This window comes from Actinomadura rubteroloni, assembly GCF_002911665.1.
Classification (GTDB): domain Bacteria; phylum Actinomycetota; class Actinomycetes; order Streptosporangiales; family Streptosporangiaceae; genus Spirillospora; species Spirillospora rubteroloni.
On the sequence record NZ_MTBP01000003.1, the window covers coordinates 511803 to 569473 of the forward strand.

The following is a 57671-nucleotide window of genomic DNA, read 5'->3' on the forward strand; positions in this document are numbered from 1 at the left end:
GCGGGACTCATCGTCGTCGGGTCGCGCGGCACCGGCGGGTTCCGGGGGCTGCTGCTCGGCTCGGTCAGCGAGGCGCTGCTCCACCACGCGCCCTGCCCGGTCGCCGTCGCGCCCGCGCGGACCACGCCACGACGGGAACGGAGGACGGAGTGATGACGAAGACCGGGGAAGCACTGACGCGCCGGGCGGTGGAAGCCGCCGCGTGGGCGCCGTCGGTGCACAACACGCAGCCGTGGTCGTTCGGCCTCGGCCGGGACCGCATCGTCGTGCGGGCCGACGCCGGACGGAGACTGGACGTGGCCGACCCCGACGGCCGGGAAATGCTCATCAGTTGCGGCGCCGCGCTGTTCACGCTCGAAACCGCGTTGCGCGCGCACGGGCTCGTCCCGGACGTGCGGTCGCTGCCGGATCCGGACCGGCCGAACCTGGTGGCGGACGTCCGCGTCCGCCCGGGGGCGCCCGGGGACGAGGCCGCCGCGCGGTTGCTGCGGGAAGTTCCCCGGCGGCGCACGCACCGGGGCGTGTTCCGGGAGGTTCCGGTCGAGCCGGGCGTGCTCGCGGCCCTGCGCCTGGAGGCCGAGCGGGAGGGCGCGCACCTGCGGCAGGCGGTCGACGTCCACACCGTGGGGGCGCTGGCGGCGCTCACCCAGCTCGCCGAGCACCTGCGGCGGCTCGATCCCGCCCATGCCGCCGAGGCCGCCCGGTGGGCGCCCACCCCGCGCAGCACGCGGACGGACGGCGTCCCGCACACCGCCTATCCGCGCGAGACCCCGCGCAGCACCCCGGACTTCGCCGCCCGCGACTTCGCGCGGGGCAACGGCTGGGGCGTGCCCGCCGAGACGGACGAGACCGACCTCTCGCCGGGACTCGTGTTCACGCTGAGCACGGACGGCGACACCCGGGCGGACTGGCTCAACGCCGGACGGGCGCTGCAACGCGTCCTGCTGCGCGCCGCCGCCGACGCGGATCTGTCCGCCGCCTTCCACACGCAGGCGCTGGAGATCCCGGAGCTGCGCGCGTTCGTCCGGACGCGGTTCTGCAACGGCGACGCGCCCCAGATGATCCTGCGGCTGGGCGTCCCGGCGGGACCCGAGCTGGCGAGCGTGCGCCGTCCCCTGGACGCCGTCGTGTTCGACGAGCCCTGACCCGGTGCCGAACGGACCGGCCGTCCCGGGCCCAAGGTCCCTGTCGGCGCGTCGCCGCCCGGACGAGCATGAACGCGACGGCACCGACGGAAGGCGGGGACATGGGCGACACGATCGAGGCGGCGGCCGCGGCGCGGGACCGCCGCTGCGCCTCGGCGCTGACGCGGCTGCGGCGGACGGCGGACGCGGGCCCGGTCGGCCCCGACGCCGTGCCCGCCGCCCGCACGGTGCTGACCGAGCTGCGCCGGACCCGGCCGGGGCGCCGGGACGGTCGCGGTTCGAGCGTCGAGACGCTGTTCGCCCGCCGGCTGGACCGGCTCGCGGCGGTCGCCGACGAGATCGCCGGGGCGGCGTCGGCCGGGGACCTCGCCGCCCTCCGCGGCCACGTCTACCGGTTCCACGCCCTCGCCGTGGCGACCCGGCGGCTGCGGCTCGCCCTCCCGGGGCCCGTGCCGCGCTGACATCCCGGACACCGAAATCCGAGCAAGAGAAGAGGACGCGTCATGGCCACTCCCGTCATCGTCGGGATCGACGGTTCCGCGCACGCCTGGCAGGCCCTGGACTGGGCCGCCGCCGACGCCCTGCTGCACGGGCGTCCGCTGTCGCTTGTCCACGGCTCCCGGGCGCTGCTCCGGGACGGGACGCTGAGCGAACTCGACTACGAGCACCTGGACGAGGAGCGCACCGCCCTGCTGCACGAGGCGCGGCAGTACGCGCTGAAGCAGGCGCCCGGCCTGGAGATCACCACGGAGCTGATCGCCCTGGAGGCGGGCGAGGCGCTGCTCGACCTGAGCGACCGCGCGGCCCTCGTCGCGGTCGGCACGCGGGGCGTCGGCGGGTTCGAAGGCCTGCTGTTCGGTTCGGTGGCGCTGCGCGTCGCCGGGCGCGCCCGGTGCCCCGTGCTGGTCGTCCCCGGACCGGCCCCGCACCCGGCGGACGCGCCGCCCGAGATCCTGCTCGGCGTCGACACCGCCCATCCGCAGGACGCGGTGATCGGCTGGGCGTTCGAGGCGGCGTCGCTGCGCGGCGCCCGGCTCACGGCGCTGACCGCGCTGAGCGTGGACTTCGGCTCCCCGCACCTGCGCGGCGTCGCCGACCGCGAGCTGTCGGAGGTCCTGGCGGGCTGGTCCACGCGCTACCCCGACGTGCCGGTCCGGCCCGTCGTCGCGGACCAGGGCGCGGCACGCGCGCTGGTCCTCGGGTCCGAGCAGTCAGCGCTGCTCGTCGTCGGGGCCCGCCGGCCGGCGCGCCGGTTCGGTCTCGCGCTCGGCGCCGTGAACCACGCGGTGCTGCACCACGCCCGCTGCCCCGTGGCCGTCGTCCCGGCGGCCTGAGCACGACGCCCGCCAGGAGCCCCCGATGATCCGACGTGTCCATCTGCGCCCGCGCCGTCTCGGCCCGCCACCGGACGACGAGCCGCCGGGCAAGCCGCCGCAGAACCCCCCGCCGCCCACGTGGTGGCAGCGCTGGGGGACGCCGGTCCTGCTCGCCGTCCTGCTCCTGCTGATGTTCGGCCCGTCGCTGGCGGGCGACCGGCCGACGTCGCTCAGCTACAGCGCCTTCTCCGCCCGGCTGGACGCGGGACGGGTCAAGTCCGTGACGATCGACGAGCACGGCGGGCTCAGCGGGAAGCTGACCGACGGGAAGTCGTTCACCAGCCGCGTCCCCACGGCGATCGGCGCGGGCGACCTTCAGCAGCGGCTGCGGGCCGAGAAGGTGCGGATCGACGCCACCCGCTCCGGCGGATTCGGGAGCTTCCTGCTCGGCCTGCTCCCGTTCGCGCTGGTCATCGGCTTCTTCCTCTGGTTCGGCCGACGCGCGGGCGGTGGCCTGCCGGGGGGAGCGGGCGGGTTCGGGCGCGTCAAGGCCGAGGTCATCGAGGCCGAGCGCCCGACCACGCGGTTCGCGGACGTCGCCGGGTACGAGGGCGTCAAACGCGAGATCGAGGAGGTCGTGGACTTCCTGCGCGACCCCGGCCGCTACGCCGCCGCCGGGGCCGAACCGCCGCGCGGCGTGATCATGGTGGGTCCGCCCGGGACCGGCAAGACGCTGTTCGCCCGCGCGGTCGCGGGCGAGGCGCAGGTCCCGTTCCTGTCGGTGACGGGCTCGTCGTTCGTGGAGATGTTCGTCGGCGTCGGGGCCTCGCGCGTCCGGGACCTGTTCGCCGACGCCCGCAAGCGCGCCCCGTCGATCGTGTTCATCGACGAGATCGACGCCATCGGCGGACGGCGCGGCGGGACCATGCCCGGCGGCGGCAACGAGGAGCGCGAGCAGACCCTCAACCAGTTGCTCGCCGAACTCGACGGCTTCGACCAGAGCAGCGGGATCGTCGTGCTCGCGGCCACCAACCGGCCCGAGACCCTGGACCCCGCGCTGCTGCGGCCCGGCCGCTTCGACCGGCAGGTCGTCGTGCCGCTGCCCAGCCGTGCCGAACGGGCGGCGATCCTCGCCGTCCACGCGCGCGGCAAGCACCTGGACGCGGGCGTCGACCTGGAACGCGTCGCGCGGGCCACGCCCGGGTTCTCCGGCGCGGACCTGCACAACCTGCTCAACGAGGCCGCGATCAACGCCGTCCGCGACGACCGGACGACGATCACCGCCCGCGACGTCGACACCGCCCGCGACCGGCTGCTGCTCGGCCGCCGCGACACCTCCAACGCGCTGCTGCCCGACGAGCGCCGGTCGGTGGCCGTCCACGAGTCCGGGCACGCGCTGCTGGCCGCGCTGTGCGAGAACGCCGACCCGGTCGCCAAGGTGACGATCCTGCCCGCCGGGATGGCGCTCGGCGTCACCGAGCAGCTTCCCGAGGCCGAACGGCACCTCTACAGCACCGCCTACCTCACCGACCTGCTCACCGTGCGGCTCGGCGGACGCGCGGCCGAACTCGTCGTGTTCGGGCAGGGCTCGACCGGGGCGGCCGACGACCTGGCCGGCGCGACGCGGCTCGCCGCGCGCATGGTCCGCGAGTTCGGCATGTCCCCGCGCCTCGGCCCGGTCGGGTACGGGTCGACGACGCAGAACTACCTCGGCGACGGCCCCGACGAGACCGCGCCGCGCCCCTATTCGGAGCGGACGCAGCAGCTCGTGGACGAGGAGGTGGCCCGTCTCCTGCGCGAGGCGGAGGCGCGGGCCGTCCGGCTGCTGGGCGAGCACCGGGCCGCGCTGGACCGGCTCGCCGACGTGCTGGTCCGGCAGGAGACCGTGGACGGAAGCGCCGTCGCGGACGCCCTGCGCGCCGAGAGCGCGCTTCCCGGACCCGTCAACGGCGTTCCGGCGCGCGACGGGTGACCGTCACCCGGCGGCCCCCGTGGCCGCCGGGGTCGACCACGCCCACGCCACGCGTCGCCCCGGCGGATCCTGCGGCCGCCGGGGTCGGCCACGTCACGCGTCGGCCCGGCGACTTCTGCGGCCGCCGTGTCCATGTCATCCGTCGGCCCGGCGGACGGCGGACCACGCGCGGGCGAGAGCCCGCGCGGCCCGTTCCGGCGCGGCGTACGACGGGACGCCGACCGTTCCGGCCTGCCCCGGACGCACCGCGAGGACGGGCTTCCCGCACGCCGCGACCACGCCGGGACGTACCGGGAGCGCGATCAGCACCGCGTCCACGTCCCCGTCGTCCGCGAGCTTCCGGAACGCGCGGGCGTCGAGCCCCGCCGCCCGCGCCGTGACGGTGAGCCCGGCGGCGGCGCAGACGGCGGCGGTCTCGTGCCCCCGCTCCACGACCGCGACGCGCGGCCCGCGCGGGAACGGCTGCCGGGCCAGCAGCGCGGCGACGTCCAGCAGGTCGTCGAGCGTGCCGACCGCGACGATCCCGGCCCGCGCGAACGGCTCTGCCGGGGCGCCGAGCGCGAGGAGCGGGACGCGCCGCGCGGCACGGGCGAGCGTCCCCGGGTCGCCGGACGTGCCGGGGCCGAGGACGCCGAGACGCGTCGCGGGATCGGCCGCCCACCAGCGGAGCAGGTCGGCGGCGCACACGTCGGCCGCGGCGCCGACGCCGGCGAACGTCGAGACGCCCGCGCCGATCCGGGCCAGGCCGTCGAGCAGCGCGGCGCCGCCGGTCCCGGCCACGACCCCGACGCTCCCGGCGGGCCGCCGGACCGCCGTCGCGTGCAGCCCGATCAGCGGGTGCGCGACACCGGACGAACCCGGCCCGACCAGGCGCATCCCCCAGGCGTGGCAGGCGTCCCGCAGCGCGCGGTCCTGCCCATGGTTCAATCCGCCGGTGAGCACGACGACGGCCCGCGCGCCGCGCCGTCCGCACGCGGCGGCGGCGTCGGCGACCGACACGGCGGGCACTGAGAGGACGACAAGGTCGGGCGGCACGGGCAGCTCGGCGGGCGTCGCGACGCACGGCGCTCCCCGGGTCACGCGGCCCGCCGCGTGCGGGTTCACCGCGTGGACCGTCCCGGCGAACCCGCCGGACGTGAGGGAGCGCAGAACGTCCGGGGCCGTGCCGACGACCGCGACGGAGCGGGGCCGCAGCAGCGGGACGAGGCTCGCGACGTCCGCCCGGCTCGCCCGGTCGGCGACGGCCGCCCGGTAGCGTTCGCCGCCGTCCAGCGAGATCGCCGCCTCGACCACGCCCGCCGAGACACGGCTGCGCACGTCCAGTCCGGCGTCGGCGAACACGCGCAGCATCGCGGCGTTGGACGCCAGCACGTCGGCGCGGAAGACGCCGATCCCGCGTGCGCGGGCCAACTCGACCAGACGCTCCAGCAGCAGCGTCCCGACGCCGTGGTGCTGCATGCGGTCGGCGACCGCGAACGCCACCTCGGCCTCGCCCGGCGTGCCGGTCGGGTCGAACTCGCCGACGCCGACCAGCTCGCCGCGCAGCCACGCGCCGAGCGCGGCGCGGCCCGGACCGGTCCCTCTGCACAACCGCTCGGCGGCCTGGTCGGCGGCGGCCGCGCCGAGCCCGAAGAACCGCGCGTAGAGGCTGTCGGGGGAGAGCGAGCGGTGCAGCCCGCGCACGGCGTCCCGGTCGGCCTGGACCAGCGGCCTGATCTCCACCTGGACGCCGTCGGCGAGCGGCGCGAAGACCGGTTCGGCGGCAGTGAGTTCGGTCATGGGACCAAGGCTCGCGCGCGGGGACGCGCGGGCGGCAGGCGCGGACGTCCGCGCCGCCCGGGACCTTGGTCCCATCCCGCGCGGACCCCTGCCCGCCGCCGGGGGACCTTGGACGGTGCCCCGCGCCGCTCGTCCTCCTGTGGTCTGGAAGCGGCAACGGACGGCGAACAGACCGGAGACCCACGATGCGCGCACTGCGGCTCATGGACTGGAACAGCGAACCCGAACTCGTGGACGTCCCCGACCCGCGTCCGGGACCCGGCCAGGTCGTCGTCCGGATCGGCGGCGCGGGCGCGTGCCACTCCGACCTGCACCTCATGCACGACTTCAAGGCCGGGCAGCTCCCGTGGGAGCCGCCGTTCACGCTCGGGCACGAGAACGCCGGATGGGTCCACGAACTGGGCGACGGCGTCACCGGCCTCACGGTCGGAGAGCCCGTCGCGGTGTACGGGCCGTGGGGCTGCGGGACGTGCTCCCGCTGCCGCGCCGGGGCCGAGACCTACTGCGAGAACCTCGCCGCCGCGCCCGTGCCGGGCGGAGGCGGCGGGCTCGGGCTGGACGGCGGGATGGCCGAGTACCTGCTCGTCCCGGCGGCCCGCCATCTCGTCCCGCTGCCCGACGGCCTAGACCCGGTGACCGCAGCCCCGCTCACCGACGCCGCCCTCACCTCCCACCACGCCGTCCGCCGGTCGTGGCCGAAGCTCCCGCCGGGCGCGACGGCCCTGGTCATCGGCGTGGGCGGGCTCGGGCACATGGCCGTGCAGATCCTCCGCGCCACCACCGCCGCGCGGATCATCGCGGTCGACCCCCGCGCGGACGCCCTGGCGCTCGCCCGCGCCGCCGACCTGACGCTGACCCCGGACGACGACACCGCCGACCGCGTCCGCGCGGCCACCGGTGGACGCGGCGCGGACGTGGTCCTGGACTTCGTCGGATCGGACGCCACGCTCGCGCTCGCCGCGCGGGCCGTCCGGACGCTCGGCGACCTGACGATCGTCGGCCTCGGCGGCGGCACGCTGCCGGTCTCCTTCTTCGGCCTGCCCTACGAGGCGTCCGTGCAGACGACCTACTGGGGGACGCGGCCGGAACTCCAAGAGGTCCTGGACCTGGCGGCCCGCGGCCTCATCACCCCGGCGACCACCACGTTCCCCCTCGACCGGGCCGTCGAGGCGTACCGGCGGCTGGCCGCCGGCGACCTCACCGGCCGCGCCGTCATCGTCCCCTGACCCGCGTCCCGCGCGTCAGTCCCGGCCGGTGAGGGGGACCCGCCAGACGAGGACGGTGCCGCCGCCGGGGCGGGGACGGGTGGTGAAGGTGCCGCCGAGGGCGGACGCGCGGTCGTGGAGGTTGGCCAGGCCGCTGCGGCGCCCGCCCGCGGGGATGCCGGTGCCGTCGTCCTCGACGCGGAGCGTGAGGTCGTCGCCGGCGGTGACGTCCACGCTGACGTGGGCGGCGTGGGCGTGGCGGGCGGTGTTGGACAGGGCCTCGCGGGTGACGGCGAGCAGGTGGTCGCCGACGGTGTCGGGGACGGCGGTGTCCAGCAGCCCGTCCAGCCGGACCGAGGGCGCGAACCCGAGCTGTTCGGTCGCGGCGTCGACCAGCGCGTAGAGGCGGCTGCGCAGGCTCTCGGCGTCCGGGGCCGCCTGGAGCGCGAAGATCGTGGAGCGGATCTGGCGGATGGTGTCGTCCAGGTCGTCCACGGCGCGCTGGACGCGGGTCGCCACGTCCGGCTTGGTGGTGATCTTGATGGCGCTCATCAGCGTCATGGCCGTGGCGAACAACCGCTGGATGACGGTGTCGTGCAGGTCCTTGGCGATGCGGTCGCGGTCCTCGAACAGCGCGAGGCGCTCGGCGTCGCGGCGCCGGTCGGCCAGCTCCAGCGCGACGGCGGCCTGCGTCCCGAACGCCTCCAGCAGCCGCTGGGCGGACTCGGTGAACGCCGGTCCGCCGGGGCGGTTCATCACCGTGACGGCGCCGCGCGCCGAGGCGCCCGTCCCGAGCGGGACCGACAGCACCGGCCCGACGGGCGGGTCGGCGCCGGGGCGTCCGGCGTCCTCCAGCCGCAGCGAGACGCCGTCGGTGAACACCGACGCCTCAAGGGCCTCGGCCATGGGAGTGCGCAGTCCCCGCAGGCGGGGCGCCGCCGCGCCGTCGGCGGCGTCGACGACGAACGCCCGGCCGGCGGGATCGGCGAGGGAGACGGTGGCGAGGTCGGCGGCGGCGATGCGGCGGGCGCGCTCGGCGACCAGCGCCGTGACGTCCCGGGTGCCGGTGCCCGACAGCAGCCGGGTGGAGACCTCGGCGGACGCTTCGAGCCACTGCTCGCGGCGGCGCCCCTCCTCGTAGAGGCGGGCGTTCTCGATCGCGACGCCCGCGGCGGTGGCGAGCGCGCCGACGACGACCTCGTCGTCGGCGTCGAAGTCGCCGCCGCCGGCCTTCTCGGTGAGGTAGAGGTTGCCGAACACCTCGTCCCGCACCCGGATCGGGACGCCCAGGAACGTCCCCATCGGCGGATGGCCCGCGGGGAACCCGTAGGACTCCGGATGCGCCGACAGGTCGTGCATCCGCAGCGGCCGGGGCTCCTTGATGAGCAGGCCGAGGATGCCGCGCCCGTGCGGCCAGTGCCCGATCGCCTCGATCTCCTGCTCGCCCACCCCGACGGTGACGAACTGGAGGAGCCGCTCCCCGTCCTCGTCGATGACGCCGAGCGCGCCGTACCGGGCGTCGACCAGCGTCGTCGCGGCCTCGGTGATGCGGCGCAGGACGGTCTCCAGATCCAGCTCGCTGCCGATCGAGACCACGGCCTCCAGCAGCGCGTGGACCCGGTCGCGCGTCGACCGCGCCGTCTCCAGCCGCGCCTGCAGCTCGGCCAGCAGATCGTCCAGCTTGAGCTGCGGGAGGACGAGCCTGGCCCGGTCCTCGCCGGGCGACGGGTCACCGGCCATGGGTGCTCACCTTTCGCTTCTGTGCGGGGTGCGCCGCGGACGGTGACGCATGTCCGAATACTCGCACCGCCCGGGACCTTCGTCCCTGTGATCGAGGACTCATGGTCCACCGGAGGGTCTCGGCACTGACCTATCGTCGGGGAGAACCCGTCCGTCACCGCGGGCGCTCGCCCGCCTCCCAGCGTAAGGACCGATGATGGCCGAACCGCCGAGCGCTCCGACGCCGATCCGCGTCTTCCTGCTGGACGACCACGAGGTCGTCCGGCGCGGCGTCGGCGCGCTGTTGTCGGCCGAGGACGACATCGAGATCGTCGGCGAGGCGGGCTCGGCGGAGCAGGCGCTGGCGCGGGTCCCGGCGGCCCGTCCGGACGTGGCCGTGCTGGACGTGCGGCTGCCCGACGGCGACGGCGTCACCGTCTGCCGCGACCTGCGCTCTCAGATGCCCGGGCTGGCGTGCCTGATGCTGACGTCCTTCGACGACGAGGACGCGCTGTTCGACGCCGTGATGGCCGGCGCGTCCGGCTACGTCCTGAAGCAGATCCACGGTTCGGACCTGGTCGGCGCGGTGCGGACGGTCGCGGCCGGGCAGTCGCTGCTGGACCCGCGCAGCACGGCGCGGATGCTCCAGCGCATCCGCGAGCGCCAGGAGCGCAAGGACCCCCTCGCCGCGCTCACCGACCAGGAGCGGACGATCTTCGAGCTGATCGGCGAGGGCCTGACCAACCGGCAGATCGGCGAGCGGATGTTCCTGGCGGAGAAGACCGTCAAGAACTACACCTCGCACGTGTTCGCCAAGCTCGGCATGACCCGCCGCACCCAGGCCGCCGCCTACGCCGCCCGCCTCAAGGCCGACGAGGCGAAGAACCCCGAACGCTGAGAAGCGGTGAGGCGCGCCCCCGGTGCGCCTCACCGCTTCGTCTTCGTGCCGGTCACTTCAGGAACGGGAACCTGCGGACCAGCGCCGTGGCGCTCCAGAAGCGGCCGAGGCCGAGCGCGTCGCCCGCGCTGACCAGGGCCAGGCCGATCAGGACGACCGCGTAGATCAGGTGGTCGTCCATGAAGAGGTTGTTGGCGGGCGGGAGCACGGCGCTCCACATCATGACCAGCAGCAGCGCGCCGGCCCCCGCCGCGGCGCGCATCCCGATCCCGAGGACGAGCGCCGCGCCGACGCCGGCGAGACCCGCCATGAACAGCCAGTCGGCCCAGGCCACTCCGGCGATGTTGTGGTAGAAGCCGGCGAGCGGTCCCTGCGGCGCGTGCTTCAGGAAGCCGTCGGTGGGGCTGCCGCCGTCGATCCACGCCTGGGCGCGCGGCGTCTCGTGGCCGAGCCCGAAGGTCTTGTCCAGGAACGCCCAGACGAACACCCAGCCCAGCGCGAGCCGGGCGGCGGCCCAGACGTAGCGCGCGGCGGGCGACTCGGTCAGCGGCGCGGGGGCGTGCAGGTGGGGCAGGACGCGGTGGGCGGTGTTCTTGCGGGTCGAGACAGCCATTGTCGTCTCTTCTCTGTTCGTACTCGAATCCGTCTGCCCCTACTTCATCGTTTCCCGGAAATCCGGGGCAGGTGCGAAAGGCTCACGGCCGTGGGACCTAGGTCCTCGGCGCGGTCACCGGGTGAAGCGCGCGGCGCGGCGGTGGACGCGATAACCCGTCCGGCGCGGGCGCGTCGCCGGGACGGGACGCGCGGCGGCCCGGTAGAAGACGCGCTTGCCGATCTCGATGAGCACGAAATAGACCGCCAGCAGCGGGACGAGGAGCAGCAGCAGCGTGCCCGGCAGCGGCCGGAAACCGAGGTCCCGGGCGAACGGCAGGACGGGCAGCAGCACGCCGGCGCCGACCGCCCCGAACACCGAGAGCAGCAGGGGAACGCTCGGGCGGCTGCGGAAGAAGGGGATCCGGCGCGTCCGGACGGCGAAGATCACCAGGGTCTGGGTGGCCAGGGACTCCACGAACCAGCCGGTGCGGAACAGCGTCGGCCCCGCGTGGAAGCCCCACAGCAGGAGGCCGAACGTCGCGAAGTCGAACAGGGAGCTGATCGGCCCGAAGAAGGTCATGAAACGGCGGATGAAGGGGACGTCCCAGCGCGCCGGACGGGCGAGCCGTTCGGGATCGACCGTGTCGGTGGGAATGGCGAGCTGGCTGGCGTCGTAAAGGAGGTTGTTGAGCAGGAGCTGCGACGGGAGCATCGGCAGGAAGGGCAGGAACAGCGACGCCCCGGCGGCGCTGAACATGTTGCCGAAGTTGCTGGACGTCCCCATGAGCACGTACTTCATCGTGTTCGCGAAAATACGGCGGCCCTCGGTCACGCCGTCGGCGAGCACGTTGAGGTCCTTCTCCAGCAGCACGACGTCGGCGGCGTCCTTGGCCACGTCCGTGCCGGACTCCACGGAGATCCCGACGTCGGCGGCGTGCAGGGCGACCGCGTCGTTGACGCCGTCGCCGAGGAACGCCACGTCCACGCCCGTGCGCCGCTGCGCCGCGACGATGCGGGCCTTGTGCTCGGGGCCGACCCGCGCGAACACGGTCGCGGTCGCGATCAGCTCGGCGAGCCGCGCGTCGTCGGCGGCGTCCACGTCGGCGCCGGTGACGACCCGCGTCACGGGCAGCCCGAGGTCGGCGCAGACCTTCGCGGCGACGACCGGATTGTCGCCGGTGAGCACCTTGACGGTGATCCCGAGCCCGGCGAGGCGGTCCAGGGCCGTGCGGGCGGACGGCTTGGGCGGGTCGGAGAACACCAGCAGGCCGTCGGGCGCCAGGTCGTGCTCGTCGTCCGGCGTCAGCGCGGCGTGCGCCGCCGGGACGGCCCGGGACGCGACGGCGATCACCCGGTTCCCGGCGGCGAACTCGGCGTCCAGCGCCGCGCGCAGGGCATCGGGGACATCGGCGCAGCGCGCGAGCAGCACCTCCGGCGCTCCCTTGGTGATGACGCGCCGGTTCCCGTCGGCGTCCTCGACCAGCACCGACGCCAGTTGCCGCTCATGGTCGAAGGGGAGCGCGGCGACGCGCCGGTACGTCCCGGCCCGCGCCCGGAGCGCGGCCGAGGCCGGGGCGTCCCAGATCGCGGTGTCGAGCGGGTTGCCGCCCGTGGCGCGGCCGTCGTCCACGGTGGCCTCGTTGCACAGCATGCCGAGCAGCAGCGGGGTGTCGGACGTGTGCCCGTCCGCGCCGGCCGCGTGCAGCAGCGCGATCCGTCCCTCGGTGAGCGTGCCGGTCTTGTCGGTGAACAGGACCTCGACGTCGCCGAGGTCCTCGATGCACACCAGCCGTTTCACCAGCACCTTGCGCCGGGCGAGCCGGCGGGACCCCGCCGCCAGGCTCGTGGAGACGACGGCGGGCAGGAGCTGCGGCGAGATCCCGACCGCGATGGCCAGGGAGAACAGCAGCGCGTCCAGCAGCGGCCGGTGCAGGACGAGGTTGATCGCGAAGATCGCGCCCGTCAGGACGGCCGCGACCCGGACCAGGAGCATCGAGAAGCGGCGCAGCCCGATCTGGAACTCGGTCTCGGGCCGGTGCTCGCCGAGGGCGACGGCGACCCGCCCGAACTCGGCCCGTCCGCCCGTGGCGACGACGACGCCGCGTCCGGACCCGGCGTGCACGACGGTGCCCATCAGCGCGCAGCACGTCAGCTCGGCCGAAGGCGTCCCCGGCGGGACGGGCGCCGTGGACTTGGCGACCGGCAGCGACTCGCCGGTCAGGACGGACTCCACGCACTCCAGCCCGGTGACGTCCAGGAGCCGCAGGTCGGCGGGCACGACCTCGCCGAGCCGGATCTCCACGACGTCGCCCGGCACGAGGTCGGTGACGTCGATCGACACCGGCCGTCCGCCGCGGTGGACGACGCAGCGGTGCCGGACGCGAGCGTGCAGGGACTCGGCGGCCCGCTCCGCCCGGTACTCGTTGCCGAAGCCGAGCCCGACCGACGCGGCCAGGATGGCGCCGATGATGACGGCGTCGCCCCGCTCGCCGAGGAAGAACGACGCGCACGCGGTGCCGAGCAGCAGGACGAGCAGCGGCGAGCGCAGTTGCCGTCCGAGCACCGCCCAGGCCCGCGCCCGGTGCGACCGCACCGCGTTCGGCCCGTACGCGCGCAGCCGCCGGGCGGCCTCGGCCTCGGTCAGCCCGCCGGCGCGGGACGCCAGCCGGGCCGTCGCCGCCGTCGCGTCGAGCACCCCGGCCGCCGTGACCGTCAGCGCCTCCGGAACCGCCGCCTCGCCGGGAGCGCTCGCGCGGACGCGGAGACCGGTCATGATCGGCGCTTCCGGTCCGCGAGGGCGCGGCGGGTCCCGGCGGCGACCTCCAGGTCCTCGCGGGCCTCGACGACGAACGTGCGGACGGACGCGCCGGAAGCGCTGATCTCGGTCACACCGGAGGGACGTGCGGCGGCGTTGCGGCCGGGGTCCAGGGAGATGCCGAGGAACTCCAGCCCGTCGGCCGCGCGGGACCGGATCTGGTGGGCGTGCTCGCCGACGCCGCCGGTGAAGACCAGGACGTCGGCGCCGCCGAGGGACGCCGCCATCGCGGCGATGCCGGCCCGGAGGCGGTGGAGGTAGACGTCCACCGCGAGCCCGGCGGCGGGGTCGTCGCGGTCCAGCAGGTCGCGCAGGTCGCCGGTTCCCGCGAGCCCGGCCAGGCCGGAGGCGTGCTCCAGGCCGTCGGCCACGGTGTTCGGATCCAGGCCCGCGTGGGTGATCAGCCAGAGCAGCAGGCCGGGGTCGACGCTGCCCGACCGCGTCGCCATGACCAGGCCTTCCAGCGGGGTGAAGCCCATCGTGGTGTCGACGCTGCGTCCGTCGCGCACCGCGCACAGGGACGCGCCCGCGCCGAGGTGGGCGACGATGATCCGGGATCGTCCGGTCGCCTGGGCCGCCGTCCGGGACGCGTAGGCGTGCGACAGGCCGTGGAACCCGTAGCGGCGGATCCCGTACCGCTCGCGCCAGGCGGCCGGGAGCGCGTAGGTGGCGGCGGCTTCCGGCAGCGTGGTGTGGAACGCGGTGTCGAAGCACGCGACGGCGGGCGTGCCGGGCAGCAGCCCGCCGACGGCCTCGATGCCCGCCAGCGATTGCGGCTGGTGCAGCGGGGCGAGGTCGGTGAGCGCCCGCAGGCGGCCGAGGACGTGGTCGTCCAGCACGACGGGCGCGGTGAACTCGGTCCCGCCGTGGACGACCCGGTGCCCGATCGCGTCCGGCGGCGGGCAGGACGCGAGCACGTCCGCGAGCGCGTCCGGGTCCAGCTCGCCGCCGCGCGCGGGCCGGGACGCGCTGGTGAGCACGGTGTCGTCGTGGTCGAGCAGGGACAGCTTGACGCTGCTGGACCCGGCGTTGACGACCAGGACGCGCGTCACCGGCCCGCCTCCGGCCACGTCCAGTCCCGGACGGCGGCCGGGTCCTCGCCGTGCAGGCGGGTGTGCGCGCGGGCGCGCAGCCGTTCGTCCGCCATCCGCTGGCGCAGGTGCGCGGCGCGTCCGCCGAGGCCGTCGACCCGGTCGATGACGTCCATGACCAGATGGAAGCGGTCCAGGTCGTTCAGCATCACCATGTCGAACGGCGTGGTGGTCGTTCCCCGCTCCTTGTAGCCGCGCACGTGGAGGTTGTGGTGGCCGTGGCGGCGGTAGGTGAGGCGGTGGATGAGCCAGGGGTAGCCGTGGAAGGCGAAGATGATGGGACGGTCGGTGGTGAAGAGAGTGTCGAACTCCCGGTCGGACAGTCCGTGCGGGTGTTCGGTGTCGGGTTGCAGCCGCATCAGGTCCACGACGTTGACGACCCGCACCTTCAGCTCCGGCAGGTGCTCGCGCAGCAGGGACACGGCCGCCAGGGTCTCCAGGGTCGGGATGTCGCCCGCGCAGGCCAGCACGACGTCCGGGTCGAGGCCCTCGTCGTTGGACGCCCACTCCCAGATCCCGATGCCGCGCGTGCAGTGCCGGACGGCCTCGTCCATCGTCAGGTAGGTCAGTGCGGGTTGCTTTCCGGCGACGATGACGTTCACGTAGTCGCGGGAGCGCAGGCAGTGGTCGGCGACCGACAGGAGCGTGTTGGCGTCCGGCGGCAGGTACACGCGGACGACCTCAGGGCTCTTGTTCATCACCACGTCCAGGAACCCGGGGTCCTGGTGGGAGAAGCCGTTGTGGTCCTGCCGCCACACGTGCGAGGTGAGCAGGTAGTTCAGGGACGCCACGGGTCGCCGCCACGGGATCGCGCGGCTGGTCTCCAGCCATTTGGCGTGCTGGTTAAACATGGCGTCCACGATGTGGATGAACGCCTCGTAGCAGTTGAACAGGCCGTGCCGCCCGGTGAGCAGGTAGCCCTCCAGCCAGCCCTGGCACAGGTGCTCGCTGAGGACCTCCATCACCCGGCCGTGCGCCGCGAGATGGTCGTCGCCCGGCAGCCGCGCCGCGTTCCACGCCCGGTCGGTGACGTCGAAGACGGCCTGGAGCCGGTTGGAGGCGGTCTCGTCCGGGCCCATGATCCGGAAGTCGTCGGGGTTGGCGGCGATCACGTCGCGCAGCAGCGCGCCGAGCACGCGGGTCGCCTCGGCCGTCGCGCGGCCGGGGGACGCCACCTCGACCGCGTAGGCGTGGAAGTCGGGAAGTTCCAGGTCGCGCAGCAGCAGGCCGCCGTTGGCGTGCGGGCTGGCGGTCATCCGGCGGGTCCCCGACGGCGGCAGTTCCCGCAGCTCGGGGACCGGAACGCCGTCGGCGTCGAACAGCTCGTCCGGAAGGTAGGAGCGCAGCCAGTCCTCCAGCAGCGCCAGGTGCCCGGGGTCCGTCCGGACGCCGGTGACCGGCACCTGGTGGGCGCGCCACGTGCCCTCGACGGGGAGCCCGTCGACCTCCTTCGGCCCGGTCCAACCCTTCGGCGTGCGCAGGACGATCATCGGCCAGCGCGGACGGTCGGTCGCGCCGTCCTCGCGGGCACGGCGCTGGATGGCGGCGATCTCGTCCAGGGCGTCGTCCAGGGCGGCGGCGAGCGCGCGGTGGACGGCGGCGGGCTCGTCCCCGGCGACGACGATCGGACGGTGCCCGTACCCTTCCAGCAGGCGCAGCAGCTCGTCCTCGGGGATGCGGGCCGGGATCGTCGGGTTGGCGATCTTGTAGCCGTTGAGGTGCAGGATCGGGAGCACCGCGCCGTCGCCGGCCGGGTCCACGAACTTGGTCGAGTGCCAGCTCGCGGCGAGCGGCCCGGTCTCGGACTCGCCGTCCCCGACGACGCACGCCACCACCAGGTCCGGGTTGTCGAACGCGGCCCCGTAGGCGTGCGCCAGCGAGTACCCGAGCTCGCCGCCCTCATGGATCGACCCGGGCGTCTCGGGCGCGACATGGCTCGGCACGCCGCCGGGGAAGGAGAACTGCCGGAACAGCCGCTCCATCCCGCGCGCGTCCCGCGTGACGTGCGGATACAGCTCGGTGTAGGTCCCCTCCAGCCACGCGTTCGCGACCGCCGCCGGACCGCCGTGCCCCGGCCCGACGACCATGATCATGTTGAGGTCGCGGGCTTTGATCACCCGGTTGAGGTGGGCGTGGCAGAGGTTGAGACCGGGCGAGGTGCCCCAGTGCCCGAGCAGGCGCGGCTTCACATGCTCGGGCCGCAGAGGCTCGCGCAGCAGCGGATTCGCCATCAGGTAGATCTGGCCCACCGACAGGTAGTTCGCCGCGCGCCAGTACGCGTCGAGCCGCTTCAGTTCGTCGTCGTTCAGCGTCATCGGATGGCCCCTTCGACGGATGTCGCCAAGATCCCTACTGGTTGACTGCCCGGTCGGCGCCCGGGGACGCGCGCCGTCGTGCCCATGCTCGACGTCCGGCGAACCGCGCCGACAGGGCCTTTGGTCCGCGGTGGGGCCCCGCGGTCCCGACTCCCCGCAGGCCGGCGCCGGCTGAGGCTCCTCGTGTGCGCGATCCCACACGACTCAATGACTTTACGAATTAAGCAATTGGCTATGATCGCAACTCATCGGACGGTGGGAGCGAGGGGGCCGGTCGTGGGACGTGGTCGGGCGAAGGCCAAGCAGGCGAAGGTCGCGCGCAGGTTGAAGTACGGCGGCGGAGGCGGCGACCTTGAGAGCCTGTCGCGGGAGCTGGGAGCGACCGCGGGCGGTGACGACGCGTCGGTCGGCCGGGCGGACGAAGCGGGCCGCCGTCAGGTCGAGGACCGGTCCGAAGAGACCGTGGGTGAGTCGGGCCGTCCGGCTCGCGCGCGTGAACGGCGGGCGCCGATGTGTCGGAGCTGATGCGCGCGGCCCGGCGGATCCCGACCGACCTGCCGGCCGATGCGCGGACCGCGCCAGCGTGTGGGAAGCGCGCATGAGCGACCGGGCCCGCCTGCGCGGTCTGGCCGTGCGGTCGGCGCGCCTGCTGCCGGGACGTGCCGACTGGCGGATCGTCCGGCGGTCGTGGGGCCGGGACCTGGTGGCCGGGCTGATCGTGGCGGTGGTGGCGCTGCCGCTGGCGCTGGCGTTCGGGATCAGTTCCGGGCTGGGCGCCCGCGCCGGTCTGGTCACCGCGGTGGTCGCCGGAGCGCTGGCCGCGATCTTCGGCGGCAGCAACCTCCAGGTGTCCGGACCGACCGGCGCGATGACGGTGGTGCTGGTGCCGATCGTCGCCCGGTACGGGACGCGGGGCGTGCTGCTGGTGGGGCTGCTGGCCGGACTGATCCTGATCGTGGCGGCGGTGTCGCGGGTCGGCCGCCTCGCGGCCTTCCTGCCCACTCCCGTGATCGAGGGTTTCACCGCAGGGATCGCGGTGGTGATCGCGTTGCAGCAGGTTCCCGCCGCGCTCGGGATCACCGGCGTCCACGCCGAGAAGGTGTGGCGGGCCGCCACCGAGGCCGCCGCCCGGTTCGCCGCCCACCCCACCGCCGCCGCTCCGGCCATGGCGGTGGGCGTCGCCGCGCTGATGCTGATCGGCGGCCGGTGGCGACCCGGCGTCCCGTTCTCCCTGGCCGGCGTCGCGATCGCCACCCTGGCCGCCGAGGCCGCCGGGCTGGACGTCGCGCGGATCGGCGCGCTGCCCGCCGGGCTGCCCGTCCCGTCGCTGGACTTCGTCGACCCCGGCGCGGTCACCGCGCTGTTGCCGTCGGCGCTGGCCGTGGCGGCGCTGGCCGCGTTGGAGAGCCTGCTGTGCGCCACGGTCGCCGACGCGATGAGCGTCGGGGAGGAACACGACCCGGACCGTGAGCTGTTCGGCCAGGGCATCGCCAACCTCGCCGCCCCCGTTCTGGGCGGGGTGCCCGCCACCGCCGCGATCGCCCGCACCGCGGTCAGCGTCCGGGCCGGAGCCCGTTCCCGGCTGGCCGCCCTCACTCACGCGGGCGTGCTCGCCGTCATCGTGCTGGCCGCCGGCGGCCTGGTCGGCCGCATCCCGCTGGCGGCGCTGGCCGGGGTCCTGCTGGCCACCACCGTCCGGATGGTCGAGGTCGGCTCCCTGGCCGCCCTCGCCCGCGCCACCCGCCGCGACGGCGCGGTGCTCGTGCTGACCTTCGCCGTCACCGTGGCGTTCAACCTGATCACCGCCGTGGCCGTCGGTGTCGCGGCGGCGGTCGTGCTGGCGCTGCGCGCCCTGGCCCGCACCGCCCGGCTCCAGCCCGTCCCCCTCCCGGCCGGCGACCACACCGCCGAGGAGCGGTCCCTGCTGGACGAGCACATCGTGGCCTACCGGCTGGACGGCCCGCTGTTCTTCGCCGCCGCGCACCGCTTCCTGCTGGAGCTGTCGCAGGTCGCCGACGTCCGTGTGGTCATCCTGCGGATGTCGCGGATCACCACGTTGGACGCCACCGGCGCCGGTGTCCTCGGGGACGCCATCACACGCCTGGAACAGCGCGGCATCCTGGTCCTGCTGTCGGGCGTCGACCCCGTCCACGACCAGGTGCTGACCACCCTGCGCACGGCCGAACACCTCCGCCGCGACGGGCTGGTCTTCCCCGGCACCCCCGCCGCCATCGCCCACGCCCGCGCTTACCTGCACGCCACCGACGCGGGACTTTCGGCACTGCCCGGGAGCCCGGCCCGCTCCTAACGTCGGCGGGGAGACGACGGGAGGTGCACCGATGGACGGTCCGGCGATCCGCACCGAGAAGCTCACGAAACGGTTCGGCCCGGTGGTGGCCGTGGACGGCCTCGACCTGGAGGTGCGGCGCGGCGAGATCTTCGGCTTCCTCGGCCCGAACGGGGCCGGAAAATCCACCACGATCAGGATGCTGCTCGGGCTGGCGCGGCCGAGCGGCGGCCGGGCGTGGCTCATGGACGTGCCGGTGGACGACGTGGAACGCGCGCACCGGCACGTCGGGCACGTCGCGGGCGAGGTCGCGCTGTGGCCGCAGCTCACGGGCGCCGAGACGCTCGCCTACCTCGGCGACCTGTCCGGACGGGTCGACGCCGCCTTCCGCGACGAGCTGGTGGAACGCCTCCGGTTCGACCCGGGCCTGCGCGTCCGCGCCTACTCCAAGGGCAACCGGCAGAAGCTCGCGCTGATCGCCGCGCTGATGACCCGCCCGGACGTCCTGCTGCTGGACGAGCCGACCTCCGGCCTCGACCCGCTGATGGAGGCCGAGTTCCAGGCGCTGGCACGGGAGGCGGCGGCGCGGGGCCAGGCGGTGCTGCTGTCGTCCCACATCCTCGGCGAGGTCCAGGACGTGTGCCACCGCGTCGGGATCCTGCGCGCGGGCCGTCTGGTGGAGGTCGCCGAACTGGCGACCCTGCGCGCGCTCGGCGGGACGGTCCTCGAAGCTCTGCTCGCCGGCCCCGTGCCCGGCACCGCCGACCTGGCCGGCGTCCCCGGCGTCACGGCCGTGGAGCCGATCGACGGGGGACTGCGCGTGTCGGTCTCCGGGCCGCCGGGACCGGTGCTCGCGCGCCTGAGCACGTATCCGCTGGTGCGGCTGCGCAGCCGGGAGCCGTCCCTGGAGGAGATCTTCCTGAGCTACTACGAGGACGCCCGGTGAGCGGCGTCGTCACGGCCGTCGGCCCGAACGCGGTGCCGGTCACGGCCGCCGGGGCCGGGACACGGGTCGCGCGGCTGACCGTCCGGCTGGTGCGCCGGGGCGCGCTGCTCCTGGCACTGGCCACCGCGCTGTACGCGGCGATCGACGCCCTCACGTTCGTGCGGACCTATCCGGACGCCGCGTCCCGGGGCAGGCTGGCGGCGTTCGAGGACGACCCGACCGTCCGGATGCTCCAGGGCGTCCCGCACGCGATCGGCACCACGGGCGGCTTCGTCGTCTGGGACATCGGCTGGCTGCTCGCCCTCGTGACCGGCGTCTGGGTGCTGCTCACCGTCACCCGGCTGCTGCGCGGCGACGAGGAGGCCGGACGCGCCGACCTGGTGCTCGCCGCGCCGGTCCGGGCGACGCGCGTCCTCGCGGCGCAGGTGCTCGTGGTCGTCGGCGCGGTCGCGGTGGTCGGCGCGGGGCTGGCGGTGACGCTGGCCGCGGCGGGCGCCGGGACGGGCGGGTCCGTCCTGTTCGGGCTCGGCATCACCGCGTTCGGGGCGACGTGCGCCGGGATCGCCGCGGTCTGCGCGCAGGTCTGGCCGACGCGAGGCCGGGCGACGGCGGGAGCGGCGGCGGTCTTCGGTGCCGCCTACCTGCTCCGCATCGTCGCCAACGGCGCCGACGGACGCGCCCGGCTGCGCTGGTTCACGCCGTTCGGCTGGCTGGACGCCCTGCACCCCTACGGCGGCGACCCGGACTGGGCGGCGCTGGCGGCGCCGGTGGCCGCGTCCGTCCTGCTGACGCTGGCGGCCGTCCGGCTGCGCACGGCGCGCGACGCAGGCGGCGCCCTCATCGCGGCGGCGGACCGGCGCCGTCCCCGCACCCGGTTCCTCGGCGGGCCGCTCGCCTTCGCCTGGCGCACGACGGCGGCCATGACGACGGGCTGGTCGGCCGGGATCTGCGCCTACGCCGTGCTGATCGGGGCGATGACGACGACGTTCACCCGGTTCGTCGCCAAGGACGCCGGGACGCGGCAGATGCTCGCCGACATCGGCTGGGACGCCGCCGACGCGGCGGCGGGCTTCGTCGGCCTGATGGGCGTCGTGCTCGGGCTGCTGATCGCGCTGTACGCGTGCTGGCGGATCGGCGCCGCGCGGACGGAGGAGGCGTCCGGACGGCTGGAGCACGTGCTCGTCCGCGCGGTGACGCGGCGGCGCTGGCTCGCGGGCCACGCGGCGCTGACGCTGGCCGGCGCCGCGCTGACGGCGTGCGCGTCCGGCGTCGCGGTCTGGGCGGGCGCGACGGCGACGGGCGCGCACGTCGGCCTCGGCGGGGCGCTCGCCGCGACGTGCAACCCGCTGCCCGTGGTCGTCCTCGCCGCCGGCCTCGCGGTGCTCGTCTTCGGGGCGCGTCCGCGCGCCACGGTGGCGGCGCCGGTGACGCTGACGGTCACCGCCTACGTCGCGGAGATGGTCGGCCCGGCGCTGCACTGGCCGGAGCGGGCGATGGACCTGTCGCCGTTCCACCACCTCGCCGCCGTCCCGGCCGAGCCGTACGCGCCGGTCGCCGGGATCGTCCTGACCGTCCTCGGCCTGCTCGCCCTCGCCGCGGGCGCGGTCCTGTTCGAGCGCCGCGATCTCACGGCCGACTGACCCGCGTTCCTCGGGACCCCGGGCCGGACACGGCACCGGGGTCCCGTCCGATGTCCGGGGAACACGTGCGGTTCGGCACGACCATCCGCGACCCTCGCCGGAGAAACGGCGGTGCCCCCGGCGAACCGCCGGGGGCACCGCCGTCGTTCAGGAGTCGGCCGCGTGGGCGACGGCGACGGGGCAGGGCGCGTGGTCCAGCAGGGCGCGGCTGACCGAGCCGAACAGCAGGCCGCGGAACCCGCCGCGTCCGCGCGTCCCGACGACCACGAGCGCGGCGTGCTCGGCGGCCGACAGCAGGACGTCGCGCGGGGAGCCGTCCACCACGTCGGCGCGCACGGCCACGTCCGGGTACTTCTCCCGCCACGGCGCCGCCAGGCGGAACAGCCGCTCCTCGGCCACGTCGCGCAGGCCGTCCGCGTCCACCAGCGGCGCCGGGTCCGGGCGGACCGAACGCGGCCAGGCCAGCACCAGTTCCAACGGGACGCCGCGCAGCGCCGCCTCGGCGAACGCGACGCCGACCGCCTCCAGCGACGCGGGCGAACCGTCCACGCCGGCCACCACCGGACCCGGCGTCCCGGACCCGCCGACCTCCAGCGGGCCGCGCACGACCACGACCGGGCACGGCGCGTGCGCCGCGACCTCGGCGGCGGCCGAGCCCGTCACCAGGTCCCCGACCGCGCTGTGGCTCCGGGACCCGACGACGACCAGGTCGGCGTGCTCGGCGGCCTTCAGCAGGGTCTCCGCCGGGGTGCCGCGGCCGAGGACGCCGCGCACGTCCGCCACGTCCTCGCGGGCGTGCCGGACGCCCTCGGCCAGCAGCCCCCGCGCCGCCGTCTCGACGTCGGTCACGGGGAACACGATCGCGGTGCTCCACGGACCCACATAGACGTCCCAGGAGTGGACGACCGTCAGCGGCGCTTTCCGCCTCCGCGCCTCGTCCGTCGCCCAGCGCAGCGCCGTCTCGCCCTGCGCCGACCCGTCCCATCCCACGACGACGCCCCGCGCCGTCTCCCGCTCGTCCATCGTCACTCCTCATCCGGTCGCGCGGCCGTCGCGCCGCCCTCGCCCAGTCCAGCGCCCGCGACCGTCCACCGGCAGGGCCGTTGGCCCCCGGACGAGAGGACGTGCGACCGTCCCCGTCTGGAGACCACCGCACCGGAGGACGCACGACGGCGGGGCCGGCGCCGGGCGAGGGGGAGTGCGGCGCGGTTACCAGCCGCCGTTGTTCAGGCCGTTCAGCCACTTCCAGAACTGCGTCCACCAGTCGTCGGCCGGCTGGGAGGGGGAGGGGTTCGGCCGGGTCGGGGTCGGGGACGATCCGGGCGGCGTGGGCGTGACGCTGTCGCCGGAGCCGGTGAACAGCAGCCGGTTGGCCGAGCCGCTGCCGGGGTTGGTGACGGCGCCGGCGGTCGCGGCGGAGGTCAGCGCGGAGCCGACCTGGGCGGGGGTGTAGGTCGGGTGGGCGGCCAGGACCAGGGCGGCGGCGCCCGTGACGTGCGGGGTGGCCATCGAGGTGCCCGACAGGGTGTTGGTGGCAGTTCGTCCGCCGATCCACGTCGACGTGATCTGGTAGCCGGGCGCGAACAGGTCCAGGCACGAGCCGTAGTTGGAGAACGAGGCGCGGGCGTCGGTGGAGGTGGTCGCGCCGACGGTGAGCGCGCCGCGGGCGCGGGTCGGCGAGGTGTTGCACGCGTTGGCGTTGTCGTTGCCGGCGGCGACGGCGAAGGTCACTCCGGCGGAGACGGCGCGTTCGATCGCGGCGTCGACCGCCGCGCTGGCGCCGCCGCCGAGGCTCATGTTGGCGACCGCCGGCTTGGCGGCGTGGGCGGCCACCCAGTCGATGGCCTTGATGATGCCCGAGTTCGGCCCGCTGCCGTTGCAGTCCAGAACGCGGACACCGACCAGCTTGACGCCCTTGGCGATCCCGTAGGTCGCGCCGCCGACCGTCCCGGAGACGTGAGTGCCGTGGCCGTTGCAGTCGTTGGCGTCGCCGTCGTTGTCGATGAAGTCGTATCCGGAGCTGGCGCGGCCGCCGAAGTCCGTGTGCGACGTCGAGATCCCGGTGTCGAGGATGTAGGCCGTCACGTTGGACGCCTTGGTGCCGTAGGCGTAGCTGTGGTTGAGCGGCAGCGTCTTCTGGTCGGCGCGGTCCAGGCCCCAGGACGGCGGGTTCGACTGGACGTCGGTGGCCGTCGAGAGCGCGTCCTGCTCGACCGAGGCGACGGCGGGGTCGGCCGCGAGCTGCCGCGCCTTCTTCTCGCTGAGGTGCGCCTGGAAGCCGCTGACGGCGCGGGAGTAGACGAACCCCACGCGTCCCGAGTACTCGCGGGTCAGGTGCTGCGCCCTGCCGCTGACGCCTTGCTGCCGCAGGGCCGGGGTGTTCTTGAGGGTGACGATGTAGCTGCCCTTGACGGGCCGCGCGGCCTGGGCGTTCAGGATCGGCCCCTCCGCGACCGCGGGCGACACGGTCAGGAGAGGCAGGACCAGGGCGCCGGCCGCGGTGATCGCGCAGCGGGCGAGGCGTGGTGAATGCATCTGGGGTTTCGCCTTTCGTTCTGCGGGGCTCGACGTGCCGCGAGGGGAAGAGGCACGTGGGAGAGACCGGGAACTCGCCCGCCGATTACGGCTCACCGAAAAGAAGTTCTCCGGACGACCCGCGCCGCGCCCGTGCGACCGGTGTTCCGAGGGGCCGCGCGCCGGCGAAAGGGACGCGGCTGTAATCGGCCGGGGTCGTGGCCGTCGTACTCGGAGGGAGACCCGTGGGACGGCACGCAGGCGCGGACCCGGTCGGGGAAAGAAAAGGATCGCCGTGCCCGTCTCCCCGATCGAGGGCGCGTCCGGCCCGCGCGGGACCTCCCGCCGGGCGGCGCCGCCGCGACCCATCCCGTGGAGCAAAGGACCCCGCCATGCTGATGAACAATGCGTCCGTCCTGCACGGCCGCATCGCCGCGTTGATCGAACAGAGCTATGACCTCGAACGGGCGGCGCCGCGGACGCAGGCCCGCGAAATCCACGGACTCGCCGACGCCTATCACGCGTGGTACGCCGAAGTGATGCACACGTTCGAGGAGGCGTTCCAGGACCGGATCTTCCGGCAGCGGCAGATCCTGTCCCAGGTCGAGCCGATGGTCGGCGGCCCGTCCGGGACGGGGATCGCGCTGCTCGAACGGCTGTGCCGCAACTTCCCGAGGTTCCTCGCCCCGCTGCAGGGACGGATGCCGGGCAGGCGGCCGTTCGCCGTCCGGGACGCCGTCGATTTCCACGACGCCGTCCACGCGCTGCTCAACGCGTTCTTCGACGACGTCGAAGTGCGGGAGGTGGTTCCCGACCGGCTCGGCGCCAGGCCGCGCGGCGATTTCCTGCTCCGCGCCGAACGCGTCGCGGTCCAGCCCCGGACGGTCCGGGCGGGCGCCGACACCGAATTCCTGGCGGAGGAGGTCGCCTACGACTTCCCCTATTACGCGGCGCACCCGAGTTGCGACGCGCTGGTCGTGCTCGTTCACGACCCCGATCGCGCCCTCGAGAACGCGCGCGGGCTGGAAAGGCGGCTGACGTGCCGGCATGACGGGCTGTTCGTCCACCTCTACGTCACCCCTTAGCGGAGGGGCAAGGGTTTTCCCGGTTTCGGGGAATCGCGGGCGTTCCTAGGTTGAGCGCGGCAAACGGGCGTTCACACCGTAGGAGACTGGATGATTTCCCTCTTTCGGACCGCGGCCTTCCGGCGCTCATGGGGCGCCGGAACGGCGCTGGTCCTGGCCTTTCCCACCGCCGTCGCGGCGTCCCCGCCGCCCGGCGGGCCGACGATCGCGCCGGGCATGGCGGCGGCGATGCGCCGCGACCTCGGCCTGAGCGACGCGCGGTTGCGCGACCGGCTCGCCGCCGAGGCGGACGCGCGGGGCGTCGCCGCCCGCCTCGCCGCCGGGCCCGACCAGCCCGGCCGGTGGTTCGACGCCGCGTCGGGACGGCTCGCCGCCGCCGTCACCACCGACGCGGCGGCGGCGCGGGCGCGCGCGGCGGGCGCCGTGCCGGTGCGGGTCCGGTACGACCAGGCCGCCCTGGCGCGTGCCGTCCGCGCGGTGACGCCGGCTCCCGGCCTGGTCAGTTGGGGGATCGATCCGCAGCGCAACCGCGTGCGGGTCGCCGTGGACCCCCGCGCCGAGGATCCGGAGACCGCGGCCCTGACCCGGCGGCTGCGCGGCCTCGGTGACGTGGTGTCGATCGTCACGGCCGCGCGGCAGCACCAACAGGGCAACGTGCGCGGCGGCGACAAGTGGGTGCCGGGCAGCGAGGGGGCGTGCTCGGTCGGATTCTCGGCCGTGGGCGCGAACGGCTCCCGACACTTCCTGACGGCCGGGCACTGCACCAACGACGCCAACCAGGCCGCGTACGGCTATGACGGCTCCCGCGTCGGCACGTCCAACACCGGCGGCACGCACAGCGTCAACGCGCGGGAGGGGGACTTCGGCCTGGTCGACGTCGACCAGGCCGGGTGGACGCTCTCACCGGACGTCAACACCTACGGCGGCAGCGACGTGGTCGTCACCGGGTACGCCCAGCCCGTCACCGGGATGTCGATCTGCCGGTCCGGGCAGACGTCCGGGTGGCGGTGCGGGACGGTCACGGCGGTGAACCAGTCGGTGGACTACGGGAACGTCGTCATCGACGGCCTGTTCATCACGAACGCCTGCTCCCAGGGCGGCGACTCGGGCGGCTCATACGTCACCGGGGACAAGGCGGTGGGGATCCACTCCGGCGGCGGGAACGCGTGCGGGCAGTCGAATCCCAACACCGACGCCCAGCCGGTCGGCGAGGCCCTGGCCAAGTGGAACCTCACGCTGAGCACCGGAGCGACGCAGCCCGGCAAGGTCACCGTGGCGTCCCCCGGCGACCAGACCGGGACCGTCGGGCAGGCCGCCGCGCTGACGCTGCACGCGTCCGGCGGCACCGCGCCCTACACCTGGTCGGCGACCGGCCTGCCCGCGGGCCTGCGGATCGACGCCGCCACCGGCGCCGTGTCCGGGACGCCGACCGCGGCCGGGACGAGCGCCGTCACGGTCACGGCCCGCGACAAGAACGGCACGACCGGCGGCGCATCGTTCGGCTGGACGGTCCGCACGACCGGAGGCACGACCCCGACCATCGTCGATCCCGGCGCGCAGACCGCTTACGTCGGTACCCCGGTGACGCTGACGATCAAGGCGTCCAACGCCGTCCGCTACCAGGCGACCGGCCTGCCGCCCGGCCTGCGGATCGACGCGGCGACCGGCGTCGTCTCCGGCACGCCGGGACAGTGGGGGATCTTCACCTCCACCGTCACCGTGACCGGATCGGGCGGGGCGACGGCCAGTGCCCGGTTCGCCTGGAACGTCTGGTTCCGCTAGGTCCGACCTGACCGCCGGGGCGCCCGTCCCGGCGGTCAGGCACGCGGCGCGAGCGCTCCCGCGAGTTCGGTGCGCGACCGCACGTCCAGCTTCCGGTAGACCCGGCTCAACGCCGCCTCCACGGTCTTGACCGACAGGAACAGCCGCTGCGCCGCCTCCCGGTTGGTGGCCCCCGCCGCGACCAGGACGGCGACCCGCCGCTCGGTCCCGGTCAGCGCCGTCCCGGCGGACGCCGCCGGACGGTCCAGCAGCGCCGCCGCCAGCAGGCTCCACGGCCGCGCCCCCGCCGCGTCGAAGAGTTCGGCGGCGTGCTCGAAGCGGGTGCGGGCGGCGGCGCGGCGGCGGCGGGCGCGTTCGACACGGCCCGCCGCGAGCAGCGTCCGGCCCGCCTCCACAGGCATGCCGAGCGCCGCGAACCCGGCGGCGCCGGCGTGGAACCGGGCCGCCGCCTCGTCGTAGCGGCGCCGGGCCGCCGCGCACAGTGCCGCCGCCCGGTCCACGCCGGGATGGGGTTCCAGCGCGGCCAGCGCGTCCTCGGCCTCGGCGGTCGCGCCGACCGCCGCCAGCGCCTCGGCCAGCTCCGGCCGCCAGCGCAGGACGCGTGGGTCGGCGACCTGCTGGCGGGCCTCCAGCGCGGCGACCTCCCGCAGCGCCGTCACCGCGTCGGCCGCGCGGCCGGCGGCCAGGTGCGCCGAGCCGAGCGCCAGCAGCCCGCGCGACAGGAAGACGAGGTCGTGCTCCCGGCGCGACGACCGGACCGCGCGCCGGGCCAGGTCGGCGGCGCGGTCCAGGTCCCCGCCGGCGGTCTGGGCGACGGCGGCGGTGTACCAGGCGGGTCCCGGCGACAGGCCCGCCGCCGCGCACACGGCGACGGCGCGGTCGCTCCAGTCGAGCGCGCGGGCGCAGGCGCCGTGCCGGACGTCGACCTCCGCGAGGCTGCGCAGCACCTCTTCCAGGTCCTCGGCGTCGCCGCGCCGCTCGGCCACGGGCAGCAGCGCCAGCAGGCGTTCGCGGGCCTCGTCCAGGCGGTCGTCGAACACCGCGTGCCGCGCGGCGAGGTACTGCGGGCTGCGCTGGACGCCGACCGTCTCCACCGGGACGTCCAGCGCGAGCGCGGCGGCGAGGGTATTCGCGGCGGCGGGGTCGCCGGTGATGCGCTCCATCCGGGCCAGCATCGTCAGGGCCGTCGCCTCGCCCGCGCGGTCGCCGCCGCGCCGGGCCAGTTCGACCGACCGGGCGGCGGCCGCGCGGGCGCGCGCCGGGTCGCCGCCGAGATTGTGCCGGACGGCCGTCCGGAGCTGCACCGCCGCCGCCAGCGCCGGGTCGTCCCCGGCGGCGGCCGTCGCGGCGGCGAGCACGTCGTCCAGCGCGTGCAGCGCCTGCCCGCCCGCGTCGACGGCGGCCAGCAGCGCCGCGACCCGTTCCGCGCGTCCGGCCGACGCCGCCTCCACCGCCGCGCACACCCGGCGGGCCAGCTCGGCCGACCCGCCCGCGCCGGCGTCGGCCGCCGCCGCGCGCAGCCGGGCGCGGCGCACGCCGTCCTCGGCCGGCGGGGTCCGCCGGGCCGCCAGCAGCGCCAGCTCCCCGGCCGGCTCACGGCGGCCGTGGGACCGGGCGACGGCGGCGGCGCGGTCGGCCTCGGCCGCGAGCGCGGCGTCGAACCCGTCCCGGGCCAGCAGGCGGTGCCGGACGGCCTGCACCGGGTCCTCGACGGCCGCGGCCAGCGCGGCGTGGACGGGTCGCGGATCGCCCGCGTCCCGGACGAGCGCCGCCGCGAACAGGCCGGCGGTGAAACGGACCGTCCCGTCGTCCTCGGCCTCGACCACGCCCGCGCACGCGGCGGCCTCCAGATGAACGGCCGCGTCCCGGTACCCGGCCCGGTGCAGCACCGCCGCCGTCGGCCGCCGCACCAGGGCCGCCGCCGTCAGCGTCGCGCGGACGTCCGCCGAGAGCCGGGCCAGGCCGTCCGCGGCGGCGTCCAGCGCGTGGGACGGCATCCGCGCCGGTCCGGGCGCGTCCGCCGGCAGGCTCTCGGCCAGCGCCACCGCCAGCCGCGGATTGCCGCCGCAGGCGCGGTGCGCGGACGGCGCCCAGCGGGCCGGGAGCCCGTGGGCCTCCAGCAGCGCGGCGACGTCGTCGACCGGCAACGGCGGCAGCAGCAGCCGGGTCGTCCGGGGGCCGCACAGCCGGAGGGCGTTCCCCGGACGCGGTTCGGTCGCCGTCACGCGCGCCGGGACGGCGCGGAGGGCACCCGCGAGGATCCCGACGTCGGCGGCGTCGAGCCACTGCGCGTCGTCCACCAGGATCCGCGCCGACGGTGCCGCGCCCAGCGCCGCCGCCACCGCGAGCCGCACGGCGACCGGGTCCCAGCCCCCGGCCGGCGGGACGGCCCGGCGCACGAGCGCGTCGGTGACCTCGCGCAGCGGGCCCGTCAGCGCGGGCGCGAGCCCCGCCGCCTCCAGGCCGGCCAGGAGTTCGGCGACCGCGCCGTACGGCCCGCGCGGCCCGTCCGGGTGCCCCGAGATCCGCACGACGGGGCCGGGGACGCGTTCGGCCAGCGCGTCCAGCAGCCAGGACCGTCCGGAACCCCACGGGCCGAAGACCACGGACCGTGCGGCCGACGCGGCGCGGGCGACCGGGCTCGCACGCGTCATCCCCGGTCCCGGTGGAAGCGCCAGGCGTCCTCGACCATCTCGGGGAGGCCGCGCCGGGCCGTCCAGCCGAGGTCGGCGCCGATCTCCGCCGCGGACGCGACCAGCACGGCCGGGTCGCCGGGGCGTCGCGGCGCGATCCGGGCCGGGATGGGACGCCCGGTGACCTCGCGGCACACCTCCAGCACGTCCCGCACCGAGTAGCCGGTCTCGCCGCCGACGTTGTAGACCGCGTGCCGTCCGGGCTCGCACGCCTGGAGAGCGAGCACGTGGGCCACGCCGAGGTCGGCGACGTGGACGTAGTCGCGGACGCAGGTCCCGTCGGGCGTCGGATGATCGGCGCCGAAGACGGCGGCGTGGTCGCGGCGGCCGAGCGCGACCGCGAGCAGATTGGGGATCAGATGGGTCTCCACCGTGTGCCGCTCGCCGTGGCGGCCGTACGCCCCGGCGACGTTGACGTACCGCAGGCTGACGCTGCCCAGCCCGTACAGCCGGGCGGAGTCCTCCAGCGTCCGGTCCACCGCGAGCTTGGCGGCGCCGAACGGGCCGGTCGGGACCGTCGGGTCGGTCTCGTGGACGGGCGCCGACGCGGGCTCGCCGTAGACGGCCGCGGTCGAGGACACCACGATCCGGTCCACGCCGGTGCAGCGCATGGCGTCGAGCAGGGCGAGGGTCTCGCAGAAGTTGGCGTCCCAGCAGATCTCGCGCCAGTGCGCCGTCCCGTCGGCCACCGAGCGCGCCGCGAGGTGGAGGACGGCGTCGAACCCGCCCTCCGACAGCACCGAGAACGCCGCGGAGCGCAGCGTGCCCCGGACGAGCCGCGCCCCGGCCGGGCAGGCGTCGGCGTGGCCGGTCGACAGGTCGTCCAGGACGACGACCCGGTGCCCGATCTCCAGAAGCTGGGCGGCGACGACGCTGCCGACATAACCGGCGCCCCCGGTGACCAACAGCTTCATCGTCGCCCTTTCGCTGCTCGCTCGCGGTGCCCGGACGGCGCCGGGAGACCCCCGGCACCGCGCACTCGGGGTTCGCGCGGTGCCGGGAATCCTCTACCAGGACTGAGACCGGGCCCGCCGATTACAGCCGCGCGCGAACTTTTCGCGGCGCGGCGCCGTACCCGCCCATCGCGCGATCACGACGTGACGTAGAGCTTGCGGTCGTAGGTGCCGGAGTCGGGGGTGGTTTCGCCGCGTGCGATGGCGGTGGCGGTGAGTGTGCCGTTGTTGGGGCAGAGGCCGTCGCTTCCGGTGAGTTTGACGAGGGTGACGTTCACCGCTTTGCCTTGGGCGTCGTCGTTGGGGAGGGGGCGGTTGGGGTTGTCGCGGTTGTAGAGGTCGAAGGTGAGTGTGTTGGTTGCGTTGGTGCGGATGGCGTAGTGGCAGGTGCGGTGGGCGAAGAGGAAGTCGCCTTCGAGGGTGAAGGTGAGGTCGCCGTCGATGGTGAGGGTGCCGTCGCGTCCGCCGGTGATGGGGTTGTAGGTGACGTGGCCGGTGTTGTCGGGAAGGTCACCGAGGTCGGTGGGGGGTGAGGACAGGCCGTTGGAGGTGGTGCAGGCACCGATCGACGCGGCTGTGAGCGCGCCTTCCCCGGTAGAGGCGAGGGTGCCTTTCAGGTTCGCGGTGTCGCAGGTTCCGGTGATCTTCTGGCCGAAGAACGTGATCCCGAAGGTGACGGGGCCGACGGTGGACACCTGCCAGTTCCCCGAATAGGGGGTACCGGTGGCGGTGTCCTGACGGACGGTGGTCGACGCAGCCGACGCGGCGGTCGCCGCCATCCCGAGAACGGCACCCGCCGCCACGACGGACAGCGGAAGAAGCGAACGGATTTTCACGTGTTCTCCTGATGGGTGGGATTCCGAAGAAAGGACGATGCGGTCATGAGATTCCGGCGGAGAGCGTCGCCGAAAGGCCTCTGCCGAGCTGGTGCCGTGCTCTGAGCGCGTTGCGGACGGGCGGCGTCCGGGAGTTCCCGGTTCGCGGCCGGACGAGTCGTCCGCCGCCGCCGATGGGTTCGCCGTGCCGGGAGCGCAGGATCATTTCCAGTTCGAGGCAGCGGTGCGGGTCGTGGAGATCGGAGCCGAACAGCTCTTCCAGGCGGCGCAGCCGGAGCCGGACGGTCTGCGGATGGACGTTCATCCGGATCCCCGCCTCGGTGGCGTTGAAATTGCACTCCAGCAGCGCCAGCAGCGTCTCGGCGAGCCGGTCGGCCTGCGCCGGGGGGAGATCGGCGAGCGGGGCGAGCCGGGTGTCGGCCGCGTGGTCGAGAAGCTCCTCGCCGGCGGCGATCACCAGCAGCGGGACGTGGTCCATGCAGCGCACCAGGTCGTCCGCGCCGATCGTGCCGCGCCGGGCGAGGGCCAGCCCGCGCCGCGCCCAGGTCAGCGACGCGGGCAGGCGGGGGACGGGCAGCGCCGGCCCCTGGACGACGATCCACTCCTTGAGCAGCGTCCCCATCTGCCGGGTGCGGGCGCCGCCGTCGGGGTCGGGGACGATCAGGCGCGGCTCGGGGAGCACCGGGTCGACCAGCACGTCGGGCGGAAGCAGGAGCGGACGCGGTTCGGCGACGCGCGGGTGCAGCAGGACGGCCGCCGCGGCGGCGGGGACGCTCCAGTTCGCCGCGCGCGCCGCGTCCGGGACGGCCTGCGGGTCGACGCCGTCGAGGAGCTGCCCGACCAGCCGGGCGCGACGGCGGTGCAGCAGTTCCTGGTCGCCCGCCCGCCCGGCGGCGTGCCCGGCGGCGGCCTCGGCGAGGACGGCGTCGAGGTAGGCGAACTGGGCGTCGGCGATGGAGCCGAGCGCGGCGCCGTCGAGGTCGAGCGACGCCGCCGCCGGGACGAGCGCCCGCCAGACGGCGCGCGCGCCCGAGTGCAGCGCGGTGTGCAGCTCGCCGAGGTCCAGGCCGCGCAGCGCCGCACCGCGTCCGATCTCGCGGTAGGTCGCGGCGACGTGCGGCCAGGCGCGGCCGGGGTCGCGGGCGAGCGTCTCGAACAGCCGCAGGCTCTCGGCGGCCCAGGAGCGCGCTTCGGCGCTCGCGGCGCCGGCCTGCGGATCGGCCGCCAGCTCCTCGGCGGTCAGGACGACGTACGGGCGGATCCGGTCGAGCAGGTCACGGCGGATCGCCTCGAACGGACGCGTGTCGAATCGGGGTCGCCGCATGGCGGCGGCTCCGCGCGCGTCCGTCCCCGGGGACTTCGATCGGTCGCTCATCGCTCGCGCGGACCGCCGTGCGCCGCGACGCGCCTTCGGAAGTGCCGCTCGGCGTCGTCCACGGCCGTGACCGCCCGGGTCCGGGACGGGTGGCGGGTGCCCGCGGCGGCGCGGAGCATTGCGGCGAAGCACGGTCTGGTGCGCGGGGACATGCGAGGTCCTTTCGGCGTGAGCGTGTGAACCGTCGCGAGGAAGACTCCGGCCCGGCGGCCGGATTACAGGCCCGCGCGAAGTTTCTTCCGGCGCGCACCTGGGGCCGTGTCGCGCGTGGGCGGCGTTGTCATCCGCGCACGAGCGGACGCGCTGAGAGCGCGCGGAGAATGCATTGCCCGGCACCTGCGGCCGGAGCATCCTCAGTGCTCCGCGATCGTCCGGCGCGTCGGCGGAAGGCGGCTCGGCCGTGCGGCAAGACGGACCACATCCGTTTCTGTCGTATATGTCGGAACACAACTATGAAAACGTTTCACTTTTGGCTCCGCTATGGACGTTTTCATTGCTTTCGTAACTGTTGTGCGTGATGGTGGGCGCGGCGATGTTCGTCTCCGGGGAGGGAGCCTGAACATGATCGAGACGGTCGGTGCGGATCTGCCGGATCTGGCGGAACGGGTGCGTGCGGGCGACGAGCAGGCGGTCGCGGAGGTGTTCCTGCGGCACCACTCGGCGATGCTGGCCTACGCGTACGCGTTGTGCCGGGATCGGCACACGGCCGAGGACCTGGCCAGTGAGGCGTTCACTCGCGTGTTGCAGGCCGTCCGGCGCGGCGGGGGCCCTGACGGCGCGTGGCGGCCGTATCTGTACGCGGCGGTGCGGAATCTGGCGGCGGACTGGGCGCGGGCCCAGCGCCGGGCGGTGCCGTCCGACGACATCGCCGACCTGGCCGAGACCGCCGGCCCTTCGGCGGGCGCGGGGACCGGGCCGGACGAGCACGCGGCCCGTGCGGAGGACCGGTCGCTGATCAGCGCGGCGTTCCGTGCGCTGCCGGCGCGCGAGCAGACCGTGCTGTGGCACACGATCGTGGAGGAGGAGTCGCGCGCCCAGGTCGCCGCGACGCTGGGGACGACGCAGAACCATCTCAACGTCCTGGTGTTCCGCGCACGGGAGAGCCTTCGGGAGGCTTATCTCGCGCTGCACGCCGCGAGTACGTGCGCGGGGTATGCCAAGCTGCTCGCGCGCGCCGTCCGCAGGCAGCGCGATTCCCGCAAGCTGCGCGCTCACCTGGACGACTGTCCCCGCTGCCGTGCCGCCCACGCCGAGCTGACCGAGCTGGACCGGTATCTGCGCGCGGCGCTGCTGCCCGCGGTGCTGCTGCCGACGCTCGTCGCCAAGTCCGGGGCGGCGGCGGTCACGGGCGCGGTGACGGGTGCGGTGGGGAAGGCCGGGCTGCTGCACAAGCTGGTGTCGCTTCCGGCCGCCGGGGCGGTGGGGGCGGCGGGTGTCGCGCTGGTCGCCGTCCCCGTCGTGATCGCGTTGAACGCGCCGGAGAACCCGGCGCCGCGGGGCGACCCGCCGGCCGCCGCGTCCGCGCGGCCCGGACCGTCCGAGCCCCGTCGGCCCCGCCTGCCGGGCGCGACCGGCGACGTCGTGGCCGAGCCGATCCAGGGCCAGACCGCCGTGACGACGGCCGCGCCGTCCGCGCCCCCCGTCCGCACGGCGCCCACGCCCAAGGCGAAGCCGAAGCCCGCCCCGGGCGCCACGGGCGCGCAGTGGCGCGCGATCCAGGACGGACGGCCGATGATCGCCGCCGCCAACCAGGGACGCGCCGGCAACGGCGTCCCGGCCTTGCGCACCGACGACCGCCTCAACCGCGCCGCGGCCGACCAAGCGCTGGAAATGGCGCGCACCCGGGCCGTCCAGACGCAGACCCAGCAGATGACCGAGCGCTACGGCTACCAGAACTGGACCGGGGCCTACAGCTCGGGCGGTATCGACCCCGTCACCGCCGCGACCCGCTGGTTCGGCGCCGAGGCCCCGGCCGGCAGCGTGGCGCGCTCGTTCGCCACCCGCGCCATCGGCGCCGCCTGCGCCCGCAACGCGCAGGGCATGACCTGGTGCGCCCTCATCGTCGGACAGAGCTGAACGACTCACCGCCCGGTGGGGCTCGGGCCCCACCGGGCCGGGACGGCTACGCGGCGCCGCCGAGCGTGCCGAGCAGCCAGGACCAGAACTGCGTCCACCAGTCGTCGCCGGACGGGGCCGTCGGCGTCGGTGTGGGTGCGGGCGCGTCCTTGGTGGTGATCCGCACGGTCGCGCTCGTGGCGGTGGCCGACACGGTCTCGATCGTCACGCCGCTCTGGGCGTCGGTGACGCGGGCGCCGACGTTCAGGTCCGTGTCGTCCTTGCCGGTGGTTCCCGCCGACGGGTCCACGAGCTGCGAGGCGTTGCCGCCGTCCTTCTTGGCGATCAGGTGGAGCTGGACGCCTTCTCCGACGCCGGTGTCGATGGTGTTGCCGTTCTTGCGGTAGGCCACGGTGACCTGGGCGCCCCCGGAACCGCGCGGGATCTCCAGGACCCGGGCGCCCTTGACCGACCGCGGTGCGTGCAGGGGCACGAGCGTGTAGGTGCCGGTACGGGGAGCGGTGACCCGCTGGTCGGCGGTCAGCCAGCCGTTGTACAGCAGTTCCGGGGCGGACAGCCCGCTCTGGCCTCCGCCGCTGCCCATCGGCGACGACCCGTGAAAGCCCGTGTCCTTGCAATTGCTGAGCGTGCCTTCGGTGCAGGTCACGGTGGGCAGATGGTGCAGGCCCAGGTTGTGGCCGAGTTCATGAACGACGGCCGACAAGCCGGTGGCGGACCCCTGGGGGATCCACGTGACCGATCCCGGCTGCTGGCCCAGTCCGCCCCAGTTGCACTTGGCCTTGCCGTTGGGGAACACGATCGCCAGCGAGTCGAACCCGGTGACGCCGCGCGCCGTCAGGACTTTGCGCGTCTCGGTGTTCATCGCCCCCGAGTCGCACTTCGCGGCCATGTTGATGGTCAACGGCCCCAGGATCTTCGGCTGCCCGGACAGCGGCGCGAACGTCAGCGCTCCGTCGCTGGCCTCCCGGTAATAGCCGGCGGCCGAGCCCGTGGCGCCGAAGTAATTGTTCTCGACCTTGGACCGGTACTCCGACGACGAGTCGATCTTGTCATCGGTGAAGTTGACCAGCACCACCGCCAGGTGCTTGGTGACGGTTTTCGGCGCGGTATCCGCCGACGCGTAGGAACCCGCCCCCGCCGTCATCGCGCCGACACCCAGCGCGGCTCCCGCCGCGGCGAACGCGCGGAATTTGAACTGTCGCTTCCCCATGGGATTCACTTTCTGTTGTGCGGATCCGACGGTGTGCGGCGGATGAAGCCGCAGAGCCCGGCCACTGCGCGCCCCGCCGTGGCGCGAGCACGCCGCGAGCCGATACATCACCGGTTAGGACCTCGCCCGGCACCGCCGATTACAGAAAACCGCGAGAAAAGTCCCACCGACGCCGAAAGGTCGCGCGACCGCCCGTGGGCGCGACGGGCGTTTGCGGACGGACTGGTCGAGTAGTGGCCGACCGGTAGGCCTCACCGGGGCGGTGGGGCAGTCGCCGCCGGGGCGATGGCCGCATCGCCCCGTCACGGCGTTGATGTCCGCCCACTTTCCGTGCCTTCGCCGCTGAAGTCCACCCGTTCGCGCGGCCGGAATATCACTTCGAATATTGAGCCGGAAGCGTCATTCCGCTTCGGTGGCGATTATTCAACGTGTTCAACGCAAGTAAGGCTGGTCTTACCTTTGGGATAGCTACGCCGCATTGGGCTCTGCTGTTTGAATAACTTGCGACAGGGAACTCGCATGTCTGTCGGCGCGAACTCGTTATTCCGAGTGTCCGGCGTCGGCAGAAGTTCTGTCCGGAGCATTCCTCGGCCGCACCCTTCCCGCCGCGCCGTCGGCGCTGGTCCTCGGTGCGGTCGAACAACAGAGAGGTCTTGGGCCAGTGGCAAGGCGAACGATTTTCGACGAGGCGCTGCGCGGTGTCGGTCGTACGAGCAAGGGCACGAACAAGGCGCTACGAAGCGGGATGCGCGTCGGAAAGCGCAAGAGCGGCAAGAAGCGAATCAAGCGCAACGAGCGGCAGATCGAGAGGCTGAGCGAGCAGATCGAGAACCTCACCCGGCAGGTCTCACTCCTCACCCAGTTCCAGTCGAACGACGGGGTTCGCCAGGGCCAGCGGGCGGAGTAAAAGCAGTTTCGGCGCGGTGCGGGGGACGGGAGAGGTCAGTGCCGAACGGACGCACGCGCCGGCTGGTGCGCATCGTGACGCGGTCGGCGGTGGACGATGCCAAGCGCACCGTCCGCCGCCGAACCTCGGACGACACGGCCGCGCACCACAACGAGCGCGCCGTGGCATTGCGCCGGATGCTGGAAGACGTCGGGCCGCTCTACATCAAGGTCGGGCAGATTCTCGCGACCCGGCCCGACATCGTGCCGCAGTACCTCCGCGACGAACTAGAGAAGCTCAACGACCAGGCCCGGGTCAGCCCCTTCGTGGATTTCGAGCCGGTGCTGGCGGCGGAACTCGGTCCAGAGTGGCGCTCGTGCTTTCAGAGCATCGACACCACGCATCCTCTCGGTTCCGCGTCCATCGCCCAGGTCTACAAGGGCGTCTGGCGGGACGGTCGGCCGTGCGTGGTGAAAGTGCAGCGGCCGAGTGCCGCGGCGGACGTGCGCGGGGACATGGTCGTCCTGCGCCGGGTCACCTGGGTCATCAGCCGGATCGCCCCGCACTTCACCGAGGTCGTGGACCTGCGGGCGATGCTGGAGATGCTGTTCGCGGTGATGCAGGACGAACTGGACTTCACCCATGAGGCGAGGAACATGAAGCACGCGCGGAAGACCGCGCGCGAGTTCAAGCGGATCAAGGTGCCGAAAGTCCTGTGCGCCACGCCGCGGGTCCTCGTCCAGAGCTTCGCGGAAGGCGTCCCGATCAACCGGGTCAAGGACACGGAACTCACCCGGCGCAAGCGCAAGCAGATCGGTGACCAGCTCATCGCGTTCATGCTCTACACCTATTTCGTGAAACGGGAGTTCCACGCGGACCCCCATCCGGGGAACATCATCGTGAGCGAAGACGGCCACGCCTACCTGATCGACTGGGGCATGGTCGGAAAGCTGGACCGGAGGAACAGCCGGATGGTCATGGCGACCATCCTCGGCCTCGTCCGCAATGACGGCGAGGCGCTCGCGCGCGGCTGGATCGCACTGGGCAGGGTGACGCCCTGGGGAGATGCGACCGGTTTCATCCAGGACGTGTCGAGCATCGTCCCGCGCTGGGCCGGCGCGTCGTTGCAGGACCTCAACTACGGAGTGGCCCTGATGTCCCTGGCGCGGTTCTCGGCCAGGCGCGGCATCCAGGTATCACCGCTCATCACCGTCGTCGGGAAGTCGTTCGCGAACATCGAGGGCTCGGTACGCGGCATCCATCCCAAGACGAAGATCGCCGCGTCGTTCGGCGGCATCATGCAGCGCATCCTCCGGGACCTCGCCGCGGATCAGATGACGCTCGACGAGGGCGCCCAGGCCGCTTTGGAGATGGCCGACCTACGGGACTCCGGCGCGCGTCATCTGGTCTCCTTCGCTCGCGACCTGGCCTATCGGGAGAGTTCGCTGGGAGTCCGGCCGAACCTCGCGGACGTCACGACGAAGCGCAAGCGGCATCGGCAACGAACGTCTCTCGGCTGAGCACCGGACGCGCGGCAACACCGTCCCGGTCTTCTGAAAGACTTGCCGCCTCTTGTCGCGCCGCCGTCGCCGCCTGGCCGGAGTGCGACTTCACGGCCGCCATTTTGTGACCTGTGCTATCGGCCGGATCCGGGCTTTGATCTCCGCGCACCGCCGTCGGCGAACCCGTGCGCATGTTTTCGGCACCTTCCACTCGCGGTGGAAAGTTTGCGCCAATAGTTCAGGTTAGCGCAACCTTTTAAGGCATATGTAGCGGTTTGGGGAAATATCTTCGGGGTATCGCACTCGGTGCAGGCGCCCCCGAACGACAAAGGTTCCGCCATGAAGAATCGCGGTCCGAACTGCATCGGCCATTCGGCGCAAAGGGAATACCTGTCCGATGTGGTCCCTCTTCCGGGGGTGCTGGGCGGCGAGCCTGTACCGGAAGGGCGGCATCGGTGAACGGATGAGTATTTCACCGATTCCACCGTCTTCTGGAAAGGTTCGAGAACATGGCACGCCGAAAGAACAATGAGCGACTCTCCGCGCTGCTGGAGGAGGCACAGTGGAGCGCCGCGGACCTGGCGCGGACGGTGAACGCGCTCGGACGGGCGCAGGGCATCCCGCTCCGCTACGACCGGACATCGGTCGCGCACTGGCTGACCGGCTCGCGTCCCCGGCCCCCCGTTCCGGACCTCGCCGCCGCGGCGTTCAGCCGGCGCACCGGGCGCGTCGTACTGCCCTTCGAAACGGGCCTCACGTCCGAGCCGCCGGTCCTGCGGATCGCCGTGGGCGAAAGGCCGGGCACCTCGCCGCGTCCGCTCGCGGAACTCGTGGAACTGTGCAGAGCCGACGCGGACCCCGCTCGCAGGCAGCACCTTCTCCGCGGCGCTCATCGCGTCCTCCCGCCTCCGGCGCCGCTGTGGCAGCCGCCCTCCGGGCAGTCGGCCGAGGAAAGGCGCGGCGACGCGGACTCGCTCGCGGTGGCGGGAGTCTCCACACTGCAAAAGGCCGTGGTGACGGTGTCGGAGTGTTTCGAACATCATGGCGGCGCGTATGCTCGCTCGGCTTTAGCGCAGTATGTCGCGGACGACGCGAGCAGCATCCTGCACCGCGCCGCCGGTCATCCTCTCGAACGCAGGATGCTCACCCTCGTCGCCGAACTGACCGGTCTTCTCGGCAGAATGACGGCCGACGCCGGCCATGCGCACCTCGCGCAACGCTATAGCGAGCGGGCGCTGAAACTCGCCCATGAAGCCGGCGACCGGCACACCTATTCGGTCCTTCTGCGCTCGATGAGCGTCCAGGACCTGCGGCTGGGCCAGCCCCGCAACGCGCTGCGACTGGCCGAGGCGGCGATCACCGTCGCGGCGGGACGAGCCGACATCGTCAAACCGGACACGCTGACCTTTCTGCTGAGCCAGCGCGCCGTCATCTTCGCGCGCCTCGGCGAGCCCGGCTCGGCACTGGCCGACCTGGACTCGGCGTGGACGAGTCACACCGACCGCGTCCGCGGAAAACGCGACCCTTTCGAGGTCTACCCGCGCGCCGCTCTCGAATATCAGCAGGCCGAGGTCCAGCGCGTTCTCGGCAATCCGTCGGAGGCCGCCCGGCACCTGGCCGCATCACTGCGGGACCGGCCGCCGGGCCATGTCCGGGCACGGGCGCTCACGCTCGCGAAGCTGGCCGAGGTGCATCTCAGCGCCGGCCATCTCGATGCCGCGTGTGAGCGATGGGATCAGTTCCTCGATCTCTGCCCGCACCTGCGCTCCGTCGAGGCCGCCCAAGCGCTGGCCCGCATGGGCCAGTCCCTGCGCCCGCACCGCCGCTACCCGCAGGCGAGGCTCCTGCTCGAACGGGCCGTCGCGATCCGCTCCTCCTTGCGGTGAGGACGATGCGAAGCAACGGGCCGAGCCGGCCGGGCGAACGGCGCCCCGACCGAACATGAGGATCATTCATGGACCATGCTTAATTCTTCCGCGCCGCTTGCGGCAACCAGAGCCGCGTAAAGGCATCGCCTGATTTCCGCCCTGGGGCAAATTTCTCGTTCACCGAATGCCGGAGGTCACGCGCCAATGGCGTGGGCACCCCCGTCCACGTGGACGATCTCGCCCGTGGTCGCCGGAAACCACGGGGACAGGAGCGCCACGCACGCCCGTGCGACGGCATGGTGATCGTGCCCGCCCCAGCCCAGGGGCGCCCGGCGTGCGAAGGAATCGGCCAGGGCGGTGAAGTCGACGGCACTGGCCGCCACGGTGCGCACCGGCCCGCAGGCGACCAGATTGACCCTGATCTCGCGCGGACCGAGGTCGCGGGCGAGATACCGCGCACATGATTCCAGCGTGGATTTGGCGATGCCCTGCCAGTTGTAGCCGGGCCAGGCCGTCGACGCGTCGAAATCCAGGGCGACCACTCCGGCGCCCGGCCGCAGCAGGGAGAGGACGGACTGGGTCAGGCTCTTGAGCGAAAAGGCCGACACGTGCAGGGCGTGGGCGGCGTCCTCCCATTCAGTGCGGAGGATGTCGCCGCCGAGTCCGGCCGGCGGCGCGTACGCGATGGCGTGCAGTACGCCGTCCAGATGGTCGACGTGTTCGCGCACCCGCTGCGGCAGGGCGGCGAGCTCGTCGGCGTCCGTCACGTCGAGTTCGACGACCGGCGCGGGGTGCGGCAGCGTGCGGGCGACCAGTTCGACCAGGCTCATGCGACCGTAGCCGGTCAGGACGATTCGCGCGCCTTCGGCCTGCGCCAGGCGGGCGGTGTGGAAGGCGAGCGACGAGGTGGAGATCACTCCGGTGATCAGGATGTTCTTTCCGTCGAGCAATCCCATGGGTCACCTTTCCGGTGTCGGTCGTCAGCGGGTCGGGCGTCAATGGCCCATTCCGAACCCGCCGTCGACGGGCAGGACCGCTCCGGTGACGGCGGCGGCGCAGTCCTGCGTCAGGAAGTGGACGGCCGCCGCGACCTCCTGCGGGGTGATCGGCCGGCGCAACGGCGTCCGGGCGAGGAACGCGTCCCGCTGGCGGGGGGACAGGTCGGCGGTCAACGCCGTGTCCACCAGCCCGGGCGCGACCACATTGACCGTGATGCCGCGTCCCGCCACCTCGCGTGCGAGCGAGCGGGCCATGCCGACCAGCCCGGCCTTGGCCGCCGCGTAGTTGGCTTGTCCGGGCGACCCCGTGAGGCCGAGCGCGGAGGAGATGATCACGATGCGGCCGTGACGCGCGCGCAGCATGCCCGGCAGTGCCCGCCGCACCGTGTAGAACGTGCCGGTCAGGTTTCCCGCCACGACCGCGTCGAAGTCAGCGTCCGTCATCTGGACCAGAAGCCGGTCCCGGCGCAGCCCGGCCCCGGCGACCAGCACCCGGACGGGACCGTGCGTCCGCTCGACGCGGCCGAACGCCCGGTCGACCTGCGCGGGATCGGTGACGTCGCACGGCACCGAGAGAAGACCGTCGCACGGCGCCGCGCTCCGCCCGACCACGGCGACGGCGTGGCCCGCGGCGGCCATGCGCCGGGCCACGGCCGATCCGATTCCGCGCGTCCCACCGGTGACCATGACCGAGTACACCGCTTTCCTCCTCGTGGACCATTCGTCGTCCGGCGGCGGTGACTACGGCAGCCGGACGACCTGCGCGGCCCAGGTGAGACCGACGCCGAAGCCCATGAGCACGGCGAGGTCGCCGGACCGGACCCGCTCGGTGGACAGCAGCCGCTCGATCGCCAGCGGGATCGAGGCGGCGCCGGTGTTGCCGTCGTGCCGGACGGAGTCGGCCACCACGACGTGCGGGGGAGGCCGGAGCGCGTCGACGAGCGCGCGGGTGATCCGCGCGTTGGCCTGGTGCGGGACGAAGGCGGCCACGTCGTTCCAGCTCACCCCGGCCGCGCGCATCGCCTCCTCGACGATCGGCGCCGGCGCGGTGGAGGCCCAGAGGTAGAGCGCCTGTCCCCGCATGCGCGCGCGAGGCCGGGTGACGTGCTCGTCGCGGCTGCCGGTGAGGTCGGGCGCGAGGGTGAACAGGTCCTCGGCCGTCCCCTCGGTGCCCCACACCACCGGGCCGAACCCCGGCCGGTCGGCGGCGCTGACGACCGCCGCCGCGGCGCCGTCCCCGAAGAGGGCCGACGTGCCCCGGTCCCCGGCGTCGATGATGTCGGACGTCCGTTCGGCGGCGACGACCAGGACGTGGTCGGCATGCCCGGCCGCGATGTGGCCGGTGGCCGCGGTCAGCGCCAGGCTGAATCCGCCGCAGGCCGCGTTGACGTCGTAGCCGCCCGCCCGGGAGGCGCCGAGCTCCCGGGCCACCGCCGGCGCCAGGCAGGGAACCTGCCGGATGTTGGTCATCGTGGCGAGCAGCACGGAGCCGAGGTCGTCGGCTTTCACACCGGCGCGCGCGAGGGCCCTGGTTCCCGCGCGGAAGGCCATCTCGACGATCGTCTCGTCCGCTGCCGCCCGTCCGCGCCGTTCGATTCCGGTGCGGCTCCGGACCCAGTCGGGCGTGATTCCGAGGTGATCGGTGATCTCGGCGTTCTCGACGACCCGCGCGGGCCGGTAGGCGCCGAAGCCGCGCAGGGCGCTGGGCCGGCCCGGCATCGGCCGGGCCAGCACACCGGTGGGGATCGGATCAGCGGTCATGACGTCGTGCCGCGATCGGCCGCCAGTCGCGCGTTGACGTAGTCCAGGGCGTGGCGGGGAGTCGGGATCTCCTCGATCACGTCGTCCGGGATGGGGACCTGGTAGGCGGCCTGCAGGCGTTCGGCGAGTTCCACCAGGGCCAGCGAGTCGAGTCCCAGCTCGAAGAAGGGACGGTCGAGCATGTCTTCACCGACTCGCGTGCCCGCGTCATGGGAGGCACTGATGGCGTCGTTGAGGTCGTCGATCGTGAATTCCTTCATGTGTCCTCCTTCGTTGCGCCGACGCGCGCCGTGTCGTTGTCGCGTCGCCGCATATCGTTCTCGATGTGCTGGATGAGACGAGTCAGGACTCCGTCTTCGCCGGCCTCGTAAAAGTCGACGCGGCCCGGCAAAGTGTCGAGAAGCCATTCGATGGACGGCTGCCACAGGACCGGGTGAGTGAGATGCTCGGTGAGCCGACGGCCCAGCGTCTCGATTCTGTGCGGGCGGGCGGTCACGTTGCAGATCACCGGAACGCGGGGATGGCGCGGTCGTATTCGCCGCAGTTCCGCGGCGAACGGCCTGGCGGCCGGTGCCATGAGCGGTGAGTGGTAGGCGCCGTTGATCCGCAGCCTGGTCACGAGTCTGGCGCCGGCCGCGCGCAGGACGGTCTGCGCTTGTGCGATCTGCGGTGCGGGGCCGGAGAGAACGGTCTGCGCGGCGCTGTTGAGATTCGCGAGCGTCACGTCCGGCAGGCCTTGCCGTGCCAGGGCCGCCGCGATCTCGTCGCGGTCGAGACCGACCACTGCCAGCATCCGGCCGGGCAGGTCGCACGTGGCGTCGGCGCGTGCCAGGACGAGGCGCAGCCCCGTCGCGAAGTCGAAGACGCCGGCGGCCTCCAGCGCGTTGTACTCCCCGAGGCTGTGGCCGAGGACCGCCGCCGGTTCGATCCGGTTCGGCTCCAGCACGTCCGCCCGCAGCGCCCGGTAGGCCAGGGCGTTGACGACGTACGCGGCGGGCTGGGCGAACAGGCCCCAGGCGAGCCGGTTGTGCGGGTCGTCCAGGCACAGACGACGCAGGGAGTACCCGACCTGCTCGTCGGCCCGGGCCACCAGGTCGGGAAACCGGTCGAACCAGCGGGCGCCCATTCCCCGCCGCTGAATCCCCTGGCCGGGGAACACGACCACCGCGGCGGTCATCTCGCCGGCCTCACCGGTTCCGCGGGCCGGCCGGGCGACGGGCGACGCTTGTTCGCAACTCGATCGGTGCTCATTTTCTTGCCGACAGCATGGATCGCCTTTCAGGTCGAGATATTCACCCCGCGCCTTGGTGTCGCCGGCAAAGGTCGGGGCTCCTCTAGTAATTCATCATCGGTCGCGTTGACGGAACCGTGCCCGGCGGCTCGGGGCGTGAACACGTTGAACGTTCGCGCCGGGGCGCGGTCCGATCGCCGGCGCCAATGAAGACGGACTCGGTGATACGCCCGCGGCCGGGGGAGTTCGGTGTTTTCACGATGGTGCAAGCGTTCAATGCATTCACGCCAAGGTAGGCGGCGAAGGGTTCCGTTGCGCGTTCGGACATGCGATCAATGGATGAGGCGCCCGTGGAGGTGCGGCCCGCCGGGTTCGCTCGCGGGCGGTGAGCATCCGGGTGGTCCGGCGTCCGGTGTCAGAACCGGCCATCGGCGACGAAGAGATCTGCGGATCACGCGATCGGAGGGCGGGACGATGGAATCACGTCCGCTTAACGGGTTGGAAAGCTTCCTGGCGATGCTGGGCATGCCGGTGTTCGGCTCGTGGACGGTTCGTGGCCCGGTCGACACCGGTCGGTTGCAGCGCGCCTTCGAGGCCGTCCATGAGCTGTATCCCGTGCTCGCCGCTCGTCTGGTGAACGGCTCCGGCAAGATTTCCCTGGAACTGCCGAAGACGACGGCCGTGCCCGCCGTGCAGTTCGCTTCCCATCCGCAGCATCTCCTCCCCTTCGCCCTGGAGGATCCGCTCGCGCGGCTGGTCGTGTCGCCCCACGGCGACGGCAGCCATATCATCACGCTGGCCGTCAACCACGTGATCACCGACGCCCTCAGCTTCATCACGGTTCTCGACGTTCTCCGGAACGTCTACACCGAAGGCACCGTGACACGCCGGCCAGAAGAGCAGGGCGAAGGTCGGCTCCCGGAGCCGTTCACCCATTGGCTGGACGACCCGACCGCCGCGCCGGAATGGCGTCCACCCACGTTTCCCGGCAAAGGAGAGTCGCTTCCGGCGCGTGCCCGGAAAGAAGGTCCCGCCAGTTCCCCCGGTCACGCGCGCGTGGAATCCCTCGCCGTCTCCGCCGGGGAGATGTCCGGCCTCGATCGCGCCGCCGCCGAGGGCGGGACCGACGTCAACGCCGTGCTGTGGGCGGTCGCCCTGCTCGCGGTACGCGCCCAGATCAAACCCGCGGACGTGCCGGTGCGGCTGACCGCGACGATGAACGTCGACCTGCGGCGGCGATGCCGTCCCCCTCTGCCGCAGGATCGTCTCTGCCTCGCCGCCAGTTACATTCCGCTCGGCATGGAGATCACTCCGGACGCCGACCCCCTGGAACTGGCGCGCACGGTACGCCGGGCGGTGCTGTCCGGGTTCGCCCGGCGGACCCCGGAGGCCATCGCCCTCGCCGCCACTCCGGAGCTGCCCGAGTTCACCGAGGCGCTTCCGAGCGTGATGATCGCTTTTCTCGGATCCATCGCGTTCCCCACACCGCTGAACCCCGAGCGGGAGGACCACGACCTTCTCCTGTTCTCCCGCCCGCCCGGACCATTCCCGTTGATCATCATGTACCTGATCGACGGACATCTGCATATCACCATTTCGGCGCGAGCGGAGGATCACACGGCCGAGCAGCTCAAGGCTTTGTCCGAGAATATTGGAGTGCGTGTTCACCGGCTGGCCGAGAACTATTTGAAAGGGTGACTTCATGCAACACATCGTCGACCGCATACGTCAGCACGAGCTGCGTTTTCTGTCGTGCGCCCGGAACTATCTCGAAGCCGCATGCGCCGACCGGACGATCCCTTACGAAGGGGCGTACGTCCCGCATTCCCTGCAGCTCATCGCCGATCTCACGCTGCGCGGAGGAAAGCGAGTCCGCATGGCACTGGCTTATGAGGCCGCACGCCTGGCCGGTGCCGAATACGATTCCACCGAGGCGAACACCGCAGCCTTGGGAATAGAGTTGCTGGATACGGCCCAGCTTATCCAGGACGATATCGTCGATAATTCCGATGGGCGGCGCGGCGGATGGTCGGTGCCGTATGCGCTACGTCATCTGGCGCCGCATCCGAGTGCGCAGGGGCTGTCCGCTGTCGTCAACGATCTCGGCCTCGTCCTCGCGTTGCAGGCGGTCTCGGCCGCCGGGCTTCCCGATGCCCAGTCCAACGCCATGACCGGTGTTCTCGTCGATGCGACGAAAGCAGTCTGCATCGGGCAGATCATGGATATCGAAGGCCGCCAAGAAGGTCACTGGAGTGAAATCGGCATCGAACACATGCATGAGGACAAGTCCGCACGAGCCTGTTTGCTCCCGGCTGTGCGGCTCGGATTGCTGGCGGCCGATCGTGCCGATCTCGCTTTCAGTTCCTCCGTCCATCGATATGGAATCGCCCTGGGGGTGGCCTACCAGGTCGGCAATGATTACGCCGACATGTTCAGCGATTCGGAGGTGAACCGGCGGAGGGCGGGAAACGATATCCGCGCGGGCGTCCCCTCGGTGGCGATTCGTGAACTGCTGCGCCAGGCCACTGGAGACGAGAAGAGGGAACTCGATCTGATCATCGGCAACCCCAACGCCTCGGATGATCAGGTCGACACTGTCCGTTCCATGATGGACGCGCACCAGATCAGGCCGATCGTGGCCGGTGAGGCTCAGCGTTACGCACGTGCGGCCGCGCAGGAGGCGAACACGTGGAGTTCCTGGGGCCAGGCCGACGCGTTGACGTTCCTCCGGGATATGCCTCGGTGGGCGCTGGGATGTTTCTCGGTTCCCCTCGGGCCGCTGGAGACGGACCCTCTGTTCCTCTCCTGACGCGAATAACGGCTTTCGGTGCGAGCAACGGTTGGGGCATGTATTTCATCGTCAGGAGGATCGACGTGTTCAACTCGGGTCGTCCATCCGGTCCGGACTCTCAAGGGCGCCGGTGATGGCTGCCGTGAGACCGTCCATCGGGTCGGAGGCGATCGTTGTCCCGGCGCCGGTTGAAGTGGTCGACGACCGTGAGTCGCCCGAGCGGGTGGCCGTCCTCGACATGGACGGCACGCTCGTCCCGCGCACGCTGGGTCTCGACCTCCTCGCCGAACTCGTCGCGCGCGGACACTGCGACGTCGCCGTGGCCCGGCGGGTGTTCGAGCTGGCCCGGCGAGGCGGAGGCACCGATGACCGGCTCAACGCCGCCATGTACGGGCACTACCACCACGCGGTCGTCACGACCGCGCCGGAGCGCCTTGCGGCGGCGGCGGAACGGACCTGGTCGCGGGCGTCGGCGAGCGTGTTCCCCTTCGTCGCCGACCTCTGGGCGCTGCTGCGCCGGCACGGCCACCGCATCCTGATCATCTCCGGAAGCCCGCAGGAGGTCGTCGCCGTCGCCGCCCGCGCTCTGAACGCCGACGGCTGGCGCGGCGCGGACCTCGGACGGCACGACGACCGGGCACTGCTCACGGCCCTCCCCGGCGGGAAGACCAAGGCGTTCTCCGCGCTCACCGCCGCGCGGGCCGTTGATCTCTCCGCGTCGTTCGCCCTCGGGAACTCGCGCTTCGACGCCGAGATCTTCGCTTTGGTCGGCCGCCCGCTGGCTTTCGAACCGGACGCGAAGCTCTTCGAGCTGGCCGATCGGAACAACTGGTCGACGGCCACCCGCGACACCGTTCTCGCCCGGTCCCAGGAACTCCTCGGCGGTCGCGGCGAAGTGCGGAGCGAGCGGCGGTGATGTCAGCGCGTCGGCGGCTGCGCACAGCAGCCGGAGAACGGCAGGAAGTGCACCGCGCATGTCCGCGGCGCCTCGCTGAGTGGAGCCTTTTCATGGCTGGTTCGGAGAAATCTCTCGGTATCGGGTCCGCGCACGGGAAGGTGATCCTGGTGGGCGAGCACACGGTCGTCCACGGGACGCCCGCGATCGCCTTTCCCGTTCCGGGCCTGCGGGTGTCCGCGTCGGTCCGCCGACACGTGACCGGGCAGAAGGGCGTTCAACCGCGCGGCGTCGAGACCGCGGTCGCCGGCGCGCTGCGGCGCTGGAACCGGGACATCGAAGGCGTGGACGTCGCCCTGCACTGCGGCGTCCCGCCCGGACGAGGACTCGGCGCGAGCGCCGCGTGCGCCACGGCGGCCGTGCGCGCGGCGGCGGACCTGCACCGTGTGCCGCTCGACGCGCGAACGCTGCACGAACTCGTCCAAGAGGGCGAGCACGTCGCGCACGGACGGGCCAGCGGCGTCGACGCCCGCGCGGTCGCGGCCGACACGCCGATCTGGTTCGCGGGCGGAACCGCCCGTCCGCTGGCCGTCGAGATGGACGCGTCCCTCGTCATCGCCGACACCGGCGTCACCGCCAGTACCTGTGACGCCGTACGGCGGGTCCGCACCCACCTGGCGGCCTCGCCCGCCGACCGGGAGCGGACGCTGGGGCGGGCGGCGGTCCTGGTCGAGGCGGCGGCCGACGACCTGGCGGCCGGGGACGCCACCGGCCTCGGCCTCCGGATGCGCGACTTCCACGAGCTGCTCGCCGCGCTCGGCGTGAGCGCCCCGGCCGTCGACCGGCTGGTCGCGGCGGCGCTGGCCGCCGGTGCCGCCGGGGCGAAACTCACCGGCGGCGGCCTCGGCGGCTGCGTCCTCGCGCTCGCCGCACCGGCCCGGGACGCCGCCGGCCTGCGCGCGGCCCTGGAACGGGCGGGCGCCGTGCGGACGTGGTCGGTCCCGTTGGGAGCGGCGTCATGATGAACGACCCGTCGGCGGCCGGGCCGGGAGCCACGGCCGTCGCCCATCCGAACATCGCGCTGGTGAAGTACTGGGGCAAGCGCGACGAGACGCTGGCGCTGCCGGTCACCGGCAGCCTGTCGGTGACACTGGACGTCCTCCCGACGACCACGCGCGTCACGCTCATTCCCGGTGCGACGCGGGACGTCGTCGTCCTGAACGGCGAGCCGGTCGGCGCCGGCCGGGTCGGGGGATTCCTCGACCTCGTCCGGGCGCTGGCCGGGCGGGGCGAACGCGCGCTGGTCGAGTCGGACAACCAGGTGCCGACCGGCGCGGGGCTGGCGTCGTCGGCGGCCGGGTTCGCCGCGCTGGCCGCCGCCGCGACCGCCGCCTACGGGCTCGACCTCGGCGGCCGGGAGCTGTCGCGGTTGGCCCGGCGGGGGTCGGGGTCGGCCTGCCGGTCGGTGTTCGGCGGATTCGTCCAGTGGCACGCGGGCTCGGGCGGCGGGCACGCGGGCGACCTCAGTTCGTACGCCGAGTCGGTGCCGGTGGGAGCGCTCGACCCGGCGCTGGTCGTCGCCGTCACCGACACCGGCGCCAAGGCCGTGCCGAGCCGGGACGCGATGCGCCGGACGGTCGCCACCTCGCCGCTGTACGAAGCCTGGGCCAGGACTTGCGAGAAGGACCTGGCGCGGATGCGCGACGCGCTGGTCCACGGGGACATCACGGCGGTCGGAGCGATCACCGAGGGCAACGCGCTGTGCATGCACGCCGTGATGCTCGCCGCGCGGCCCGCCGTGCGCTACCTGTCGGGGGCCTCGCTGGCGATCCTCGATGCGGTGGCGGCGCTGCGCGCGGACGGCGTGCCCGCCTACGCCACGGTCGACGCGGGTCCCAACGTCGTGGTGCTGTGCTCGCGCGGTGACGCGGCGCGGGTCGCGGCGGTGCTGCGCGCGGCCTGGCCCGTCCGGTCGATCCATGTCGCCGGGCCCGGACCCGGCGTGACGGTGGAGGGCGGTGCCGGCCGGTGATCACGTTCCGGGCGCCCGGGAAGCTGTTCGTCGCGGGCGAGTACGCGGTGGTCGAGCCCGGTGTCCCGGCCGTGCTGGTCGCCGTCGACCGGCACGCGACCGTCACGGTCGAGGACGCGGGCGGGCCGACGGTCCTGACGTCCGACCTGGACGGCGGCTCGGCGCTGCGCCGCGACCGCGCGGACCCGCAGGTCGCCGCGAGGTTCTCGTTCGCGCTCGCGGCCGTCGACGTGGTGGAACGGCTCGCCGTCGAGCACGGACGACGCCCCCGCCCGTTCCGCCTGTCGATCCGCACCGATCTGACCGCCCCGGACGGCCGCAAGCTCGGGCTCGGTTCCAGCGCGGCCGTGACGGTCGCGACGTGCGGTGCGCTGGCGCGGTTCTATGAGTTACGGCTGAGCCGCCCGGACCTCTACCGGGTGGCGCTGCTGGCGACCCGCGCCGTCGCCCCGGCCGGGTCGGGCGGTGACGTCGCCGCGGCGGTCTTCGGCGGCTGGCTGTTCTACTGCTCGCCGGACCGCGCCCGCTCGCCCGCGCTCCGCGACGTCGCGGCGGCCGGGGTGAGCGCCGCGCTCGGCGAGACGTGGCACGGCCTGGTCGTGCGCCCGCTGCGTCCGCCGCCGGACACGCGCTTGGAGGTCGGCTGGACCGGCAGGCCCGCGTCCACCCACCGCATGGTCGGACGGATCGACCGGGAACGCCGCCGCGCACACGGGTTCGAGGAGTTCACGGCCGCCAGCGCGGGCTGTGTGTCCCGGCTGGCCGCGTCGCTGGAGCGCGGGCACATCGAGCGGACGCAGCAGGAGATCAGGCGCGCCCGGGACCTGCTGCGCGACCTGGACGCGGCCCTGTCGCTCGGCTGGATGACGCCTCGGCTGCACGCGCTGTGCGCCGCCGCCGAGGCGATCGGCGCGGCGGCCAAACCGTCCGGCGCGGGTGGCGGCGACTGCGGCGTCGCGCTCGTCGGTCCCGCCCAGGAGCCGCGTGTCAAGGAGCTGCGCGAACGGTGGATCGAGGCGGGGATCGTCCCGCTCGATCTTCGTCCCCGCCTCGCCGTGCCGGAGGGAACATGACAGGAAACCGCAAGGACGACCACGTCAGGTACGCCGTCGACCAGCAGCGGCGGAGCGCGGCGTGCAACGACTTCGACGCGGTGAACTTCCTGCACCACGCGCTCGCGGGCATCGATCGCGACACCGTGGACCTCGGCGTCAAGACACCCGTCGGCCACTGGCCCGTCCCGCTCTACATCAACGCCATGACGGGAGGAAGCGACCAGACCGGGCGGATCAACCGGCAGCTCGCCGTGGCGGCGCGCGAGACCGGGCTGCCCGTCGCGTCCGGGTCGATGAGCGCCTATCTGCGCGACCCGGACCTCGGCGCGACCTTCCGCACCTTGCGCGACGAGAACCCCGACGGCGTGGTGATCGCCAACGTCAACGCCAACGCGACCGTCGACCAGGCGCGGCGGGCCGTGGACCTGCTCGGGGCCGACGCCCTGCAGATCCACCTCAACGCGGTTCAGGAGATCGTCATGCCCGAGGGGGACCGGGACTTCGCCGCCTGGCCCGGTCGCGTCGAACGCATCGTCGCCGGGGCCGGCGTCCCGGTGATCGTCAAGGAGGTCGGGTTTGGGCTCAGCCGCCGGACCGTCGCGCGCCTGCGCGACCTCGGCGTCGCGGCGGCGGACGTCGCCGGGCGCGGCGGGACCAACTTCGCCCGCATCGAGAACGACCGCCGGCCCCGCGGCGACTACGCGTTCGTCGACGGCTGGGGCCAGTCCACGGCCTGTTGCCTGCTCGACGCCGCCGGTGCCGGCGGGATCTTCCTGCTCGGTTCCGGCGGCGTCCGCTCCCCGCTGGACGTCGCCCGCGCCCTCGCGCTCGGCGCCGGCGCGGTCGGCGTGGCCGGACGATTCCTCGGCGTCCTCACCGATCGCGGCACCGAGGCGCTGGTCGCGGAGATCCGCGCCTGGCTCGAAGCCCTCACCGGGGTGATGACCGTCCTCGGCGCGGCCTCGCCCGCCGATCTCCACCGCTGCGACCTGCTCCTCACGGGCGACGTCGCCGAGTACTGCCGTGCTCGCGGGATCGATCCCGCGGCTTACAGCTCCAGGAGTGTCCCCACATGAACGAGACCGCCGCGATCGTGCCCATGCGATGGATAGGGCCGATCCGTATCACCGGTAACACCGTCAACGACGAGGTGTCCGTACCGCTCGCCACCTTCGAGAGCCCGCTCTGGCCCTCGGCGCAGCGCGGGGCGCGCCTCTCGACGGCCGCCGAGCGGGGGATCGTCGCCACGCTGGTGGACGAGCGGATGACCCGCTCGATCCTGCTGCGCGCCGACGACGCCCCCACCGCGCACCGGGCCGTCCGGCAGCTCACCGCCGAGTTCGACCGGCTCCAAGCCGTCGCGGCCGAATCGAGCAGGTACGCCCGCCTCATCGGATTCACGCGGCAGATCGCCGGGAACCTGCTGTTCCTCCGGTTCGAGTTCGTCACGGGAGACGCCGCCGGGCACAACATGGTCACGCTGGCCAGCGACCACCTCATGGAACACATCCTGAAAACGATCCCCGGCGTGCGCTACGGCTCCATCTCGGGCAACTACTGCACCGACAAGAAGGCCACCGCCGTCAACGGCATCCTCGGCCGGGGCAAGAACGTCGTCACGGAGATCCTCCTTCCCGCCGACACCGTCGCCTCGACACTGCACACCACCGCCGCCGCCATCGCCGACCTCAACGTCGGCAAGAACCTCATCGGCACCCTGCTCGCGGGCGGAATCCGCTCCGCCAACGCCCACTACGCCAACCTGCTGCTCGCCTTCTACCTCGCGACCGGCCAGGACGCCGCCAACATCGTCGAGGGCTCCCAGGGCGTCACCCACGCCGAGGACCGCGACGGTGACCTGTACTTCTCCTGCACGCTGCCCAACCTCATCGTCGGCACGACGGGCAACGCCAAGAACCAGGGCTTCGCCGCCGACGCCCTCGCCCGCCTCGGCTGCCGGGAGGGCCGTGCGCCCGGCGACAACGCCCGCCGCCTCGCCGTCCTCGCCGCCGCGACCGTCCTGTGCGGGGAACTGTCCCTGCTCGCGGCGCAGACCAACCCCGGCGAACTCATGCACGCGCACCTGAAATACGAACGCTCCACCGCAACGAAGTGAGGACACCGATGACCGACGTCACGACCGGAATCCACGACCTCTCGCTCGCCACCGCCCACTACGTCCTGGACCAGACGACGCTCGCCCGGGAACTCGGCATCGACGACGCGAAGCTCAAGGACGGACTCGGGCAGGACGCGATGAGCGTCCCCGCCGCCGACGAGGACATCGTCACGATGGCCGCCACCGCCGCCCGGCCGATCATCGACCGGCACGGCGCGGACCGCGTCAGGACCGTCCTACTGGCCACCGAGACCGGCGTCGACCAGTCCAAGTCCGCCGGGCTCTACGTCCACGGACTGCTCGGCCTGCCGCACACGTGCCGCGTCGTGGAACTCAAGCAGGCGTGCTATTCCGCCACCGCCGCCCTGCAGTTCGCGACCGCCCTGATCGCTCGCGATCCCGAACAGCACGTTCTCGTCGTGGCCAGTGACATCGCGAAATACAAGCGCGGTTCCGCCGCCGAACCGACGCAAGGGGCCGCCGCCCTCGCCATGCTCGTGACCGCCGACCCCGCGATTCTGCGCGTCGAACCGTCCTCGGGCATGCACTCGGAGGACATCATGGACTTCTGGCGCCCGAACTACCGCGCCGAAGCGGTCGTGGACGGGAAGTTCTCGATCGACGCCTATCAACGCGCCGTCGTCAGCGCCTTCGCCGACTACCGGGAGCGGGGCGGACGAGACCTGGCCGAATTCGCGGCGTTCTGCTACCACCAGCCGTTCACCAAAATGGCCGTGAAAGCCCACCGGCATCTGCTGGACCACCTCGGCGTCACGGCCGGCCCCGCCGATCTGCACGCGGCTGTGAACGCGAGCACGCACTACAACCGCGTGCTCGGCAACAGCTACGCCGCGTCCGCCTACGTCGGCCTCGCGTCGCTGCTGGACCACCGGGACGACCTCGCCGACCAGCCGATCGCCATCGTCAGCTACGGCTCGGGAAGCGTCGCCGAGTTCCTCGGGGCCACGGTCGTGCCCGGCTACCGCGACCACCTCCGGTCCGTCGAGAACGCCGCCGCGATCGACCAGCGCAAAACCGTCGACTACACGCGCTACTGCGAACTCCACGACGCGTGCACGCCGCCGGACGGAGGCCACCACCCGAATCCCCAGGAGACCACCGCGCCTTTCCGGCTCGCCGCGATCTCACAGCACAAACGACTGTACGAAGCCGTGGCGTGATCCACCGCGCCGCCCGTCGATTCAAAGGGGGCGTCTTTCATGGACGGATCCGATGACGCACGCGCCGTTCCGCCCTTGCTCGCGGGCCGTACCCGGTGGCGGCGGTTCGCGGCGGTATTCGCCCCGGGTCTCCTGATACTGACCCTGATAGGGGTCGGAATGCTCCAGGGCTCGCTACCGGTGTGGGCGACCCTGCGGGGCGAGCAGTACATCAAACTGTCCATCACCCAGATCACCGGGTACGGCCGCGGGTCCTCTCCGCAGCTTTTCCGGAGCATGGACGGCAAATCCCACCCCGTCCTGGTGGCCGCCGTGGACGACGCGCGGATCCGCGGACTGTGCGCCTCCAGCAAGGTGAAGGCGCCCTTCGGCACGGTGGTCGCGCGTTTCGTCGTCCCGCCGGACGGGCCGGTCGTCCGCGTCCGCTCGCTGCGGATGGCCATCCAGGACATTGAGATCGCCGACCTGGCCGACGGAGCCCTCACTCTCGGCCGTCCCGGCGGCGGCGCCCGTGACGCACGGCCCGGCAGCCTGCCCCTCGACGGCCGCGACCTCCGTCTCGCCGTCCACGCCAAGGTCCGCTGGGTCACCGTCGAGGGCATGAAGGCGTCCGGAATGCGCCTGTCGACCGGCACAGCCGTCAAGGAGTGCTACTGATGTCCGGCGCATCGGCCGACTTCGCGCGGCGTGCGGCACGGCGTGCACACCGCTCCGTCGTCCGCTGGCGGCGTTGGCGGCGCACACGTCCGTTCTGGGCCGGTCTCCTCACCCTGGCCGGAGGACTGACGATCGCTGCGGCACCGGCCGGCGGCTACACGATCCTGAGACTGCCCGGCCTGTCCACCCTGGCACCGCTGGCCTTCGGCGGCGCCCTCACCGCCCTCGGCGTGGCCATATGGAACCGGCCCCGCGCCCATTCCCGCGCCGGGGCGGCGGCGATCGTCCTCGCACTCGGCGCGTTCGTGTACGCCGGCCTCGGCGGCTATCTGCTCGGCACGCTCCTGTCCCTGACCGGCGGAAGCCTCGCCTGCGCCTGGACCACCGGGCGGCAGACCCGCCGACGTGCCGACCCGGCGGACGAATGATCCGCTGAGCTCTCCCAGCGCCGAACAGCCGCCCTACCTCAGCAGACGGCGCCGGAACGCCCGTCGGTTGTATGACGTGCGTCATACCGCAGGGATCCGCGTCATTTGACGGTCTCCGCCGGTCGTCCGGAACGCCAGTCATCCGACGGATGTCGGCGTTGTCGGGTCGTCCCCAGACTTGTGCCCCGGACCGGCGCCGGTCATCGGGCCGGACGATCCGATCTACCGCGAGGAGCACCATGACGGGAACACGATTCGGCCCTGCGGGGCGGTTGCGGCGGCTCATCGGGACGCGGTCCAGGTTCGCGGTCGCGGGCACGGCGCTCGTCGTCGGGTCGCTGTCGCTGGCGTCGGCCCAGATCAGCCCCGCGCACCAGACCCCGGACGTTCCCGGCGGCTACCGCTCCTGGGCCGCCCTTTACGCGTTCCAAGCGCGGCTGGACAAGGAGGCCGCGCGCGTCCAGTCCGTGCCCGGCCAGAACGCGTCCGACGGGCTCGCCGGAGTGGTCGCCGACCCCGACGCCCACGCGCTGACGGTCTACTGGCACGGCGCGCGGCCGGTGGCGCTGCGGGCGGTGCTGGCCAAGGCGCGCGTCCCGGTGACCGTCCGGACGGCGCCGTACACGGCCGCGCGCCTCCAGTCCGCCGCCGACCGCGTCGTCGCCCGGGTCAGGCGGCAGCCCGCGAGCATGGTCACCTCCGTGGCGAAGCTGCCGGACGGCACCGGGCTGAAGGTCGGCATCAGCGGCACGCGCGCCGACGCCGGACGGGTCCGGCGGGAACTCGGCGATCCGGCGGTGCCGCTCACGATCGTCCCCGGCACGCAGGCCCAGCAGGTGATGGCGGGGTCCCGGTGGAACGACCTGACGGCCGGGGGCTCCCTGATGGTCGCTCCCGTCTGCACCCTGGCCTTCGCCATCCGCCGCGCCGGTCAGGCGCAGATGCTCACCGCCCACCACTGCTTCGGTGTCGGTGACACCAACTACCGCTACGACACCAACGACAGCGGCCAGGCCGGGAACAGGTTCGGCGTCCTGGATTCCCCCACGTTCGTCAGGAACGGCGCCACCGTCGACGCCGCCGCGATCCGCAACCTGTCGAAGAACGCCTTCCAGCCCTACGTCTGGCGCGGGACGAACGGCTCGGCGTCGGGCGACGGGCAGTTCAAGGCCAAGGTCGTCGGGGCCGCGACGCCGCAGATCGGGAACTACGTCTGCACCTCGGGGTCGCGGTCGGGAGAGATCTGCAACATCAAGGTCGTCGAGCGGGTGGACACCTACCTGGCGTCGTTCGGCACCGACGGGAAGAAGACGCTGTACGGGCCCGGCTGGACGGGCCAGCAGAAGACGTCCGGCAAATCGTCGGCGGGACGGGGCGACAGCGGCGGCCCGGTTTACCTGGACAACCAGAGCAGCCCGGGCAGCGGCCCGCCGAGCGGCGGGGTCACGGCCGTCGGCGTCATCTCGGCGGGCAGCGTGTCCAAGCCCTGCCAGGGCGTCCAGAACCGCTTCTGCTTCCGGAACGTCACCTTCGTCGGCATCGACGACGCGCTGCACGCCCTGGACAACGCCGCCATCATCACCACCAACGGCGACAAGACGTTCCCGGCGGGCACCCGGCCCGGAACGGTCGCGCGTCCGACCTACCCGGTCCACGAGGAACTGGTGGACGCCGGGGGACTCTCCATCGACGTCTCCGGCAACAACATCGTCGCCACCACCGACCTCAACGCCCCCGGCGACGAATGGGTCTTCACCGACGCCGGCGACGGCTGGACGAACATCCGGTCGTCGCTCGGCACCGGGGCGCTCGCGGACGCCGACGACGCCGGGAACCTCATCCCCGACAGCTACAAGTGGAAGTTCACCGACCTCGGCGACGGCTGGACGCAGATCGTCAACTTCGACGGCCGGTGCGTGAGCACGAAGACGCTGGGGCACCAGGCCGCGGCGTGCGACGCGTCGGACCCGGCGCAGCGCTTCCAGGTCGTCGAGGTCGAGTCCGACGACCACGACCCGGCC

Annotated in this window: 47 protein-coding genes and 1 pseudogene (2 of these 48 cut by a window edge); 30 read left to right on the top strand and 18 right to left on the bottom strand. The window is 73.4% G+C overall.

Annotated features, from left to right (window positions below; all coding sequences use genetic code 11):
- The 5 genes from BTM25_RS23570 to ftsH all read left to right on the top strand — a co-directional run.
- Positions 1 to 153 carry the 3' end of a universal stress protein gene (locus tag BTM25_RS23570; protein WP_103565153.1) on the top strand. 741 nt of this gene lie to the left of the window's left edge, so the window shows 153 of its 894 coding nt (coding positions 742-894); the start codon falls outside the window, past its left edge; it ends in the stop codon at positions 151 to 153.
- A complete protein-coding gene (locus BTM25_RS23575) occupies positions 153 to 1145 on the top strand; it encodes an Acg family FMN-binding oxidoreductase (protein WP_103565154.1) in 993 nt (330 codons plus the stop codon). Before BTM25_RS23570 ends, BTM25_RS23575 begins: the two co-directional genes overlap by 1 nt.
- Positions 1146 to 1246: 101 nt before the next feature.
- Positions 1247 to 1606 carry a hypothetical protein gene (locus tag BTM25_RS23580; protein WP_103565155.1) on the top strand — a complete coding sequence of 120 codons (360 nt, stop codon included), beginning with the start codon at positions 1247 to 1249 and terminating at the stop codon, positions 1604 to 1606.
- Between the two features lie 42 nt (positions 1607 to 1648).
- A complete protein-coding gene (locus tag BTM25_RS23585) occupies positions 1649 to 2479 on the top strand; it encodes a universal stress protein (RefSeq protein WP_103565156.1) in 831 nt (276 codons plus the stop codon).
- A 25-nt stretch (positions 2480 to 2504) separates the two neighbouring features.
- On the top strand, positions 2505 to 4433 hold the full coding sequence (gene ftsH, locus BTM25_RS23590) for an ATP-dependent zinc metalloprotease FtsH (protein WP_103565157.1): 1929 nt from the start codon (positions 2505 to 2507) through the stop codon (positions 4431 to 4433).
- A 135-nt stretch (positions 4434 to 4568) separates the two neighbouring features.
- Here the strand turns inward: ftsH and BTM25_RS23595 are convergent, their stop codons facing one another.
- Positions 4569 to 6212 (bottom strand): GNAT family N-acetyltransferase, encoded by a 1644-nt coding sequence (locus tag BTM25_RS23595; protein ID WP_168212219.1) that lies wholly within the window; start codon positions 6210 to 6212, stop codon positions 4569 to 4571.
- Positions 6213 to 6397: 185 nt separating this feature from the next.
- On the opposite strand from BTM25_RS23595, the gene BTM25_RS23600 reads away from it, so the two are divergent.
- On the top strand, positions 6398 to 7438 hold the full coding sequence (locus tag BTM25_RS23600; RefSeq protein WP_103565159.1) for an NAD(P)-dependent alcohol dehydrogenase: 1041 nt from the start codon (positions 6398 to 6400) through the stop codon (positions 7436 to 7438).
- A 15-nt stretch (positions 7439 to 7453) separates the two neighbouring features.
- On the opposite strand, the gene BTM25_RS23605 is transcribed toward BTM25_RS23600, so the two are convergent.
- The gene (locus tag BTM25_RS23605; RefSeq protein ID WP_103565160.1) at positions 7454 to 9157 is read right to left on the bottom strand and encodes a sensor histidine kinase; all 1704 of its coding nucleotides are present in this window, start codon (positions 9155 to 9157) and stop codon (positions 7454 to 7456) included.
- A gap of 193 nt (positions 9158 to 9350) precedes the next feature.
- On the opposite strand from BTM25_RS23605, the gene BTM25_RS23610 reads away from it, so the two are divergent.
- Entirely contained in the window at positions 9351 to 10034 is a 684-nt protein-coding gene (locus BTM25_RS23610; RefSeq protein WP_328589665.1) for a response regulator transcription factor, read from the top strand.
- A 52-nt stretch (positions 10035 to 10086) separates the two neighbouring features.
- Here BTM25_RS23610 and BTM25_RS23615 read toward each other — a convergent pair whose 3' ends face one another.
- The 4 genes from BTM25_RS23615 to BTM25_RS23630 form a co-directional block, all read right to left on the bottom strand.
- Entirely contained in the window at positions 10087 to 10647 is a 561-nt protein-coding gene (locus BTM25_RS23615) for a DoxX family membrane protein (RefSeq protein ID WP_103565161.1), read from the bottom strand.
- Between the two features lie 114 nt (positions 10648 to 10761).
- Positions 10762 to 13401 (bottom strand): magnesium-translocating P-type ATPase, encoded by a 2640-nt coding sequence (mgtA, locus tag BTM25_RS23620; protein ID WP_103565162.1) that lies wholly within the window; start codon positions 13399 to 13401, stop codon positions 10762 to 10764.
- The gene (locus tag BTM25_RS23625) at positions 13398 to 14495 is read right to left on the bottom strand and encodes an acetate/propionate family kinase (RefSeq protein WP_103565331.1); all 1098 of its coding nucleotides are present in this window, start codon (positions 14493 to 14495) and stop codon (positions 13398 to 13400) included. The genes mgtA and BTM25_RS23625 overlap by 4 nt, the downstream gene beginning before the upstream one ends.
- Complete coding sequence (locus tag BTM25_RS23630; RefSeq protein WP_103565163.1) at positions 14492 to 16849, bottom strand: phosphoketolase family protein; 2358 nt, start codon at positions 16847 to 16849, stop codon at positions 14492 to 14494. The genes BTM25_RS23625 and BTM25_RS23630 overlap by 4 nt, the downstream gene beginning before the upstream one ends.
- Before the next feature lie 276 nt (positions 16850 to 17125).
- On the opposite strand from BTM25_RS23630, the gene BTM25_RS23635 reads away from it, so the two are divergent.
- From BTM25_RS23635 to BTM25_RS23650, 4 genes are all read left to right on the top strand, one after another.
- Positions 17126 to 17374 (top strand): DUF3073 family protein, encoded by a 249-nt coding sequence (locus BTM25_RS23635; protein WP_103565332.1) that lies wholly within the window; start codon positions 17126 to 17128, stop codon positions 17372 to 17374.
- Between the two features lie 73 nt (positions 17375 to 17447).
- On the top strand, positions 17448 to 19157 hold the full coding sequence (locus BTM25_RS23640) for a SulP family inorganic anion transporter (RefSeq protein ID WP_103565164.1): 1710 nt from the start codon (positions 17448 to 17450) through the stop codon (positions 19155 to 19157).
- Between the two features lie 31 nt (positions 19158 to 19188).
- Positions 19189 to 20082 carry an ABC transporter ATP-binding protein gene (locus BTM25_RS23645; protein WP_103565165.1) on the top strand — a complete coding sequence of 298 codons (894 nt, stop codon included), beginning with the start codon at positions 19189 to 19191 and terminating at the stop codon, positions 20080 to 20082.
- Complete coding sequence (locus BTM25_RS23650; RefSeq protein ID WP_103565166.1) at positions 20079 to 21722, top strand: hypothetical protein; 1644 nt, start codon at positions 20079 to 20081, stop codon at positions 21720 to 21722. The genes BTM25_RS23645 and BTM25_RS23650 overlap by 4 nt, the downstream gene beginning before the upstream one ends.
- 147 nt (positions 21723 to 21869) lie before the next feature.
- On the opposite strand, the gene BTM25_RS23655 is transcribed toward BTM25_RS23650, so the two are convergent.
- Together BTM25_RS23655 and BTM25_RS23660 are read right to left on the bottom strand one after the other, a co-directional pair.
- Complete coding sequence (locus BTM25_RS23655) at positions 21870 to 22745, bottom strand: universal stress protein (RefSeq protein WP_103565167.1); 876 nt, start codon at positions 22743 to 22745, stop codon at positions 21870 to 21872.
- A gap of 186 nt (positions 22746 to 22931) precedes the next feature.
- Positions 22932 to 24257, bottom strand: coding sequence for a S8 family peptidase (locus BTM25_RS23660; protein ID WP_103565168.1), 1326 nt, complete (start codon positions 24255 to 24257; stop codon positions 22932 to 22934).
- Positions 24258 to 24628: 371 nt separating this feature from the next.
- Between BTM25_RS23660 and BTM25_RS23665 the strand changes: the two genes are divergently transcribed.
- The 3 genes and pseudogenes from BTM25_RS23665 to BTM25_RS30995 all read left to right on the top strand — a co-directional run bounded on the left by BTM25_RS23665 (position 24629) and on the right by BTM25_RS30995 (position 27103).
- Complete coding sequence (locus BTM25_RS23665) at positions 24629 to 25321, top strand: PD-(D/E)XK nuclease domain-containing protein (RefSeq protein WP_103565169.1); 693 nt, start codon at positions 24629 to 24631, stop codon at positions 25319 to 25321.
- Between the two features lie 1191 nt (positions 25322 to 26512).
- Positions 26513 to 26821: pseudogene (locus tag BTM25_RS30990) on the top strand (Ig domain-containing protein); the annotation flags it as partial.
- Positions 26822 to 26860: 39 nt separating this feature from the next.
- Positions 26861 to 27103 carry a putative Ig domain-containing protein gene (locus BTM25_RS30995; RefSeq protein WP_407923403.1) on the top strand — a complete coding sequence of 81 codons (243 nt, stop codon included), beginning with the start codon at positions 26861 to 26863 and terminating at the stop codon, positions 27101 to 27103.
- A 35-nt stretch (positions 27104 to 27138) separates the two neighbouring features.
- Here the strand turns inward: BTM25_RS30995 and BTM25_RS23675 are convergent, their stop codons facing one another.
- From BTM25_RS23675 to BTM25_RS23690, 4 genes are all read right to left on the bottom strand, one after another.
- Positions 27139 to 29757, bottom strand: a complete 2619-nt coding sequence (locus BTM25_RS23675; protein WP_103565170.1) for a helix-turn-helix transcriptional regulator — start codon at positions 29755 to 29757, stop codon at positions 27139 to 27141.
- On the bottom strand, positions 29754 to 30710 hold the full coding sequence (gene galE / locus BTM25_RS23680; protein ID WP_103565171.1) for a UDP-glucose 4-epimerase GalE: 957 nt from the start codon (positions 30708 to 30710) through the stop codon (positions 29754 to 29756). Before galE ends, BTM25_RS23675 begins: the two co-directional genes overlap by 4 nt.
- Positions 30711 to 30886: 176 nt before the next feature.
- A complete protein-coding gene (locus BTM25_RS23685; protein WP_103565172.1) occupies positions 30887 to 31585 on the bottom strand; it encodes a hypothetical protein in 699 nt (232 codons plus the stop codon).
- A gap of 43 nt (positions 31586 to 31628) precedes the next feature.
- Complete coding sequence (locus tag BTM25_RS23690) at positions 31629 to 32909, bottom strand: helix-turn-helix domain-containing protein (RefSeq protein WP_103565173.1); 1281 nt, start codon at positions 32907 to 32909, stop codon at positions 31629 to 31631.
- A gap of 612 nt (positions 32910 to 33521) precedes the next feature.
- Between BTM25_RS23690 and BTM25_RS23695 the strand changes: the two genes are divergently transcribed.
- Positions 33522 to 35036 carry a sigma-70 family RNA polymerase sigma factor gene (locus BTM25_RS23695; protein ID WP_168212220.1) on the top strand — a complete coding sequence of 505 codons (1515 nt, stop codon included), beginning with the start codon at positions 33522 to 33524 and terminating at the stop codon, positions 35034 to 35036.
- Positions 35037 to 35082: 46 nt separating this feature from the next.
- Here the strand turns inward: BTM25_RS23695 and BTM25_RS23700 are convergent, their stop codons facing one another.
- Positions 35083 to 36246, bottom strand: coding sequence for a metallopeptidase domain-containing protein (locus BTM25_RS23700; protein ID WP_103565175.1), 1164 nt, complete (start codon positions 36244 to 36246; stop codon positions 35083 to 35085).
- Positions 36247 to 36907: 661 nt separating this feature from the next.
- On the opposite strand from BTM25_RS23700, the gene BTM25_RS29315 reads away from it, so the two are divergent.
- From BTM25_RS29315 to BTM25_RS23710, 3 genes are all read left to right on the top strand, one after another.
- Entirely contained in the window at positions 36908 to 37153 is a 246-nt protein-coding gene (locus BTM25_RS29315; RefSeq protein ID WP_146059124.1) for a hypothetical protein, read from the top strand.
- A gap of 38 nt (positions 37154 to 37191) precedes the next feature.
- Positions 37192 to 38652, top strand: coding sequence for an ABC1 kinase family protein (locus BTM25_RS23705; RefSeq protein WP_103565176.1), 1461 nt, complete (start codon positions 37192 to 37194; stop codon positions 38650 to 38652).
- Positions 38653 to 39143: 491 nt separating this feature from the next.
- Entirely contained in the window at positions 39144 to 40520 is a 1377-nt protein-coding gene (locus tag BTM25_RS23710) for a tetratricopeptide repeat protein (protein ID WP_103565177.1), read from the top strand.
- A gap of 176 nt (positions 40521 to 40696) precedes the next feature.
- Here BTM25_RS23710 and fabI read toward each other — a convergent pair whose 3' ends face one another.
- The 5 genes from fabI to BTM25_RS23735 are packed head-to-tail and all read right to left on the bottom strand — an operon-like array spanning position 40697 to position 44438.
- Positions 40697 to 41458, bottom strand: coding sequence for an enoyl-ACP reductase FabI (gene fabI / locus BTM25_RS23715; RefSeq protein WP_103565178.1), 762 nt, complete (start codon positions 41456 to 41458; stop codon positions 40697 to 40699).
- Between the two features lie 39 nt (positions 41459 to 41497).
- Positions 41498 to 42187, bottom strand: coding sequence for an SDR family oxidoreductase (locus tag BTM25_RS23720; RefSeq protein ID WP_103565334.1), 690 nt, complete (start codon positions 42185 to 42187; stop codon positions 41498 to 41500).
- A gap of 54 nt (positions 42188 to 42241) precedes the next feature.
- Positions 42242 to 43261, bottom strand: a complete 1020-nt coding sequence (locus BTM25_RS23725) for a ketoacyl-ACP synthase III (RefSeq protein WP_103565179.1) — start codon at positions 43259 to 43261, stop codon at positions 42242 to 42244.
- Positions 43258 to 43521 carry an acyl carrier protein gene (locus BTM25_RS29795; protein ID WP_168212221.1) on the bottom strand — a complete coding sequence of 88 codons (264 nt, stop codon included), beginning with the start codon at positions 43519 to 43521 and terminating at the stop codon, positions 43258 to 43260. The genes BTM25_RS23725 and BTM25_RS29795 overlap by 4 nt, the downstream gene beginning before the upstream one ends.
- Positions 43518 to 44438, bottom strand: coding sequence for an ACP S-malonyltransferase (locus BTM25_RS23735; protein ID WP_103565181.1), 921 nt, complete (start codon positions 44436 to 44438; stop codon positions 43518 to 43520). The genes BTM25_RS29795 and BTM25_RS23735 overlap by 4 nt, the downstream gene beginning before the upstream one ends.
- 552 nt (positions 44439 to 44990) lie before the next feature.
- On the opposite strand from BTM25_RS23735, the gene BTM25_RS23740 reads away from it, so the two are divergent.
- The 12 genes from BTM25_RS23740 to BTM25_RS23795 form a co-directional block, all read left to right on the top strand.
- Positions 44991 to 46190, top strand: a complete 1200-nt coding sequence (locus BTM25_RS23740; RefSeq protein WP_103565182.1) for a phthiocerol/phthiodiolone dimycocerosyl transferase family protein — start codon at positions 44991 to 44993, stop codon at positions 46188 to 46190.
- A 4-nt stretch (positions 46191 to 46194) separates the two neighbouring features.
- Entirely contained in the window at positions 46195 to 47301 is a 1107-nt protein-coding gene (locus BTM25_RS23745; RefSeq protein WP_103565183.1) for a polyprenyl synthetase family protein, read from the top strand.
- Between the two features lie 115 nt (positions 47302 to 47416).
- A complete protein-coding gene (locus tag BTM25_RS23750; RefSeq protein WP_103565184.1) occupies positions 47417 to 48199 on the top strand; it encodes an HAD family hydrolase in 783 nt (260 codons plus the stop codon).
- Between the two features lie 92 nt (positions 48200 to 48291).
- A complete protein-coding gene (mvk, locus tag BTM25_RS23755; RefSeq protein WP_103565185.1) occupies positions 48292 to 49200 on the top strand; it encodes a mevalonate kinase in 909 nt (302 codons plus the stop codon).
- Complete coding sequence (gene mvaD / locus BTM25_RS23760; RefSeq protein ID WP_205648237.1) at positions 49197 to 50210, top strand: diphosphomevalonate decarboxylase; 1014 nt, start codon at positions 49197 to 49199, stop codon at positions 50208 to 50210. The genes mvk and mvaD overlap by 4 nt, the downstream gene beginning before the upstream one ends.
- The gene (locus tag BTM25_RS23765; RefSeq protein ID WP_103565186.1) at positions 50207 to 51283 is read left to right on the top strand and encodes a phosphomevalonate kinase; all 1077 of its coding nucleotides are present in this window, start codon (positions 50207 to 50209) and stop codon (positions 51281 to 51283) included. The genes mvaD and BTM25_RS23765 overlap by 4 nt, the downstream gene beginning before the upstream one ends.
- On the top strand, positions 51280 to 52341 hold the full coding sequence (gene fni / locus BTM25_RS23770) for a type 2 isopentenyl-diphosphate Delta-isomerase (protein ID WP_103565187.1): 1062 nt from the start codon (positions 51280 to 51282) through the stop codon (positions 52339 to 52341). Before BTM25_RS23765 ends, fni begins: the two co-directional genes overlap by 4 nt.
- On the top strand, positions 52338 to 53381 hold the full coding sequence (locus tag BTM25_RS23775) for a hydroxymethylglutaryl-CoA reductase (RefSeq protein WP_146059126.1): 1044 nt from the start codon (positions 52338 to 52340) through the stop codon (positions 53379 to 53381). Before fni ends, BTM25_RS23775 begins: the two co-directional genes overlap by 4 nt.
- Before the next feature lie 8 nt (positions 53382 to 53389).
- A complete protein-coding gene (locus tag BTM25_RS23780) occupies positions 53390 to 54565 on the top strand; it encodes a hydroxymethylglutaryl-CoA synthase (protein WP_103565188.1) in 1176 nt (391 codons plus the stop codon).
- A 159-nt stretch (positions 54566 to 54724) separates the two neighbouring features.
- Positions 54725 to 55222, top strand: a complete 498-nt coding sequence (locus BTM25_RS29800) for a DUF6230 family protein (RefSeq protein WP_168212222.1) — start codon at positions 54725 to 54727, stop codon at positions 55220 to 55222.
- Positions 55222 to 55650, top strand: coding sequence for a DUF6114 domain-containing protein (locus BTM25_RS23790; protein ID WP_103565190.1), 429 nt, complete (start codon positions 55222 to 55224; stop codon positions 55648 to 55650). The genes BTM25_RS29800 and BTM25_RS23790 overlap by 1 nt, the downstream gene beginning before the upstream one ends.
- A 239-nt stretch (positions 55651 to 55889) precedes the next feature.
- A protein-coding gene (locus BTM25_RS23795) for a chymotrypsin family serine protease (RefSeq protein ID WP_146059127.1) crosses the window boundary here: on the top strand, positions 55890 to 57671 show its 5' portion. Its footprint extends 39 nt past the window's final position; the window shows 1782 of its 1821 coding nt (coding positions 1-1782); the start codon lies at positions 55890 to 55892; its stop codon lies beyond the right edge, outside the window.

Bases quoted from the DNA above. Each gene is read 5' to 3' on its own strand.
- BTM25_RS23710 (WP_103565177.1), top strand. From the start codon at position 39,144: ATGGCACGCCGAAAGAACAATGAGCGACTCTCCGCGCTGCTGGAGGAG.
- BTM25_RS29795 (WP_168212221.1), bottom strand. From the start codon at position 43,521: ATGAAGGAATTCACGATCGACGACCTCAACGACGCCATCAGTGCCTCC.
- BTM25_RS23750 (WP_103565184.1), top strand. From the start codon at position 47,417: ATGGCTGCCGTGAGACCGTCCATCGGGTCGGAGGCGATCGTTGTCCCG.
- fni (WP_103565187.1), top strand. From the start codon at position 51,280: ATGACAGGAAACCGCAAGGACGACCACGTCAGGTACGCCGTCGACCAG.
- BTM25_RS29800 (WP_168212222.1), top strand. From the start codon at position 54,725: ATGCTCCAGGGCTCGCTACCGGTGTGGGCGACCCTGCGGGGCGAGCAG.
- BTM25_RS23720 (WP_103565334.1), bottom strand. From the start codon at position 42,187: ATGGTCACCGGTGGGACGCGCGGAATCGGATCGGCCGTGGCCCGGCGC.
- BTM25_RS23725 (WP_103565179.1), bottom strand. From the start codon at position 43,261: ATGACCGCTGATCCGATCCCCACCGGTGTGCTGGCCCGGCCGATGCCG.
- BTM25_RS23600 (WP_103565159.1), top strand. From the start codon at position 6,398: ATGCGCGCACTGCGGCTCATGGACTGGAACAGCGAACCCGAACTCGTG.
- ftsH (WP_103565157.1), top strand. From the start codon at position 2,505: ATGATCCGACGTGTCCATCTGCGCCCGCGCCGTCTCGGCCCGCCACCG.
- BTM25_RS23655 (WP_103565167.1), bottom strand. From the start codon at position 22,745: ATGGACGAGCGGGAGACGGCGCGGGGCGTCGTCGTGGGATGGGACGGG.
- BTM25_RS23675 (WP_103565170.1), bottom strand. From the start codon at position 29,757: ATGACGCGTGCGAGCCCGGTCGCCCGCGCCGCGTCGGCCGCACGGTCC.
- BTM25_RS23660 (WP_103565168.1), bottom strand. From the start codon at position 24,257: ATGCATTCACCACGCCTCGCCCGCTGCGCGATCACCGCGGCCGGCGCC.
- BTM25_RS23645 (WP_103565165.1), top strand. From the start codon at position 19,189: ATGGACGGTCCGGCGATCCGCACCGAGAAGCTCACGAAACGGTTCGGC.
- BTM25_RS23745 (WP_103565183.1), top strand. From the start codon at position 46,195: ATGCAACACATCGTCGACCGCATACGTCAGCACGAGCTGCGTTTTCTG.
- BTM25_RS23610 (WP_328589665.1), top strand. From the start codon at position 9,351: ATGATGGCCGAACCGCCGAGCGCTCCGACGCCGATCCGCGTCTTCCTG.
- BTM25_RS23775 (WP_146059126.1), top strand. From the start codon at position 52,338: ATGAACGAGACCGCCGCGATCGTGCCCATGCGATGGATAGGGCCGATC.
- BTM25_RS23580 (WP_103565155.1), top strand. From the start codon at position 1,247: ATGGGCGACACGATCGAGGCGGCGGCCGCGGCGCGGGACCGCCGCTGC.
- BTM25_RS23630 (WP_103565163.1), bottom strand. From the start codon at position 16,849: ATGACGCTGAACGACGACGAACTGAAGCGGCTCGACGCGTACTGGCGC.
- BTM25_RS23615 (WP_103565161.1), bottom strand. From the start codon at position 10,647: ATGGCTGTCTCGACCCGCAAGAACACCGCCCACCGCGTCCTGCCCCAC.
- BTM25_RS23575 (WP_103565154.1), top strand. From the start codon at position 153: ATGACGAAGACCGGGGAAGCACTGACGCGCCGGGCGGTGGAAGCCGCC.
- BTM25_RS23735 (WP_103565181.1), bottom strand. From the start codon at position 44,438: ATGACCGCCGCGGTGGTCGTGTTCCCCGGCCAGGGGATTCAGCGGCGG.
- galE (WP_103565171.1), bottom strand. From the start codon at position 30,710: ATGAAGCTGTTGGTCACCGGGGGCGCCGGTTATGTCGGCAGCGTCGTC.
- mvk (WP_103565185.1), top strand. From the start codon at position 48,292: ATGGCTGGTTCGGAGAAATCTCTCGGTATCGGGTCCGCGCACGGGAAG.
- mgtA (WP_103565162.1), bottom strand. From the start codon at position 13,401: ATGACCGGTCTCCGCGTCCGCGCGAGCGCTCCCGGCGAGGCGGCGGTT.
- BTM25_RS23780 (WP_103565188.1), top strand. From the start codon at position 53,390: ATGACCGACGTCACGACCGGAATCCACGACCTCTCGCTCGCCACCGCC.
- BTM25_RS23595 (WP_168212219.1), bottom strand. From the start codon at position 6,212: ATGACCGAACTCACTGCCGCCGAACCGGTCTTCGCGCCGCTCGCCGAC.
- BTM25_RS23690 (WP_103565173.1), bottom strand. From the start codon at position 32,909: ATGCGGCGACCCCGATTCGACACGCGTCCGTTCGAGGCGATCCGCCGT.
- BTM25_RS23585 (WP_103565156.1), top strand. From the start codon at position 1,649: ATGGCCACTCCCGTCATCGTCGGGATCGACGGTTCCGCGCACGCCTGG.
- BTM25_RS23640 (WP_103565164.1), top strand. From the start codon at position 17,448: ATGAGCGACCGGGCCCGCCTGCGCGGTCTGGCCGTGCGGTCGGCGCGC.
- BTM25_RS23695 (WP_168212220.1), top strand. From the start codon at position 33,522: ATGATCGAGACGGTCGGTGCGGATCTGCCGGATCTGGCGGAACGGGTG.
- mvaD (WP_205648237.1), top strand. From the start codon at position 49,197: ATGATGAACGACCCGTCGGCGGCCGGGCCGGGAGCCACGGCCGTCGCC.
- BTM25_RS23790 (WP_103565190.1), top strand. From the start codon at position 55,222: ATGTCCGGCGCATCGGCCGACTTCGCGCGGCGTGCGGCACGGCGTGCA.
- fabI (WP_103565178.1), bottom strand. From the start codon at position 41,458: ATGGGATTGCTCGACGGAAAGAACATCCTGATCACCGGAGTGATCTCC.
- BTM25_RS23700 (WP_103565175.1), bottom strand. From the start codon at position 36,246: ATGGGGAAGCGACAGTTCAAATTCCGCGCGTTCGCCGCGGCGGGAGCC.
- BTM25_RS23665 (WP_103565169.1), top strand. From the start codon at position 24,629: ATGCTGATGAACAATGCGTCCGTCCTGCACGGCCGCATCGCCGCGTTG.
- BTM25_RS23605 (WP_103565160.1), bottom strand. From the start codon at position 9,157: ATGGCCGGTGACCCGTCGCCCGGCGAGGACCGGGCCAGGCTCGTCCTC.